Origin of the sequence: Vibrio sp. D404a (assembly GCF_030248535.1) — a bacterium.
Taxonomy (GTDB): domain Bacteria; phylum Pseudomonadota; class Gammaproteobacteria; order Enterobacterales; family Vibrionaceae; genus Vibrio.
In genome coordinates this window covers 115344-173014 of the sequence record NZ_JAHGAJ010000005.1, presented here as the reverse complement: position 1 = coordinate 173014, position 57671 = coordinate 115344, and the positions used below count along the sequence as shown (strand labels likewise).

Here is a 57671-nt window from a genome sequence, read left to right as displayed (position 1 = left end):
CATCTTTGTGGTCACGGTCGTACGATTTAGCCTCGCTTCGATCACTGAGCTTAATCAGATGGCAGCTGAAGAGCACCATAACGCCCGTCATGACCTTCTTACTGGTTTACCTAATAGAAGCTACTGCCTACAAGAAATGTCCAGCCGCATTGAGCAGGGCTCGCCTTTCACGGTATTGATGTTTGATGTAGTGAACTTCAAACAAGTGAATGACGCACTGGGTCATCACTGTGGTGATCAACTGTTGATTCAACTTGGACAACGAATTAAAAAACTCACCAAGTCAGATGAGCTTCTAACACGCCTAGGTGGCGATGAGTTTGTGATCATTACCAATCGCAACTCTCAATTCGAGCTCAACCAACTCGTCAGCTATATTGAGTTGGCGCTTAAGGAGCTATTCATTGTTGATCAATTTGAGGTATCGACCAGTGTGGTATTTGGCTCTAGCCACTACCCAGCAGATGCAACAGACATGACGCAGTTGCTCAATTTTGCCGACATTAGTATGTATCAAGCGAAAAGCCAAGGGTTGAGCCTTATCTCCTACGAACCAACCATGATTGAGGGTGCAAAGCAGAACCTTTCGATAGCAAGCCAAATTCAACATGCACTGGATGAAGCGCAGTTTAAACTCTATTACCAACCTATTGTTTGCCCGCATACAGAACAAGTGATTGAGTTTGAAGCCTTAATCCGATGGCAAACGGAAACGGGTGAGTTTATCTCTCCTGCCCAGTTCATTCCCATTGCTGAACAAAGCAACAAGATCACCGATATTACGCTCTGGGTACTTAAGCAGGTCTTTAACGACATAGAGCGATTTCAAGCGCAGAACATTGCCGCACCTATTCATGTAAACCTGTCTGCGAAGGACATTATCGGTGGCAAGGTCTTTAAATTACTGGCTCAAGCCTCTGCCAACAATCCGAATATCACCAAGAGTATTGTTATTGAGATCACCGAAACAGCTGCGATAAGAGACATTCCCAATAGCCAATCCCGATTGGAAAGAATTAAACAGCTTGGTTACCGAATCAGCTTAGATGACTTTGGCACCGGCTATTCTTCTCTAGCTCGATTGAGTGAGTTGCCGATAGATCAGATCAAGATTGATCGCAGCTTCATTAAAGACATTGCCCACAACGAGAAAAACCGAACCATTGTCGAAACCTCGATAGATTTGGCTCACGGGCTCAAATTTGATGTGGTGGTCGAAGGCGTTGAAAACAGAGAAACTCTTGAGGCTCTGATTGAGATGAAGTGCGACCTAATCCAAGGCTACCTGTACAGCCCTCCTAAGCCCCTACCTGGCATTATTAGCTGGACACAACAGTTTCACTCAACTGACAAGCTTCCTCTTGCTTTCTAGCGTTGGATAAGATGCGAGATTATTTTTCAGCCTTTGAAAGTTAAAAGCAAATACTAAACTCAGTATTCGGTGTTAAATCGACAAAGTGATGGGTACAAAAAAGCCGAGCTAGATGCTCGGCTTCTTCTTATTTATACGAGGTAATCTTTAAGATTAACCTTCGCCACGGTCATTGCGACGACCACGGCCGCCATTACCGTTACCATGACCACGTTCGCCACGGTAGTTACCACGGTGATCGCCACCACGGTTACGGTCGAAACGACGCTCGCCATCACGGGCGCCTTCGCGGTTGCCATCACGGTTACCACGGTAGCCGCCACGTCCACCTTCACGGTTACCATCGCGATTGCCGTCACGGTTACCACGGTAACCACCACGACCACCATCACGGCCGCCACGGTTGCCATCACGACCGCCGCCACGACGAGGCTCACGGAAGTCGTTGAAATCAACAACTACAGCGCCAGCTTCTTTTTGACGAATGCGTAGCTTGCTTAGCTTACCAGCAGTTTCAGAGTTCATTGCTTTTGGCAGTTGAACGTAAGTTGAACCTTGGTCAAGCTTGATAGCGCCGATAGAACCTTTAGTTAGGCCTAGTTCGTTCGCTAGTGCGCCAACGATGTCTTTAACTTGAACGCCTTGCTCGCGACCAACTTGAAGCTGGTATGTATCCCAGTCTTGGTTGCTGAAGTCACGACCACCACGGCCACCGTCACGATCGCGGTTTTCACGACGCTCTTTACGACGGTTCTTGTCGCGCTCGATTGCAGCGATCATTGGGTCTTCGCCAATGTAGAACAGTGGACGCTTACCTTGTTGACGCTTAAGAAGCATTGCAGCAAGAGTTGCTGGGTCAATGTCTAGGCTCTCTTGTAGCTTAGAAACTAGCTCAGAGAAGTTCTCTAGAGACTTGTGCTCTTTCTCTGCTTCAAGCTCTGCACCTAGCTTAGCTAGACGAGCTTCTGCTACTTTGTCACGTAGAGGAAGTTGGATTTCTTCCATTGATGACTTAGTTACGCGCTCGATAGTGCGAAGCATACGGATTTGGTTAGTGCGAACTAGAAGGATCGCTTTACCTTTACGTCCAGCACGGCCAGTACGACCAATACGGTGGATGTAAGATTCAACATCGAATGGGATGTCGTAGTTGAATACGTGAGTAATACGTGGAACGTCTAGACCACGTGCAACAACGTCAGTTGCGACTAGGATATCGATAACACCTTCTTTGATGTGATCAACAGTACGCTCACGTAGAGACTGAGGAATGTCACCGTGCAGTGCAGCAGCTTTGAAGCCACGTGCAGATAGCCAATCAGCTAGACGCTCAGTGTCTTGACGTGTACGTACGAATACGATTGACGCGTCAGTCTCTTCAGTTTCAAGAAGACGAGACATTGCTTCGTCTTTCTCTACACCTTTAACAACCCAGAAGTTCTGCGCTACTTTGTCAACTGTGTGGTTAGTACCAGCAACGTCAACTTTCGCTGGGTTACGTAGGTAACGATCAACGATAGTCTTAACCATTGGAGGCATAGTTGCAGAGAATAGTACACGTTGTGCAGATTCTGGAGCTTGCTCAAGGATCCAAGTAACGTCATCTACGAAGCCCATTTTTAGCATTTCATCTGCTTCATCAAGAACAAATGTGTGTGCTTCATCTAGGTGTAGACGGTCACGAGTTAATAAGTCTTTAACACGACCCGGAGTACCAACAACAATGTGAGCACCGCGGCTTAGAGCACGCATTTGGTCAACGATTGAAGCACCACCGTAGATTTCGATAACCTTTAGGCCTTTGATGTCACGACCAAGATTTTTGATTTCCGCAGCAACTTGAATCGCTAGCTCACGAGTAGGAGCCATGATGATTGCTTGTGGTTTGTGTTGGTTTAGGTTGATTTTGTTAAGTAGAGGCAGAGAGAATGCTGCTGTTTTACCAGTACCTGTCTGTGCTTTACCTAGTGCGTCTTTACCTTCAAGAAGAAGAGGAATTGCTGCCGCTTGGATTGGAGTTGGAGATACGAAACCCATGCTATCAAGAGCTGAAAGGATGTTTTCGTTAAGTGCTAATTCATTAAATTGAATTACAGATTCGGACATTGGGATCCCACTATATTAAGTAAACAAAAGGTCCCGGGAGCTCTACCAATTCCAATACTGATCCTATCAGATACTGATTCCGTTCAGTTGCGAAGCAGTAATAAAACGCATCAAGCCATTAGGGACGTCTAAGGGAGGCGGATTATTCCTTAAATGCATAAAAAAAGCCAGAAAAAATTGAAATACATCACATATTTTTCTGATTTACTGAATTTTTGGCTATCTTGTCATCAAAATTTGACGTTAACCCATTCAAATGAGGGTCTATCGTGCAAAGTCACCCACATTCTTTGTCACCATTTAATTTGCGCTGTCACGTGCTTTAAGTAGTAATCAGGCCTCGCAATGATTATAGTGTGCTCAATTGTTCTCGTAAGATAAAAGTAAGATGTTTCAAGATAACCCTCTACTCGCTCAGCTTAAGCAACAAATCCAAGAAACACTTCCTAAAAAGGAAGGCACAATCAAAGCAACAGAAAAAGGCTTTGGTTTTCTAGAAGTAGATAGCAAGACTAGCTACTTTATCCCGCCACCGTATATGAAGAAGTGTGTTCACGGTGACAAAGTGGTCGCGATCATCCGTACTGAGAAAGAACGTGAAGTCGCTGAACCAGAAGAGTTAGTAGAACAAGGTCTTACTCGATTTATCGCTCGCGTTAAGCTTTTCAAAGGCCGCCTAAACGTTGTGCCAGATCACCCTCAGCTTAAAAAGCTGCAACTAAAAGCCAAGGCGAAAAAAGGCCTAAACCCTGAAACGCTAAAAGAAGGCGACTGGGTTGTTGCTCACATCGTTCAGCACCCATTAAAAGGTGATAACGGGTTCCTTGCGCAGATCTCTGAAAAGATCACCGATGCGGACGACAAAATCGCACCTTGGTGGGTAACGCTTGCTCAAAACGATCTACCGAACAGCGAGCCTGAAGGCATCGATAACTGGCAGATCAATGACGATGCGGATTTAGAGCGTATCGACATGACGCACGTACCTTTCGTAACTATCGATGGTGAAAGCACCAAAGATATGGATGATGCTCTGTACGCGAAGAAAAAAGAGAACGGTGATTTCGAACTGACGATTGCTATTGCTGACCCAACAGCTTACATCTCACCAGATGATGAGATGGACAAAGTAGCACGCGATCGTGGCTTCACGATTTACCTACCGGGCCGCAACATTCCAATGCTGCCACGTGATTTAGCAGACAACCTATGTTCACTGATCGAGAACGAAGAGCGCCCTGCGCTTTGCTGTACAGTGACTGTCTCTAAAGACGGTGTGATTGGCGACGATATTAAGTTCTTCGCGGCAAACATTAAGTCTCATGCTCGCCTAGCATACGACAACGTATCCGATTGGCTAGAAACCGGCGCATCTGAGAGGTGGCAACCGAGCGAAGAGATTGCAAACATCGTTTCAGATCTGCATGAATTTGCTAAAGCTCGCTCAGCATGGCGCGCTGCAAATGCCGTAGTATTCCCAGACCGTCCTGACTACCGCTTTGAACTAAGCGAAGATAACGACGTAGTTGCCATTCACGCAGACATGCGCCGCAGCGCAAACAAGCTGGTTGAAGAAGCAATGATCAGCGCAAACATCTGTGCTGGCCGTGTATTAAAAGAGAGCTTCAATCAAGGTGTATTCAACTGCCACGCAGGTTTTAAAGCAGACAAACTGACTGACGTGCTTGAACTAGTAAACCCACAAGCAGAAACGCCATACACTGAAGAGCAGATCGCTTCTCTTGAGGGTTTTGCAGCTCTGCGCCGTTGGTTAGGTTCACTTGAAAGCAACTACTACGACAATCGCATTCGTAAGTTCCAAGCGTACAGCGAAATCAGTAACGAGCCTGCACCGCACTATGCGATGGGTCTAGACATCTACGCGACTTGGACATCACCAATCCGTAAGTACGGTGACATGATTAACCACCGCATGCTGAAAGCACACATTCTAGGCAAAGCTCCAATTCAAACACCTGACGAAACAGTCGGTGAAGAGCTAGCACTGCATCGCCGTCACCACGGTATGGCAGAACGCAACGTAGGCGACTGGTTATACGCTCGCACACTTGCGAATGCACCAGCAGAAGAGACTCGCTTCCAAGCAGAAATCTTCGATATCAATCGCGCTGGTATGCGTATCCGTCTGCTTGAGAACGGTGCAGCAGCATTCGTCCCAGGCTCTCTCATTCTTGATAACAAAGAAAGAATTGAGTGCAATGGTGATATGGGTACTGTATCTATCGATAAAGAAATGGTATACAGATTGGGAGACGTTTTAGAAGTCGTTCTCTCTGAGGTAAACCAAGAAAACCGCAGCTTAGTCGCTAAGCCAACTCAAATCTTTGCAGATCAACCAAGCAAAGAGGAAGAAGCAAGCGAACAAGTGAGCTAATCCTTATTGATAACTCTTCTAAAGGCGCTAATTATTAGCGCCTTTTTTATTGCCGTCTCATCAAAAATAACAACAAAACAAGCTATTATTTCTAAATAGCACTAAGTGACTTTATGCATATTGTACTTAGTGAGGAAGCATTTAGAGCAATCAGAACGTCAAAGAAGTGTGTATGCCATCAATCAACGTCACCCAGTTTAGAAACTTTATCCCCAGGAAACGAGAGCGATACCCAGCCTCAAGAAATGGCATTTTTATCGTTCGCCAAGGCAGTATCTCTTTTGCATTACCCAATGGCTCTCAAGCCTCTCTCCACGCTGGTGAATTTGCGCTCTATAGCTCCGGCGAAGTTCAAGAAATATCAGTTAACACTGAACACGGCGAATTCAACGCCATCTGCCTAGACTTCGATCTCTCAATTTTTCAAAAATTTATCAATCAATTTGGTGACCTAGAATCTGTACGCCCTCCAGAGCGATACATCAAGTTTGATGCTGAGGATATTCACCTATACCAACTCAAGGAGATGCTGCTAACGTTGGCCAGCGAGCCGACTCAAAATGACTACGCAGTCACTCAATTGAGTTTAGCCTTGCTCTCTCTGATGGTTGAGGCGCACCCTTCCCTTTTGGCTGTGATTGGTAGAGCTTCAAAGCTGACCGTGACCCAGAAGGTGATTAATTACATCGAGCAAAACATTGAAGACAATATTTCTCTTGATACGTTAGCCAGTTACATGGGGATGTCGCCGGCCACGTTAAAACGCCGCCTAGCTGCCGAAGATTTGTCCTTCTCGAATCTACTCAAGATTAAGCGAATCGCTCATGCTGCAACGCAACTGAGAACTTCTAACAAGTCGATTACTCAGATAGCCTACGAATCCGGTTTTAAGAGTGCCGCACACTTTAGTACCGCATTCAAAACCTATCATGGAAAAACACCGAAAGATTTTCGTTCTCTGATCGCTCAAAGTCACGCGACAAGATAGAGGTATTGGATTTAAGCCAGGTAAGGCGATTCAGGAAGGACACACTAATGACGCCTAGACCCAGAAGTAAGTTTTTGGGTCTTTTTCTATTTCATGGAGGATTAAATCTAGGTCTTTTGAGCGAGATAAGTAGGGATATGGCCCCCACTGTATCACATCGCCCTGTGACACTTCTTCTAACGGAACCTCCACCAGCCAAGTCGCCTCGCTTTGATTAAACACCACACGTGCGACATCATCGGTATAATCACTGTGCGACGAATCCAGAAGATAATGAGCTTTGGAGAAGATCACGCCACCTTCACACTCTTCAAAGAGCGACTTACCTAACTCAACAGGTAAGCTTTGATTGCGTGATGTGCATAGCTTTTCAGCACCGTGTAGAAGTCGACTAAGCTCAATCTGTATTACCGACATCCACGCCCTCCTTAACACTCATTGAACTGGCTATCACCGCTCTTAAGAGCTTAGATCTGAACTTACCGTTTAGCGAACCCGACTTTGTAAAATGTGAGCAGGCGTTTATGAAATGCCAGTTTTATTGACATAATTCAACCCTATGAAGTTTCACAAAAATGTCATATTTACTACCTATGATATGCGGCAAATGTAATCTAATAGGAGTTGTATATGTTACGAGTCGCTCTTGCCTCTCTTTTATCCCTAGCTTTGTCTTCTCAAACCGTTTTCGCGCAAGAAACCACGATTTCAGGCTCGACCTCTGTCGCTCGTGTTATGGACGTCTTAGCCGAAGAGTACAATAAGACACACCCAGACAACTACATTGCAGTTCAAGGTATTGGTTCAACGGCCGGTATCACGATGGTGAACAAAGGTGTTTCTGACATCGGTATGAGCTCACGTAACTTGACCGACCAAGAGCAGACAGATGACCTTGCAGTTAAGCCAATCGCTTATGACGGCTTGGCTGTTGTTATCAACCGTTCAAATGCTATCTCAAACATTACTCGTGAGCAGTTGTTCAATATCTACAAAGGTAAGGTAACGAACTGGAAAGAAATTGGCGGTGCTGACCAGCCTATCGCGGTTGTGACTCGTGAGGCGTCTTCAGGTTCTCGTTATAGTTTCGAAAGCTTGATGGGGCTGACCAAGATCATCAACGACCGTCAGGTTTCAGACATCAATCCAAACAACCTTGTGGTAAACAGCAACAGCATGGTGAAAACCATTGTTAACCATAACCCACATGCCATTGGTTTCGTTTCTGTTGGCTCTATCGATCGCTCAATCAAAGCCATCACATTCGAGGGTGTTGAACCAACATCGAAAAACATTTCGAACCACAGCTATGAACTTGCTCGACCATTCTTAATCCTATACAAGAAAGAGTCATTCTCTGATGAAGGCAAAGACTTTGTTAAGTTTGTGACTTCGAAACAGGGTCAAGACTTAATCGAAGAATACGGTTACACGCGAGTAAAATAATACTCACCAAAAACGAAAAGAGAGAGCCTAAGCTCTCTCTTTTTTTGTTCTTGTAAAACCAATTCTGGTTTAGAAGTGCAGTTGAATAACTGAAACAACCACAGCACCCGGGCGTCTTACGCCTTCAATCTCTACGCGAATCTCGCGCTCAATCTCAAGACCTTTGCGGATAGGTGTCACTTTAGTTAATGTGCTTTTTGCGCGTACATTGTTGCCTGATTTCACAGGGTATGGGAAACGCACTTGGTTTAAACCAATGTTCACCACCATTTTGGCGGTCGGGAATTGAGACTTATCTGGATCGACGCTGTCTGTTAGACGCGGAAGCAGAGAAAGAGTCAAGAAGCCGTGTGCAATAGTCGTCTTGAACGGTGAATCAGATTCTGCTTTTTCAGGGTTCGTGTGAATCCACTGCATATCTTCTGTCACTTCGCCAAACTGGTTGATGCGTTCTTGGCCTACATGGATCCAGTCACCCGTGTGGATCACTTCACCAATTTGCGCAGATAGCTCATCATAAACCGCTTGTGCTGCAGGCTTAAGCTCGATCGGCTTCTCTACTGGCGTGACCTCTACCGGCTTAACTGGTGCATCTTCATTAACTGCTGGTTGGTGATGATCACGCACCCAAGCAAAGAAGTGGCTGTTTTGCGTGCGGTTCAGAAAGTCGCCCCAATACTCTCTTAGAGTTGGAGACATCCATTGCATAAACTCTGAGTGCTGTGACGAAACACTATCACTACGGTGTTTAAATAAATCAATGACCTTCATAAGAACCTCAATGCACAAAAAATTCAACTTAACCCGCTAATTTTGAAACACTTCACAATATTGTGCAAACTTTTTCGAGCATACACACGTTCACTGAAAGTCACTATTTAATTACAAAACAAATACTTATATAAAAAACACTATTTTATTAGAAGAACAAGTTTAGAGTATAAACTCAGTGATATATTTAGAGAATTGGCATATAAGAGAGGGTTTATATTCTGTTTAGATATAAAAAAGGCCTAGCAAATGCTAAGCCTTTTGTTTCATGTGGTTAATCTTAAACTGCGTTATTCATCGTCGAGAGGAATAAGTTTGGTATTTCCACCATGTGCTTTCTCACGCTTGCGCTGAACGAAGGCGTAGAAGCCAGGGATGAGGAACGTACCTGCCAACAACACACATAACAGGCCACCAATCAGCGAGATACCCAGTGAGTTTTGACTTACGTGACCCGCACCTGCAGCGAAGATCAACGGGAAGATACCCAAGATAAACGACCAAGATGTCATGTTTACCGCGCGGAAACGTAGAGTACCACCCTTCACTGCTGCATCATCGATAGGCGCATCTTTCTCTTCACGCTCTACTTTCGCGAATTCCACAATCAAGATTGCGTTCTTCGCGGCGAGCGCTATGAGCAGAACCAGACCTATCTGCGCATACAAGTTCAACGGTGTCCCCGTTAGGTTGAGCGCCAAGAAGGAGCCCAAGGTCGCCACCGGTACAACGAGTATGATGGCGACAGGTATCGTCCAACTCTCGTACTGAGCAACCATGAACAGGTAAATGAAGATCAATGCCAATGCGAACGCAAAGATAGCTTGGTTACCCGCTAGCACTTCTTGGTATGCCATACCCGTCCATTCGTATTGGTAGCCTTGTGGCAGAACTTCAGCAGCGACACGTTCCATCGCAGCAATCGCATCACCACTTGAGTAACCCGGAGCTGGCTGACCTTGAATAACCGCACTACGGTACATGTTGTAACGCCATGCTACGTCCGGCTCAAAGATCTGTTCGTGCGTCACAAGCGTACTCAGTGGGATCATTTCACCCGACGAAGAACGTACGTGGAAGCGTTGAAGGTCATCCATGCTGCTTCGGTGATCACTATCCGCTTGCATTGTTACACGGAAGTTTTTACCAAACATGGTGAAGTCATTCACGTATAGCGAACCTAGGTTGCCTTGTAGCGTCTGGAAGATTTCAGACAGAGGAATACCTAGTTGTTGCGCTTTTTCACGGTCAATGTCTACGTAGTAGTGAGGTACGTTGGCACGGAATGTACTAAAGGTACGAGCGATCTCTGGCTGTTGATTCGCTTTCTGAATCACATCATCCATTACCATCGCAAGATCGCTTCGGCTACGACCCAAGGTATCTTCTAGTACAAACTCAAAGCCAGACGCTGCGCCCATACCCGGAACTGCCGGAGGTCCCATCGCGAATACTACCGCTTGTGGTAGCTCCATCGCAGCACGACCGTTAATTCGCTGAGAAATCGCTTGTGCTGAATGCTCTCCATCAAGTGCATTACGCATATCCCAATCGTGCAGTTTGATAAACAGCGACGCACCATTTGATGCTGATGCACCTGTCATGAAGGCATAACCATTTACTAGCGTTACACCATCAACACCTGGCTCTTGCTCAACCATTTCCAGCAAATGCTCAGTCACTTCTTCAGTACGAGACAAAGAAGCAGCATCAGGAAGCTGGACGTTCACCAGCAAGATACCTTTATCTTCCTGAGGAACAAACGCCGTTGATGTTGTCTTCGAGAAGTAAGTTACCGCTGCCAATGCCACCACGAAGAACGTAAATAGCAGCACACCTTTCTTAACAAGGAAGCCTGCCACTTGACCGTACTTCTTAGTTACACTTTCTAAACCACGGTTGAATGCTTGGTACCAGCGCGCAGTGTTACCACCGCCCTGTTTGAGAACCAGAGAACACAATGCAGGAGATAGCGTTAGTGCGTTGATAGACGAAATCACAACCGCGATACAAATAGTCAGTGCGAACTGGCGATACATAATGCCGGTGATACCCGGAAGCATGGCTACAGGAATAAATACCGCAAGCAATACTAAGGTAGAGGTGATGATTGGTCCAGTTACCTCTTTCATCGCAATCAGTGTTGCTTTACGAGGAGAGATAGTTGGATCTTTGGCCATAGTGGTATCAACGTTCTCAATAACCAGAATTGCATCATCCACCACGATACCAATCGCGAGGATCAAACCAAACAGGGTTACCGTGTTGATAGTAAAGCCAGTCATCTGCATTACGGCAAAGGTACCAATCAAGGATACCGGAATAGCCACAACAGGGATCAAGGTGGCACGCGCACTGCCCAAGAACAGGTAAGTTACTGCGATTACCAACAAGATAGCTTCAATTAGGGTTTTTACTACGCCCTTGATCGACTCGGCAACGAACACTGTGGTGTCGTAGCTCGTCTCATAGGCCACCCCTTCAGGGAAGTTATGGCTAAGGTTCTCAAGCATCGCCATTACTGCTTTACCACTCTCTAGCGCGTTCGCGTCAGATTGCAGTGACAAGGTGACGATAGAAGCGTCTTGGCCACGGTACTTACCGTTACCATCGTAGAACTTCTTACCTAGCTCAACACGAGCCACATCTTTAAGGTAAACCGTTGAACCGTCTTGGCTTGCGCGCAGTACCACATTCTCAAACTCGTCCGCAGTCTCTAGGCGGCCTTTGGTCACCAAGTTGAACTGAACTTCTTGAGGGTTGCTGTAAGGTGCTGCACCGATACGACCTGCAGCAACCTGAACGTTCTGCTCGGCCAAAGCCGCATATACATCGGTTGTGGTCAGGTTTAGGTTAGCCATTTTTTCAGGGTCTAACCAAACACGCATCGCGTATTCGCCACCACCTAACACGTTAACTTCACTGATACCGCTTACACGAGCCAGTTGGTCTTTAATGTTGAGGTTAACGTAGTTGATCAGGAACTGGTCATCGTACTTACCGTCTGGTGAGTAGAAGTTCAGTACCATCAAAAGGTCTGGGGAACGCTTTTTCACCGTCACACCGACCATTCTTACTTCTTGAGGAAGCTTAGATTCGATCTGTGCTACACGGTTTTGTACGTTAACCTGAGCCATGTCTGGATCAGTACCTACATCAAAGGTCACGTTAAGGTTGTATGAACCATCATTCGCACTCTTTGATGACATGTAGATCATGTCTTCTACACCGTTGACCGAGGTTTCTATGGGGTCGGCTATCGCCTGTTCCACAACCTCAGCACTTGCACCTGTGTAGAATGCAGAAACACTCACCGATGGTGGGCTGATTTTTGGGTACTCTGCAACTGGCAGGATAGCCAAAGAGATAGCCCCCGCCAGTGTCAGAATAATCGAGATAACAAGGGCAAACTTAGGCCTTTGAATAAAGAAACGACTTAGCATACTTGTGCCCCTTACTCTGCTTTCTCAGAAGCTGAAGGCTGAATACGCACTGACATTCCATTTCTTACGCGCTGTAGGCCCTGTGTAATGATCGCATCGTCTTTTTCAAGACCCGAGTGCACAATCACACCGCCTTCAACCTGACGACCCATATCGATGTTACGACGCTCTGCTACTGGCGCGCCCTCCCCTTCCACAAGCACCATCACAAAGTCACCTTCAAGGTCAGTTTGAACAGCACGACGAGGAATAGTCACAACGTCGATCTCTTGTTTGTCACGCAGGTTCACGCGAACGTGTTGACCTGGCAGAAGCTGCTGGTTTGGGTTATCAGCAATCGCACGCATCGCGATCGTACCCGTGTTTAGGTTGATACGATTGCCTAGGAAGTCCAGCTTACCTAGATGCTCAAACGCCTCACCATTTTCTAGAATGATCTGAACCTCAACACGATCAGTATCGCTGCTGCCATCGCCTTCAATACGGTCCATACCTAGTGCCAAACGCTCACGCTCACTGATGCTAAATGCAGCATGAACTGGGTCTAGGCTCACTAGTGTAGTTAACACGCCAGAAGAAGGGGAAACCAAATCACCGGTGCTCACTTTGCTGTCACTGATACGGCCAGAAAATGGCGCTTCAATACGGGTATGAGAAAGTTGAACGTTGGCAGAGTTTAACTGAGCTTGATTTGCTTCTAGTTGTGCCTGAGCGCCAAGTAGCGCAGCGGTAAGAGCATCGAACTCAGATTGAGAAATACTGCCTTTTGGAAGTAGGTTCTTACCACGATTGAAATCGAGTTCCGCTTTTTTAAGGTTAGCATTTGCTTGTGCTACCGACGCTTTGGCACTCGCAACTTGCGCTTCAAAAGAAGAAGGCTCAATGGTGTAAAGCAGTTGGCCTTTCTCAACCATTTGTCCTTCTTTGAAGTGACGGTTTTGCAGGTAGCCAGATACCTGAGCCGTAATAGCTGTGTCTTCTACAGCTTCAATACGTCCAATATAAGACTTACTTTGTTGATGAGGAATAACATTCACATCCTGTACTGCTACGAGAGGTAAAGGCGCTTGTTTGGCGTTTTGGGCATCTTGCCCACAGCCAACAAGGATCATAGAGCTGGCCAGAGCGGTCAGGAGTAGCTTTTTACGCATTGGTATACCGTCGCTAGTTAAAAATAGAACAGTATAAAAATTTACGTAACACAATTGCGACGATTGTCCGAGGAATATCAATTATTACCCATCAAAATGTTTCAGCATGTAAATGGAAACTAGATGCACATAAATGACTTACAAATATGTTACATTTTTACAGGAAATCTTAGACTTAGGCTTTTAGTCTTCAGGGATATTGTCTAACATGATGACTCTTCAGATCTAAAATATGTCTTATACATCGTTAAGGTAATGTACATGATTTCAAAATGGGCTAAGCGTTTTTACCAAATGGCAGAGTTGGTCGGCTCATGGAGCAAGGACCCTTCAACTCAAGTAGGTGCTGTAATTACCAAGCACAACCGCATCGTTTCTGTTGGCTTCAACGGGTACCCACATGGCGTATCTGACAGCGCTGACACCGATGATCGCGAGATGAAGTATCTGAAAACATTGCACGCAGAAGAGAATGCGATTCTTTTTGCTAAGCGAGATCTGGATGGTTGTGAGATCTGGGTGACACACTTCCCGTGCCCGAATTGCGCAGCGAAGATCATTCAAACCGGTATTTCTGCTGTTCACTGCCCAGCACAAAGTGAAGATTTTCTGTCTCGTTGGGGCGACAAAATCAAAGTCAGCCAAGACATGTTCGAACAAGCAGGCGTACAAGTTGATTGGTTACCAGTAGAAGAACTCGATTAACCAAGAATCTGACAAGCTTATTCAAATAACGCTTTAATACTAAAAAAGCCGATAACAGTTTCGCTGTCATCGGCTTTTTGTTATTCAATCAGCAGGAAGCCAAAATTACTCTTTCTCAGGGAACGCTTGAGTATAGATTTCCATAAAGTCGCGACGAATCTCTTGTTCTAAATGCGATGCCTGCTCCGTTGGACAGAAAATCATGAAGTGCACGATTTGTTCTCCAGTTGCTCCACTGGTCACATGAACATGAGGTTCTGAACCCGGAAGATCAACACCGGCATGGCGCTCAATGACCGCATTGTATCGACGAGCGACTTCAATAAACTCTTCACTGTGTGCTTCAATTTGTTTGATTAACCCCGGGATCAACGGGTACAGGTTAACGAAGTCTCTCACCACGATTGAGAAGTCATGGTAAACGTAGCGATTCATGAAGTTGAGATTTTTTACCGGATAAGTAAAAAACATGCTGTTAGGCAGCGTCGCTGTTTTACCAGTGTAGTGATATTGCCCATGGTAGAGGTCAATCTCTTGAATGACCGTCGCCATCATGTTGTGCTCAATCACTTCACCACTGATCTTGCCCACCTCAATCCAATCACCAATGCGAAACGAACGAGAGCTGGCTCTTTGTATTGAACCGGTGAAACAGAGGATGATCTCTTTCGATGCAACCACAATCGCGACCGCAATCGCCGTCAATGACAGCGCAAATTCGCTAATTTCTGACTGCCAGAGAATAAAGAGAGTTATCACGATAATGGCGAAGGTGCCATTCTTGGTGCGAGACATCCAGTTGCGCTGCTTCTCAGAGAGAAAGGCAACGTCACCACGAATTTGAGATAAGGTCATTCGGCGGATGATTAAAATTACAGCGATGATTAACGCACTAAACAGGCCTTTGTTTGCCAACAAGAAATCAATCACTTGCCACATTTTTTCCATTATTACTTCCTTTGGAATGATGATGACTTAACCTACAAAAAAACGCCCAATCATTGAGCGTTTTCATTAGTTAGAAACGGCTGTCTCTAGGCTATCATTTAATCTTTGCAGAAGTAATAAACTCACCAAAAGTTTCACACCAAATCACAACCGTATTATACGGAGTGAGATCTGTCCCTTGTGGCAAACTCAGCATAAAGCGATCAAACGTTTTCACATCCCCCACTTTAAGCATCGTCGGCTTTAGTTCATTGAAAGCAGCTTCGGTTTCAACATAAGTGGGCGACAAATAGAGTTTATAGTCTGGACCCGGAGCCAACTCACCTTCAAAAGCAATCGCGTCTTCCGTGATCGAAACCACCCCTTCCCCCCAATGAAGGAAATCACTGTCTTGACGGTCTTTGGTAAACTCCCCACTCAATACCGCTTGCTGGGTAATGGCTTGCACGGAGTTCACCGACGGGGATTCAGGCTCTATCAAAATAGGCAACGCATAAACACCAAGGCCAAAACCAATAGCACCCACGGCAAGGTGGGTGCAAAGTAGTATCAATTTTTTCATCGCTTACTCCCTTACACTTTTAGAAAGTATTAATGAATACTCTCTAAAATACAAAGGGATATAGCACTAATTGTTATCTTATTTTTGATAATGTGCCGCAGTACTTTGTGATAGCTCTACGATCACCTTAACAGCAAGCTCCATACCCTGAACCGTAATGAACTCATGGATACCGTGGAAGTTGTAGCCGCCAGTGAAAATATTTGGACAAGGTAGCCCCATGAAAGAGAGACGTGCGCCATCGGTACCGCCACGAATTGGCTTGATCATCGGCTCTACGTCACAAGTGATCATCGCCTGCTTCGCTAACTCAATAATGTGTTGATGCGGTTCGACCATCTCTTTCATATTGAAATAGCTGTCGGTTAACACTAACTCGACACTGCCTTTCTCTAAACGGCTGTTTAGCTCATCCACTTTTTGCTGCATGAAGACTTTACGATGCTCTACGCCTTCTCGTTCGAAGTCACGGATGATATAACCCAGTTCTGAACGAGCCACGCCCATCTCTGCAGATTTAAGGTGATAGAAACCTTCATAACCTTCGGTGCATTCTGGCGTCTCTCCTGCTGGCATCATGAGTTGGAATTGAGCTGCGATGTTCATCGAATTGACCATTTTGCCCTTGGCAGTACCAGGGTGAACGTTGACACCATGACAGATAACATCTGCACTTGATGCATTAAAGTTTTCAAACTCCAATTCACCAACAGGGCCACCATCAATGGTGTAAGCCCACTCTGCCCCAAACTTTTCAACGTTGAACAGGTCAGCACCACGACCGATCTCTTCATCAGGCGTAAAGCCGATACAAATATCACCGTGTTTCAGCTCTGGGTTGGCTTTAAGGAATGCGATCGCAGAAATAATCTCAGCAATACCCGCTTTGTTGTCCGCGCCTAACAGAGTTGTGCCATCGGTAGTAATAAGGTCATGGCCATGCAGTGTGGTCAGGTCTGGGTATTGGTTAGGATCGAGGCACTCGCCGCTGGTTCCCAACTCAACGACACCACCTTGGTAATCACGAATAACTTGAGGTTTTACATTAGCTCCTGATGCATCAGGAGCGGTGTCCATGTGCGCCACAAAGCCAATCGCAGGTACTGGATAATCGACATTCGACGGCAGTTTTGCCATCAAGTAACCATTGCTATCTAGGCTAACATCGCTCAGCCCTAACGAGATCAGCTCTTCTTTTAGTACTTCGGCAAAGGGTATTTGCCCGGGTGAACTTGGGCACTGTGAATTCGAAGGATTAGATTGAGTATCAAAGGTAACGTACTTAAGAAAACGTTCAACTAACTGTTCCATAACTTGTTCTCACCATGGATTTAACTAACTGATTCATCAACATAATTATGATTCTAATAGACTAAGATTTGAGAAAGGTAGTCTTGTAGGTGTTGATGTGTGAACGCTCATCTTACGCCCCTCAATGATGAGCAATTTGCTCTAAATCATTTTTCTGCGAAATGATTGAGGCTTCCTATACTTGAAATTAGAGGGTTTCGTCAGTTACTTATTGCAAGAGGATGATAAACGGTCGTTTTGTTCGCATTCTACGCCCTCCGCTCTCAGCCTAAAAAAAGAACAAAATGGATGATGATCACAGTTTATCCTTCGAGCAAACTATGTCATACGTTACATGAGGGTTCGATTATGACTATCAATAAGTACTATGTTTTTGCTCCTCAAGCGACTGAGGATCAGGTTACAACGGCATCGACGGACAAAGAATCTCAAAGACAGGAAGCTTTAAGACAGGTTCAACAGCAAGGTGGTATGACGGCTGACGAGTAATGCTCGTCCAACGCAATCATTCACTTAGAGCCGTATCGCGCCCTACTTCCCTTGATGTAGGGCGTTCGTTTTTCATGTTCTTCAAACTCATCCGTTTTCCCCATCTCGGAAACTGCTCACGCTCCCTTTCTTCACTGCACACTATTTCCTCGATTTAGGTGCGCTCTAGATCACCCTGTCAACCTGTCGTCAAATCACTTTACTTCACGTTAAAAACCGTACCGATGTGTGCATTTTTATGTTACTAATTTGTATTCCAACTCACGCCACTCGCGTTTTAACTCTTTGCAAAACTCTCATCTGCGGTGGACGTATAACAATAGGAATCCAGTAACAAATGGAATATTCAAAGTTAGGAAGCAGCCAAATTCCTGTTTCTCGTATCTGCCTTGGGAGCATGACATGGGGCCTGCAAAATACTCAACAGCAAGCCGACCAACAGATCGAGTACGCCCTTAGCCAAGGGATCAACTTCATTGATACCGCTGAAATGTACGCGGTTCCGCCTTCTCCAGAGACTTACGGCAAAACAGAAGAGATTATTGGCGACTGGTTATCACGCAACCCACAGCGCCGCAGTGAACTTATCATTGCGACTAAGATTGCTGGCGCAGGCCTACCTTGGGTTCGTGGTGGCGGTCCAATTACGGGTGAAGCAGTTATCGCCGCCGTTGATGCATCTTTAAAGCGCCTAAACACGGACTATATCGACCTTTACCAGTTGCACTGGCCAAATCGCACTACGCCACACTTCAGTAAGCACTTCCCGGGTCACATTTCATTCAGCGATATCGATCGTCAAGCACACGAGAACCAGATGCTTGAGATTCTTCAAGCGCTGGCGAGCTGCATTAAAGCCGGTAAGATTCGCCACTGCGGTCTATCCGACGACACCACTTGGGGTATCAATACTTACCTTAAGCTGAGTGATAAGCACGACCTGCCACGTATGGTGTCGATTCAAAATGAGTTCAGCCTACTGCACGCCAAAGATTGGCCATACTTGATTGAAAACTGCGTTCATGAAGACGTTGCCTACCTACCATGGTCACCGTTGGCAGCTGGTATGCTAAGCGGCAAGTATATTGATGGTGCACGCCCTGCGGGAAGCCGTTGGACCTACATGCAGCGCAAAGGCATATTCCGTGACACCGAAACAGCCAACTCAGCAGTCAAAGAGTACGTCGAGGTAGCAAAGACACACGGCTTCACTCCAAGTCAACTTGCTCTAGCATGGTGTAACCAAGTTGATGGTGTTACATCGACGATTATCGGTGCAACCAATCTAGATCAGCTGAAAGAAAATGTCGCAGCATTCAGCAAACCTTTGTCAGAAGAGATCCTAACTGACATCAATACCGTGTTCAGACGCTACCCAGTACCGTATTAATTCGCGGTCGCGCCACCTTATGTGGTGATAACAAGGCTAAACTGAAACCAAAAGCGCATCGAAAGGTGCGCTTTATGATTTTATATGGCATGCAATCAGCTCTGCTCTTTGTGTTCCCTAACCTTTGCTCTATAATGCGCGGGCTTATATCTAGGATAAAAACATGATTTCAAAAAACCAATTAAAACTCCTTCGCGCTTTAGGTCAAAAGAAACAACGTAAAGCACACGGTCTATTCCTTGTTCAAGGTGAAAAAAACGTACTTGAGCTTATGGATAGCGATCTTGTTGTGAAGAATGTGTTTGCGACTGCGGACTTTTTGGCTCACAACCAAGCAGCACTGAAAGGGTTTGATTGTGTTGAAGCATCTTTAGATGATCTGACCAAAGCTAGCACACTGGTTAGCAACAATGCCGCTATCGCTGTGGTTGAGATCCCATCGTTTGAACTACCTAAAGCAAGTGGGCTGATGATTGCACTCGATGGTGTATCCGATCCGGGTAACCTAGGAACGATTATTCGCGTGGCAGACTGGTATGGCATCAAACACATTATTGCGAGCAGCGATTGTGCGGATCCTTACAACCCGAAAACCATCAGCGCAACCATGGGCAGCTTTGGACGAGTGCAAGTGAGCCAAACAGACCTACCAAGCTACCTAGAGCAAGCGAACCTGCCTGTTTACGGCGCATTCCTTGAAGGTGAGAGTGTTCACCGCACTGAATTTGCGGCTAATAGCATTCTGTTGATGGGTAGCGAATCTCACGGCATTCGTGAGCATGCAGCTAAGTTTGTGACCGATAAGATCACTATTCCAGCCTTTGGCGGAGCAGAGTCTTTGAATGTCGCGATGGCAACAGGGATCATCCTCGACAACATGCGTCGTCAGCACAGTTAATTTAACTCAACGACGATCACATCAATCTCGTATCTCGTATCTCGTATCTCGTATCTCGTATCTCGTATCATGAGATAGTAAAAAGGGTTGGCATTTTCATACCAACCCTCTAAATCATTCAGTTTTCTATTTCTCTAACATACCTAGCTTATCTGGCACGCCATTCCACTTTTCAGCTTCATCCATTGCAGGCCTAACTTCCGTCTGAACCGGCCATAACTCTGCTAACTCGGCATTCAACTCAATGTAGATCTGTTGATCTTCCGGCACTTCATCTTCTTGGTAGATGGCTTGGGCATCACATTCAGGTACACACAGGCCACAATCAATACACTCAATCGGGTTGATTACCATGAAGTTCGGGCCTTCATGAAATGCGTCTGCGGGACAAACGGCCACACAGTCAGTGTATTTACATTGGATACAGTTATCGCCTACGACAAATGCCATGATGCTCTGCTCTTAAGTTAGTCAAAAATTAAAGAATGGGGATAATACTCGTCCCAAGACAAAATTCAATATCATCTCGGCGTAATATCGTCGCAAATTCGCTTCTGTTTTCAATTTAGTATGACAGAGAATTCAATTTCTCGTAAAATGCGCGCCATTGTGAGCGAAGCACTCCCTCAGCGACTATGATGAGATCCGCAGTGCCTAGCTAAGACACCTATAAAACGAGACATCTATACATGATACGTTTAACCGAAATTAAACTTCCACTCGACCATGAAGAGCACGAAATCCAAGACGCAATTGAAGCGAAACTGGGTATCACGGCTGATCAGGTTATCTCTTTTAATATCTTTAAACGTGGCTACGATGCTCGTAAGAAAACAAAGATCCTTCTTATCTACACTCTCGATGTCGCTGTAGAAAACGAAGAAGCCCTACTCGAAGAGTTCGTGAGCGACCCTCACGTGAAAGTAACGCCAGACATGGCTTACAAGTTTGTTGCACAAGCACCTGAAAACCTAACTGAGCGCCCTGTTGTTATCGGTTTCGGCCCTTGTGGTCTTTTCTCTGCGCTTATCCTAGCGCAAAGCGGCTTCAAGCCTATCGTTGTTGAGCGTGGTAAAGAAGTTCGTGAACGTACTAAAGATACCTTCGGTTTCTGGCGTAAACGTACTCTGAACACAGAATCAAACGTACAGTTTGGTGAAGGCGGCGCGGGTACATTCTCTGACGGTAAGCTATACAGCCAAGTAAAAGATCCAAAACACTACGGTCGTAAAGTTATCGAAGAGTTTGTTGCGGCAGGTGCACCTGAAGAAATCCTATACGTAAGTAAGCCGCACATCGGTACCTTTAAACTGGTTACCATGATCGAAAAAATGCGTGCGAAAATCATCGAGCTTGGTGGCGAAATTCGCTTCAGCACTCGTGTTGACGACATCCACATGGAAGATGGTCAAATCACAGGCCTGACCCTATCTAACGGCGAAGAGATCAAATCTCGCCACGTTATCCTAGCGGTAGGACACAGTGCTCGTGATACATTTGAAATGCTGCACGAACGCGGTGTTTACATGGAAGCGAAGCCATTCTCTGTTGGTTTCCGTATTGAACACAAACAATCAATGATTGATGAAGCGCGTTTCGGTCCAAATGCTGGCAACCCAATCCTTGGGGCTGCGGACTACAAACTGGTTCACCACTGTAAGAATGGCCGTACCGTTTACAGCTTCTGTATGTGTCCTGGCGGTACTGTTGTTGCTGCGACTTCTGAAGAAGGCCGCGTGGTAACTAACGGCATGAGCCAATACTCGCGTGCCGAGCGTAATGCGAACAGTGCAATCGTTGTTGGCATTGACCCTGAACGCGATTACCCAGGTGACCCACTGGCAGGTATCCGCTTCCAACGCGAATTGGAAACAGGCGCATACGTGCTAGGTGGCGAAAACTACGATGCACCAGCGCAGAAGATTGGTGACTTCTTGAAAGGTCGCGATCCAAGCGAGCTAGGTGATGTCCAACCATCATTCACACCGGGTATCCACCTAACCGATATCTCTAAAGCGCTACCTGACTTCGCTATCGAAGCAATTCGTGAAGCTATCCCAGCGTTCGATAAGAAGATCAAAGGCTTTGCTAGTGCAGATGGCCTACTAACAGGTGTTGAGACTCGTACGTCTTCTCCTGTTTGCATCAAGCGCGGTAAAGATTACCAAAGCATCAACCTGAAAGGCTTCTACCCTGCAGGTGAAGGTGCTGGTTACGCAGGTGGTATCTTGTCAGCGGGTATTGATGGTATCAAGGCCGCAGAAGCGCTAGCACTATCAATGACTGGTCAAGCAGCAGAGTAACTGCCTGACACCGAAACTTGATTAAAAAAGGGCTCTAAGAGCCCTTTTTTATTCGTTCTATTTATCAGACTGAGCGGGCTCGACCTGTTCAGGGTTCCACTTTCCTTCATGAATTACCGAGTGGACGTCACGTCGTGGCAGCCACCCCAAAGTTTCTAACTCAGGCTTATCCTTAAAGTGCTCGACATGACCAAGACAAAGGTAAGCAACGATATCGATCTCTTCTGGGATCTCCAGAGCCTCTCTCAACGCAGAGTCATGAATAATACTCACCCATCCTAACCCTAGGTTTTCTGCCCTTGCAGCCAACCATAGGTTTTGAACCGCACATACAGTACTGTACAAGTCCATCTCTTGCTTGATTGTTCTACCGAGAACTACCGGACCAGTTCGGTTTCTGTCGCAAGTCACGCAGATACCAATTGGCGACTCAACAATACCCTCTAGCTTCAATCTTTTATAGAGCGCTTGCCTTTCATCGCTAAACATCTCTGCCGACTCTGCATGAGCTTGATCAAAGCCACGCTTTATCTTCTGTTTGGTTTCCGCATCTCGCACCACGATAAAGTCCCATGGCTGCATGAAACCGACACTTGGTGCATGGTGAGCTGCGGTGAGCACTCGCCTGAGCACCTCTTCAGATATCGGGTCTGGTAGGAATTGGCCTCGAACATCTCGGCGTGAAAAAATGGTCTTATAAACGGCGTCGCGTTCGTTGGTGGTGATTTCCATACTTCCCTGTCACTTAGTTGAGCGGTTTGATTAAGCAATTGAGCTGGCATTATCTAACTAAAGCCGCCATAAAACTAGCAGTAGTCAAGCAACGTGGTAGAATGCCCCGCGTCGTCATAGACTTTATCTAGATGAACGTTTCAAACCACCGCTTATACAGCCCAACCTAACTGAGACCCTTATGCCATTTTCCAAACTTGGATTAAGCTCCCCAATTGTTAAAGCCGTTAATGAACTCGGCTACGATAAACCGACATCCATCCAAGAAAAAGCGATCCCTATTGTTCTTTCAGGTCGTAATCTTATCGCTGCAGCGCAAACGGGTACGGGTAAAACCGCGAGCTTCGTTCTGCCGATTTTGGAGATGTTGAGCAAAGGGACGACTCAGCGTAAAAAACGCATTCGTGCTGTGATTTTAGCGCCAACTCGTGAGCTAGCCGTTCAGGTTGATCGCAACATCAAAAAGTATGCGAAGCACCTGAACCTGACCTCATTGGCAATGTACGGTGGTGTTGAATACAAGCACCAAAAAGAGCGCCTGATCGAAGGTGTTGATATCTTGGTTGCGACACCAGGCCGTCTGATCGACATGTACGGTCAAAAAGCAGTGTACTTTGAAGAAGTAGAAGTTCTGGTTCTTGATGAAGCTGACCGCATGCTAGACATGGGCTTCATTGAAGACATCAACAAGATCATTGCGCGTCTACCTCAAGACGTACAAAACTTGCTGTTTTCGGCAACCCTATCAAACCCAGTTAGAGACCTGGCTAAGAGTGCAGTTCAAGAAGCGGACGAGATCTCGATTGCCAAGCATTCAGCGTCAAAAGCTAACATCGAGCAGTGGCTGGTAACAGTAGACAAAGACCGTAAATCGGCACTATTAAGCCACATGATCCAAGAAGGTGCTTGGGAACAAGCGCTTATCTTTATCGAAACCAAACACGGCGCTGCTAAGCTGGTCTCTCAACTAGAAAAGCGTGGTATTCACGCGGAATCTTTCCATAGTGGTCGCAGCCAAGCGATTCGTGAGAAAGTACTGGCTGACTTTAAGAAAGGTAACGTGAAGTTCCTAGTAGCAACAGGCGTAGCTGCCCGTGGTATCGATATTGATAACCTGACTCGCGTAGTGAACTACGACCTGCCGTTCCCTGCGGATGATTATGTTCACCGTATCGGTCGTACTGGTCGTGCTGATGCTTCGGGTGAAGCGATCTCATTCTTATCAAAAGATGATTTCAAAAACCTATGCATCATTGAAAAGCGCCTCGGTCATTTGATTGAGCGCCGCGTAATTGAAGGGTTTGAACCGCGTAAACCTGTGCCAATTTCTGTTTTGAACTTCGTGCCAAAACATAAAAGAGAGCAACAGCAGTAACACATGCAGTAACGAGGCGAAGTCATTAGGCTTCGCTTTTGTTTTCCTTCTAGCGTTAAGTTAAGGAAGCACTATGATCACGCCAATAGCAATCAGGCTGACCAAAGGCCAAGACCTCAAACTGTCGATTCAAGAGTTAGTTAATCAGCACCAAATATCAGCGGGCTCAATTGCCTCTTGTGTCGGTTGTGTCTCTACCATCAATCTTCGCCTCGCCAACGCTGAAAAGACTCTAAGAATTGACGCGCCATTTGAGATTGTTTCTGTAATGGGGACTCTGACACCCAACCACCAGCACATCCACATCTCGGTGGCTGACGCGCAAGGAAAAGTCATCGGCGGCCATCTGCTTGAGGGCACGTTCGTCGCGACAACGGCTGAACTTATCCTACACACTTATCCAGAGCTCGCGTTTACCCGCGAACATGACGAGTCGACAGGTTATACCGAGCTTGTCATCAAATAACATCGTCGTTAAACCATTTTCACCAGGAACCATTATGCCATCATCTTCAGCCCACTCGGTTATCGTACTCGACTTTGAAACAACAGGCCTGTCTCCTAACATGGGCGACCGCGCGATTGAAATTGGTGCGGTTAAGTTGGTAAACGGCGAAGTCGTCGATACGTTTCAACAGTTGATGAACCCCGGCTTTCGAGTCAGCGGTTTTATTGAAGGCTATACAGGCATCACCAATAACATGCTTAGACAAGCGCCGTCTTGTGAGGTGGTGATGGAAGAGTTTGCGGATTTCATCCAAGGTAGCCATCTGGTCGCCCACAATGCCTCATTCGATAAACGCTTTCTTGATGCGGAGCTTGACCTCATCCGCAAGGGCTACGATGGTCAGTTCGCTTGCTCTATGTTGATTGCACGTCGGTTAATCCAAGACGCACCAACGCATAAACTCGGTGATCTGGTTCGCTACAAACAGATTGATAACGACGGAACCTTTCACCGAGCCTTAGCCGATTCAGAGATGACAGCCAAACTATGGCTAGTGATGTTGGAAGAGCTTGGCTCTCATCACGGTATTACCAAACCAGATTTCGCTTTGATGCAGAAAATATCAAAGACCAGCAAAGCCGCGGTATCACAACTGCTAGAGAGACAAAGGCGAATGTAGGCTCTGATCAGTGGAGAGAAGAAACCAACACTCAACAGTCATGATTCAGTAATAACAATCGACAGCCAAACACACTAAGCATTACGCACTGCGCATGATGAATATGCAATACGTGGTGCGATGGTGTTGGTTATTTTTGAAGATCAATCAAGGTCGATTTAAGTGTGCCCAGTTCATCCATGAAATGCTGCCATTGAGTGTCATTGCTCGACTGGGCTATTTGTACCAAATACTTAGCCGATATTTCATTGTTGCTTTTAAGTTTGTCAGGAAGCGTGTCTGGATAATAAGAGGCGTTGTCGAGCAATAGTTGCATGGTCGTCATTTGTACAAAGGGTAAATCGGCTTTTCTCTCTACCAAATCTGATACCGCTTGATAAGTATTCTGCTGGTATTGATACCAATCCTGATTAGTATTCACCCACTCTTCTGCCCAATTTTTAATGATCGCATCTTGCTGAGGGGTTATATCCCCTAGCCAACGCTCGACTCTTTTCTTCACGCGCTCAGAATAAAATTCGCGCGCTTCTTTATCTTCTAAAGAGAGTCGCTCGTCATAATATTCTTGTTGTTTCGCCTTAAAGTTTTTCAAGAAGGTTTGATCTTGTTTTGGCGATAGCTGCAGGCTCAATGCATATATATCCGGTGAAAATTCCGTCACTATACTTCGAATATGCGTTCTAATGTCATTGCTTTGCTGTTCGATAAACTCAGCGGTGATTGTTTGCCGCTGTTGCTGCTGAAAGTCATTGATTTGCTGAATATATAGTGGAAGCTGAGTCTTCTTATGCCACTGTTGTAGTACCTCTAAGCGATTCTCCAGTTCAGATTCCTGAGCTGAACTTAGCGGTACGAGATCATCAATATAAGAGATAATAAACCAATCAATATTGTTGTAGGCAAATTTAGTGGCGCAGCCGAATAAGGCTAAGCTTGCCAATATGACTGTTAAATATCGATGAAATTTCATACAAACCACTCTATCTGTTACTTTCGCTCACTGATAGTTTAGATTGTTGCCTCGAGTTTGGTGGGATTTATAAAGAAATTGAGAGATGAACTTGCCAAGTTCTCTATTTGGGTAAATGATTAAAATAAAATAATTGTTGGCAGTGATGAATTTCGTAATTTATTGACCAATTGATAAGCAACTATACATACAAAAAGGTATGATACTTGCATAAAATATCGCAGGTTAGTATTTGGGAGGCAATCTATGGCCGCTATTCCTCATTATTCGAGCGAAATAGAATATGAGCTTTGCTATTTTGAAGATGGAAAAATAACCACAGTAAGGATATTAGCGAACAACCGTCAGGAAGCTATGAACTGGTATCTTGGTGAGGGTAAGCATATCAATGATCTCTATTCCATTCGCCCAGACGAATAGAGATAGGTGGGCTGTCTTAGCGACACAGTCAGTTTAAAAGTTAAGTGTTCAGGCTTTTAAACTGACCGACTGTCTTAACGGCACTTTAAACTATAGAGTGCCGCTAAGATGTCACTTTTATTTTTGCGTTCGAATTACTTCAGGATTCGAGCTCGGAACTGACGCCCCTTCATTTTCCCTGATTCAATCTTACGCAGTGCTTTTTTCGCTACTGATTTCTCAATCGCCACGTAAGCACGCATTGCAAACAAGTTAATCTTACCTACCGACTTGCCATCAATACCACCTTGGCCTGTCAATGCACCTAGGATATCACCCGCTCGCAATTTCGCTTTCTTACCACCATCAATCTGAATCGTCACCATATTTGAGTAGTATGGCTTCGCAACAGGTTTAGCCGGCAGTTGTGACGACTCAATTGGCATATCCATGTACTCATCGATTTGAGCCACACGGTACATCTCTTTTTCGCTGAAGAAGCTAATCGCCACACCTTTACTGCCTGCACGGCCAGTACGACCAATGCGGTGAACGTGAACTTCAGGGTCGCGTGACAATTCGAAGTTAAATACTGCGTCTAGGTTATCAACATCCAGACCACGAGCAGCTACATCTGTTGCGACCAGAATTGAGATACTCTTGTTTGAGAACTGAACCAACGCCTGATCGCGTTCGCGCTGTTCCATGTCGCCATGCAGTTCAATCACACTGAAACCACGGTGAGACAGTTCGTCAGTCACGTTCTGAACTTCTTTTTTGGTGTTACAGAATACAACCGCTGACTCTGGTTGATGATGAAGTAGTAGCAACTCCAACGCGTCATCACGCGCTTCTGTACCTTCTAGCTTGTAGAAGTGTTGCTGGATGCTTGAGTGGTCGTGCGTCGACTCCACTTTCACCATCTCTGGGTTGTTCATGATGCGATCAGCGATAGACTTGATCTGTTTCGGGAATGTCGCACTGAACAGTAAAGTTTGGCGCTGTTTTGGAGCCGCTTCAATCACCGCGTCGATAGCGTCTTGGAAGCCCATCTCAAGCATACGGTCCGCTTCATCAAGAACCAGAGTATTTAGCTCAGACAGGTCGATACGGCCACGATCAAGGTGGTCAAGAATACGGCCCGGCGTACCCACTAAAATATGAGCACCGTGCTCTAGAGAACCAATCTGTGGTCCCATCGGCATACCACCACAAAGCGTCAGTACTTTGATGTTGTGGATACCACGAGCCAGTGTACGAATCTCTTTCGCCACTTGGTCTGCCAGCTCGCGTGTCGGACATAGCACCAAAGATTGAACACGGAAGCGCTTAACGCGAAGGTTTTGCAGTACACCTAAACCGAAGGCAGCGGTTTTGCCTGAACCCGTTTTACCTTGGCCGATGACATCTTTACCATCAAGAATAGAAGGCAAGCTCAATGCTTGAATGGGTGTCATTTCGGTATAACCCAACGAATCCAGAGTTTGAATAAGTTCTGGCTTAAGGGCAATTGAAGAGAATTTTGCAGTGGTCACAGGACAATTCCAGCTAATGAAAAACAGAGTGCATTATGGATGTTTTTAGAAAATATTCCACTCAATAGTAGCCATTGTTAATTTACCCACTAATAAAGAGAGTGAATACATCTCAAATTTAAGACACACTGTACGCTTCAATATGTTATCGTACGTCATACTCAGAGTTTAAATCAGAGCATTACTTCAAAGGTCTTAGATAATGAAAAACAATACGCTCAATAAAGGCTTTACACTATTAGAACTGATTATAATTATCGTCATTATTGGAGCTATCGCTGTTGTGGCTGCACCAAGGTTTCTTTCGATTGCCGATGATGCCCGTGAAGCAACAGGCCGTGCACTTTTTGATAACTTTCGTTCCGGTGCAGAAATCTATCAGGGTGCTTGTTTAGCACGCGGTGGGGATGTGACAGAGCTTCAAGGAAAAGATACCTCAGATTTTAATATCGACGGTGTGTATTCAAACTTCTCTGGTTCGTGCTACCCAGTAAAAGATCAAAATGAGAACTCAACTCGACGCGATATTCGAAACGCGAAAGGTTGCTATGCTCTGTTCCAAGAAATGGTAAGCAGCGATCACTTTGTCGACATCGAATTTAACGGTAACGGTTGGACCAACAATGAATCATTTAACGCTGCGGCGTTACAAACCGCGCTAAATAATGACTTTCAGATCTATATTCACCAGCGTAGAGAGTATTTCTCATACTGCCATTACTACAACATTGAAGGTGATCTAACTAATGCGCCCTTCCTACTATACAACGCGGTAGATGGCACCATGATTACGGGTACACAAGATATCTCTAACGGCGTGACATGGCAGAACGAATTGCAGAGATACCCAACCGCAACACCTCCTCCCTATAACAAATAGATAAAAAACAGAAAGGCCAGCAAACGCTGGCCTTTTTTTTATCTTCTGAACTTAGATATGCTTGCGTCTATGGCACACCGTGACCTTTCGATGCTACCCAAACTCGGTACCACTGTTCACGTGTCAGTTCGATGTCTAGCGCATCAATAGCCGCTTGAACACGTTCAATCTTACCAGAGCCGATAATCGGCAGTGGTTTAGAAGGTAAACGACGTACCCATGCATAAATCACTTGGTCGATACTCGCAGCACCAACTTCTTTACGAATCGCTTCCAGTTCATTGCGTACACGCACAGCCTGTTCGCTCTTGCCTGTAAACAGCTCACCGCCAGCAAGGCAAGACCAAGCCATCGGGCGAATTCGATTCATCTGCAGTTGATCCAGTGTGCCATCATGCGCTACCTCAAAGTTGAGCGGATTGATCTCTACTTGGTTAGTCACCAAAGGCTTACCAAGGCGGGATTGCAAAAGCTCTAACTGACGAGGCGTAAAGTTTGATACACCAAAATGCTTCACTTTACCGATCTTGTAGAGTTCACTAAACGCTTCAGCCACTTCATCCGCATCCATCAGTACGTCTGGGCGGTGAATCAACAGCACATCAATCTCATCAACGCCTAAGCGCTCTAAAGAGTTGTTTACCGATTGATAGATATGTTGAGCACTGGTGTCATAGTGATTGATCTTGCGCTCAGGGGTGTGCTCACCACACAAATTAATATCGCACTTAGTCACGATTTGAATCTGTTCACGCACGCTTGGGTCTATAGCCAGCGCTTCACCAAACAGCTTCTCACACTGGTATCCACCATAGATGTCTGCATGGTCAACTGTGGTAATGCCTAAATCGATATGCTCTTTAAGAAAAGTGAGGCGCTGTTGCGGAGTCATGCCCCATTCAGCCATGCGCCAATATCCTTGAACCAGCTCAGAAAACTCTGGGCCTTGTGGCGCGATTGTTACTTTTGCAACCATGGGTTATCTCCTATATCAGTAATAACCGTATCCTATGCTTATTTAATTATAGGCTCAAATAAATAACGCCTTAGCTGACAGCCGACACCGAAAAAATGTGAGGCTCTCGGAAAAATCCTAGATGAACATTGTGACAATCGCTCAATAATTAATCACACCATCTCAAAAAGTCCGTTTATTTTTCGCGGGTTAGTTCAATCACGATCTCATCGTTGCGCTTAGTCATGAAGACGGTCGCTTGGCTGTTTTCAGGCCAACGCCACACCATACTTTTATTGCCAGATGCCGCACTGTTGATAAAAGTAATCAGTGCTTTATCGACACTATCGGGTGTTGCTCCCCTTTTCTTTGGCTTCTCGAGCTCTTGCTGAACATCAAAGCTCGCCCCATCTACCTCTACGGTATTCAGGTGTAGGCCATCTTTACGCAGGTATAACTGGGCCTTGGTATCGTTGAGAGAGGTATACGGCATTGAGAAGCGTGTTGTCGACACCGTGCCTTGTTTGAGTTCCAATTCAACAAACACATTGAGGTCATAGTATTGTGTTTGATCACTGCATAGCAGCGTACCTTCTTGCTCACCACAGTCAAACAGCTCAGCGTCATGAATGAGGCTCTCTGCGCTCGGTGACGTGGGTTCACTATTAAAGACGGTGCGTAGCCACCACGATTCTGCGGCAAAACTGGAGGGAGTCAGGAAAAGAGTCGCGAGCAAGCAAAAACAAGAAGCCAACTTCATATGGAGGGTCACCTAGAGATTCAAGGATTCTGATTATACGAGTTTCAGAACCACTTTCTCTGTGCATTGACAAATTACAGGCAAAAAAAACGGGCATACATGCCCGATAGATAATATTTCTAGCTTAATAACGTAATCCGTCACGTTGAGAACCATTACCCAAATTAGAATATCATTCCATATAATAAAGTCAACATATAACATGGCATACGCGAAATGCAGTGTCTTATCTTGGTGATCAATTGTCAGAAAACATTCGCCCAGCAAATATGCATCACAGTGAAATATAAAGAGTTCCTGTATCATCGAGCGCAATATTGGTTAGGCCACGTGCTTAATTCAATAAATGGATACGTCATACCAATGAGTTCGGTTAGGTCAAGAAACACCTAGCCACCATGACAGAATTTAAGGAAAGATATGAATCCCACTCAATTTCTAAACCAATTGAACCAAGAATACTTGGCCATTCACCAAGAGAAAGAAGCCTTCTTTTGGGATACCTACATGGGGATCAGTGACGATCATGAAGGGTCGACACGCGCTCAAACGGCTTGGACTCAATTTCTGAGCGATGCAGGTAAAATTACGCAAGTTGAACAACAGCTTAGCGGTGCTAGCCAGATTCAAGACGAAGATGAAAAGCTGGCAACCACCACCGGATTGCAAGGCTGGCTAGCGACATTTAAAGCCCACGCGATTGAGGGCGACCATGCACAGACGTTAAAATCTGAACTGATTGCGTTTGAAGCTGAACTGTTTGAGAAAAAACAGAATCACACCATGACTTATACCAATGAAGCGGGTGACCAAGTAGAAGGCTCTTTACCTGTTCTAGGTTCTGCAATTCGAAACAGTGGCAGTGAAGCTGTGCGTCGTTCAGCTCACCAAGCCCTGCTTGACCTTGAGCAATGGCTACTGAACAACGGCTTCATTGAATTGATCAAGCAGAGAAACGCGTTCGCTCGCTCTCTCGGCTTTGATAACTACTTCGACTACTCGGTAGTCAAGACAGAACAAATGACGACAGAAGAGTTGTTTGCCATTTTAGATGACTTTGAAGTGCGCACCCGAGACAGCCATTTAAAGAGTTTGGCTAACCTAGCAAAAGAAAAAGGCGAATCAGCAATACAAGGTCACAACTTCACCTACTCTTTTGCCGGTGATGTGATGAACGAGCTGGATCCTTACGTGCCGTTCTCCCAATCTCTGCGTCGCTGGGTAGAGTCATTTGGTCGTCTGAATATTGAGTACTCACAAGCCACATTGAAACTCGACCTGCTAGACCGTAAAGGCAAATACCCGAATGGTTTCTGCCATGGTCCAACACCGTCATTTTACGACCAAAACCAATGGGTTCCTGCGCAAGTCAATTTCACGAGTAACGCAAAGCCAGATCAAATTGGTAGCGGATTTGACGGCATCAATACCCTTTTCCATGAGGGTGGCCACGCTGCCCACTTTGCCAACGTTAAAATGAACGCGCCTTGCTTCTCACAAGAGTTTTCACCAACGTCTATGGCTTATGCGGAAACTCAATCCATGTTCTGTGACAGCCTATTGGACGACGCCGACTGGTTGAAACAATATGCATTGAATGCGAAAGGCGAACCTGTTCCTGACTCTCTGATCAAAGCGATGATCGACAGCAAACAGCCATTTAAGGCATACCAAGAGCGTTGCATCTTAGTCGTGCCTTACTTCGAACGCGCACTTTACCAGCTGACTGATGAAGAGTTGACGCCTGACAACATCACTCAGCTTGCTCGTCAAACTGAGTCTGACATCCTAGGCTTAGAGGTCAGTCCACGTCCATTGATGGCGATTCCTCACCTCCTTTCTGACGAAGCAGCCTGCGCTTACCAAGGCTACTTACTGGCGCACATGGCGGTATATCAAACACGAGCATACTTCACTGAAAAGTTTGGCTACCTAACGGATAACCCAGAGATTGGGCCCTTGCTTGCCAAGCATTACTGGCATGATGGAAACCGTGTTAATCACAACACCACCATTGAGCGCCTGACTGGTGAAGGCTTCAATGCGAAATACTTAGCCGACGCGTGTAATCTTACCAGCGCTCAAGCTTGGCAAATCGAGCAAGATAAAATTGCGGCACTTTCGACACGTGAAAGAGCATCAGCGAGTAGTCTCAATGCTCAGATCAGTATTGTTGATGGCGCCTTTGAGATCGCGAATAACCAACAATCAGATGAATCTATGCTTACTGCATTTGAAGGTTATATCGCAGAGAAGTACCACGCTTAGTGCGTCCAATTAATCTAAACTAGACCGAGCAAACAACAGCCGCTCTTATCATTGTGATTTGAGCGGCTTTTTAATAACTCAAGTAAACCAAGCACTACCTTAACGGGTGACAGCTAAAAGGCTTTGGTCTTGCTAAGCTCACTTAAATCCAATCTAGACTGATTTGATAGTTTCAGTACCATGATAAACAATATCGACAGAATCGATGCTTCGTAACGATTTACGATGAATACCAAATACTTTCCCTGATAACACAATGTAGTAGTGATGGGTTTTGAGAAGTTTCAAAGCCTCTTCCAACGTATCAACATACACTTTGTTTTGTAAATCTTGAGGGCGCGTTCCAGGCTCTCGACCTACCTTACGAGCCAGTTCATATTTACCTTCACGGTTCGGGTTACAAGTAAACAGTGTAGGGTTACCATAAATCACCCCCTGCGCTGTTATGCTTTTAATCATAATAGTTCTCAGAAAAATAAATACGCAAAAAGCCACTTCATGACGAAGTGGCATTTAAATTAAACAGTGGATATACCATTAAGACACATAATCAGAGGGAGACCGGGCATGCCCCCTCTATACATGGCTATTAGAAGTAGTAGTAAGCCGCTGCGAATACGTGCGTTTCTTCATCGTATTGAGTATTTGTACCTGCAATACGCGCACCTTCTAGGTCTTGCTTGATATCGATACCCATGTCAGCGTTTTCAGAGATACGGTACATAGCGGCAACGTTGATGTAAGAGAACTCTACGTCTGATAGGTTATCTTCTTCGTTAGTGTTGAATGTGTAACCTGCTGCAATAGTTAGGTCGTCAGATACAGTGTAACCACCTGAGAAGTAGAAGCCTGTGTTCTTCATTTCGTCGTTTTGATCGACCCAAGAGTTCAGACCTAGCTTAACAGCGCCTAGCTTCATGTTACCTGTCACGGTGTAAACTTCGTAATCGTTCTCATCATCACGAGTTTCGTAACCAGCGTATACATTGAATACTTCTTGCTCGATACCGATGTAGCCGTTCACACCTTTGTCTGCATCGTTATGGTCATCAGCTGTTTCGAAGTAAGAGATTGCGTAAGCAATGCCGTTAGTCGCGCCTTGGAATTTCACTACGTTAAACGCATCTGATGCATCACCAGCAGACGCACCGAACTCGTAAGTTGTGTCACCCGCGCCATCAACTTTATCCAGTGCCGTGTCGTTCTCCCAACCGAAAGAAGCGATACCGTAACCAGTGTCAAAACCGATCCACGCTTTATCAACGTGAGTCGCTGGGCCAGTGTCGATACCGTTAACCCAACCTGAAGTTACAGCATCAGAGTTCGCTACGTTGTTGTCTGTCGTGTATTGAAGCATAAGGTCAGTTTCAACATATGCCACTACACGGTTGTTACGGTAGTTAAGTGCCAGTGTTAGACCTGTTGCCCAGTCGTCGTAGAACGCTTTTGAACCTGTGTCGTAGTAACCACCCAGACCAAATGAGCCAGATACCGAGAACTGATCTTTGTGCATTGGGTTAAACGCGAACATTTCTTCGTTTTGGCTGTTCTGGCTGCTAGTGTTTACTGCAAACGCAGAGCTTGAGATGCTTGCAATCGCAAGAGCAATAAGAGTTTTTTTCATGGTTACCACTACCTGTGAGTTGTGTTTGTTAAGCCTTTTATCAGTAAGACTTTTGGTGTGGCGTCATTCTCAATAAATTCGAACTTGCGATATACCGTAGATCTACGGCATTTCATAAATAGCGTGAATTTTATTTGAACTCTATATATACAACTCAGGTTATATTTGAATTCGTAAACCCAAGGTAAAAGCGATATCGGTGCTGTTATCCATATTGCGGATATTTTCTGTCATCGCCGCTTCAAACATAACGGGTTGCAGTCGATAGCGATAACCCAATACAAACTCATTGGAGGGCTCAGAAAAGTCTGGGTCATTGGTTGCCCAGCCATGGTAATTAAGAGATTCGACAACAAGGCTATGACGCATATTGAAAGCATGTTCGTATCCCACAGCCCAACTAAAGCTAAAGTTTTCAAGCTCTACATTGGCTTGGTTGCCATTGCGGTGAACCAGTCCAATCGTGCTGAAGATACGATGTCGTGGTGTAACGATGCTGTAATTGGCTTGCACACTTTGCTCAAAACTACTGCGCGCGAATTGGCCGTCTTTCACCTTATTATAAAAAAGGGAACCTCCAACCGATAGCATGCTAGGGCCACGAGCGACGATCAGGACTTCGTTATACCAAGTCACTGCATTGGTCAGGTCGTCGCCTTCAAAGTCAGAGATCGAGACGCCTGCTTTGTGAAAATCCATACTAAATTGATCATCTTCGACTTGATCTCGACCATTTTGCCCAATGCCAAATAGATCATGAAACCCCATCACAAAGCTGTCTAAACCATTATCCTTGGCCGTGACGTTTCGATACTCCAACTCCGTTTTCCATACTGGAGAGGCTTGCCACTCTAATGCCAGATGGGTTTGATTCTGATAATAGTCGAGTGCGTAATCACTGGTATGTGCCCAAATACTGGCTTGAGTATAAGATGACTTAAATTCCACACTACCCGTTCTCTTAGGTTCAGCACTGCGTAACTGAGTAGAGAGAACATTGGAGTGAATGGGAGATTGAGCATAGACAAACATGGGGGATGAATAGGCGCTGACTGAAAACGTTAGAGCGGACAGCGTTACAAGAGCAATTTTTCGGTGATACATGGTGAATACTGGCTATAATTTAGACGAATTAATTGTCTTAAAAAACACCAATAATTTATGCAGTATATCTACTGCTTTACACTTATGTGGTTTTTTTATAAATCCCCACGTGTTATAAATACGGCAATTGAACAGTGTACATTATTACTGAATATTCTCTTCACACAGATACGGCTATACCCGGTATACAAATGGATACAAACAAAAAGAGCTTCGAACAACTGGTTATGGAGCAATCGTCTGCGCTCATTAACTGTGATCCCACCAATTTTAATCAAGCATGGTCAGAGGCCGGTTTTGACGTACTTGATTGGTTTGATATCGACCGTTTAACTCTATTTCCAAACTCCATGGTTTGCCTTGAGGAAGGCAAGACCTGCTCTGTATCTAAGAAACATATACCGCAAGTCAATAAGAGCTTGTTTGTGGGAGGCAATCACCTCGATTACCTAAAACTCCTGAAAACGTCTAAAACTCACCTCACTTTCAACGAGTATGAGATGGCTAACAGTGACAATTTTGTTTTACAACAACTGTACCGAGAAGGAGGACGTTGGCACTGTGTGATTCCTTTGCAACTGTTTGGACAACGTTGGGGCGCACTGTCATTCAGTAATTTCCACGACCCCGCTCGAACACTGGCCGCAGAAGATATTCAACGTCTAAAATTGATCTGCGAGATCTGGCTCTGTTACTGGCAGCACTCCACGCTCGCCCGTTCACTAAAACAGACCGAAACCTGTATGCAAGATGACAGCGACAAATTGCTTTTGTTATCTAAAAAGCAGTCTAAAGTACTGGCGCTTATTGCCCAAGGGTACAGCGCCAAAGAGTGCGCCGAGAAGCTTCATCTAAGCCCAAGAACCATTGAGTCCCACAAATATCGCATGCTGGGTTTACTCGAACTCGATAGCCATAATGAGCTTACTCAATTTGCTTTAAGGAATGGTTTGGGTATAGCTGAAAGCTCTTACGCTATTCGTTAGTGCCCTCGACTTCTGCTAGCGCAAACTTGATCTCATCGGAAGAGAAGCCTTTGCGAGTGAGCATGGCGTAAGCTTTTGCTCGCTCTTTATGGTCGGATACGTCGTAAGATTTCTTCTGCAGTTGTTCTAAACAGCTAGTATAAAAATCGATCTGCTCTTCATTGATCAGCCTATCAATCAACTCACTCAAACCTTCAATATCGATCTGTCGCTGCTTGAGTTCTTGCTTAATCGCAGTTAACCCTTTGCCTTTACGTGCATACTTCAACACCTCTTTTTCCAAATCGGCTTTTTCAGCTTTGATCTGAATATTGGTTTTCAGCTGGCCGCTGCTTGGGTGCTGATCAATCGCAATCTTGACTTGTTGATAGCTAAAACCACGTTTTTGAAGCGTCGCAACCAACTTCTCACGGCTGATTGTGAACTCATTGTAGTAGCTATTGATTCGGTCATTGAGTAACGACTGCTCGTCGATATTCTTCTCCGTTTTGACTTTATGGATCGCGTCATGGATCTCTGAGTCCTTGAGTCCTTTTTTCTTAAGTTTTTCAAGGATATAAGATGACCCAAACTCACCGAAAAATGACTGCTCGACAAACTGCTCAGCAAAGTCTTGATTCGATTTTAAGTACCCGAACTCTTTGAGCCTTTGCAATACTTCATCAATCCACTCTTGATTGTCTGTTTTCACCCTCAACTTAGAGACAAGCTCATGCTCTGTCATGTCACGTTGTGTGAGGTGCCACATCGCTGAGTTCATCACACTCTCGACGCGGTTTGCCTTTCGGATTCGAGGTTTCTGATCTGGGTTATCCATATGGGTATTCTTTGCTGACTCAATCTACTTCTATCATACCGAATTATTTGGCTTCACTGCTATTTATCGGCTGGTAGTTACGCTCTAGCAAAAAAATAGACGCCAGCTTGGGCGTCTATTAATAGGTTCAGTTTGTAACAGCTCGATTAGCTTTGCTCATGATTATAGATATGAACATCGCGTTGAGGGAAAGGAATGGTAATGCCCTCTTCGTCGAATCGTTTCTTCACGGTTTCAGTGACATCCCAATACACATCCCAGTAATCGTCGGTTTTCACCCAAGGTCGAACAACGAAGTCTACTGATGATGTATTCAATGTATGTAGCTTGATCATATGCTCTGGTTTTTTGAGCACTTTAGGGTGCGCCATAATGATATCATTCAGCACCGATTTGGCTTTATCAATATCATCTGAGTAACCAATACCAAAGACCATATCAACACGGCGAACACGCTCTGCAGTAATGTTGTTAATCACATCGCCCCAGATCTTGTTATTCGGTATCACCAAGCGCTGGTTATCGATAGTCTGTACCGTTGTTGATACCAAACTCATGTCTTTTACAGTGCCCTGCACACCCGCAACTTTCACCATATCGCCAACATCATATGGGCGGTAGATAAGAATCATCAAGCCCGAGGCAAAATTAGACAAGGTATCTTGTAAGGCGAAGCCAATGATGACACCCGCAACCCCGAAACCGGTGAGTAAAGGAGCAAGCTCAATACCGATTTGAGAAAGTGCAATCAATAAACCAATGAAGATGACCGCTTTAGAAGCGATAGAGACAAAGAAGTCTTGCATCAAGACACTAAAGTCCATCTTAGAATGCGAGACACTCTTTCTCACTGTTTTTCGAGCTAACTTGGCGAGTAAACTCGTGACGTAAAGAATACCTAAGAAGAGTGCTAACTTAACCACAAAGGACGGGGTATTTTCGAACGCCCAAGAGCCAAAAGTTCGTACCCAGCCTTCTACCAAATCACGCGCAACATTCCACTCCAAAACATCGGCATTGATGTCACCGGTTGTCGCCAACAATACGCGTTTAAATGACGTTACATCAACGCCGTACGGCTCCATCAATGAGATGGTTTCTTCCAAGCTGGCAACCATAACACTGGTGCGTTCACTAAAACGCTCTAGCTCGCTGTTAATGGTAGCCTTTTCTTCCTCTCCGACAAAAGCGAGACGTTTCTCTAAATCTTGACGTTGTGTATCTGTGTACAAAATAGCGTTGGTTAGATATTCAGACCGGACAACGAGCGCCTTTTTTAGTTTCTCTTTCGACGCTGCAACATCGATTCCACGATCGCTCGACCAAGTCAGCGTTTTAGCTAATTGACGATAATAGTCGTCCATCATGCCAATGCGTTTCTGTACACGTAGCTCAATACTCTTTTTGGCTTCGCCCTCTGTGGTCCGATTCTCCTTACTCAGAGTTACGATTTTAACTTCATTCATTTCGAGCAGTTGCTCAAGCATCGTCACCTGCTGCCCTAGGACTTTGTCCACCAGCTGTTTGTTATCGGAAGAGAGCTGAGTGAAAAGTTCATCACGTAGTGCTTGATTCTTACGCCTCAAAATATCTTCTAGAAAAGGCTTTTCAGCCTCATGAGCAGATTGCAGCTCTGCTAACTCCACCATTAACTGATCTTGAGTTTCTGATATTTTCTCTATGCTTTCTGCAAAACTCACAGACGTTACCAGTGCCAACATCAACAGTAGATATCGCCAAAAATTCATCATCCTTAACCTCTAATAAAGACCGAAAACCACTTTAAAGAGTAGTAAAAAGAATATGAATAACAATTATTTAAAACGAAATTATTCGAACGGCTCTCAGAAATACTAGAGAGTTCAAAAATTTGAGAGTTTCAATCTGAAGAGATGACCTGTAGAGTAGCGCCCAACAGAAAGACGCGGCTCTATCACAAGCTATAATGTGAGTCGCCAAACAGTAAAATGACGAGTAAAAAGATGAACAACGAACTTGATATTATTGATTCTTTAGAAGAGCTAGAGAAGTTTCTAATTGCAGTTGAGTCTGGCGGTTTAGGCCTAGAGGGTGTTGAAGGTGTTGGTATGGCGACGAACAACTCTGACGGTCGTCACTTTGTTGCTGTATTCAATAGCAGCCACCAAGTGCTACTGGCTCGCTGGATCACTGATGAAGTGTATGAAACGGGTAAAGACCTAGTGCGTAACGGCCCTCGTCGTTCTCACTAATACGCTTTATCAGCTAGAAAAAGCCAACTTGCGAGTTGGCTTTTTTGTTCCTTTTCCCTAGATAATCACGCACATTCGTCGCTTTTAAGACCATTTCATCTCTTAAATCTATTCAACTTGTTACATTTTAAGATCCGCTTTGACGCGATTATAACTTGTCGCACACCAAATTATTCACTACCCTAACCGTGTTAATTTTTCGTTTGCAGGATTCACCTCTGTCTGTTTTACCTAACTACAGCTTGAGCCAACAAAGATCGCTTTGGGCTTTATTGCTTACCGGATTAGTCATCATGACTTGTCTGGCAGCAACTGTATCCGCAGACAAACTCTTCTCAAACGCGAACCTCTCTTTTGAAAAAGTGGCACAAGTGTCATCTGCTGTTGAACCGTCTTCTGAAATGCAATCTCTGTATGACAATGTATTCGGTCCTTCCGCTTCTCAACCTTTGACCTCCCCCGGTAAAAGTAGCTGCAGCCTGTCTAAGAACATGCTTTCTTTCTCGGGCCCACTGACTAATTGGGTTCTTCCTCTTACGTTTCTGCTTGTTATCGCATTAGTTAGCGCGCCAAGATCATCGCGCATTCCGGCTAATCATGATCGAGCATCCAGAAAGGTTAAACACCGCATCCATCTAGAGCACTGTATATTTAGAGAGTAAGTAAAGGGCTTCTCACCCTTTCTATTTACTTTTTGGAGATACATTTGTGTACAACACACGAACTAATACCGTTGCTGACGTTATAGCAACCGTTAATCGCGCATGCGTAAAACTACTCGCTACCGTACTTTTGCTGTTGCCAATGATCGCTTCTGCTCAAAGCACAGGCTGGATCAGTGCACCTGAACATCCACCCGTTAAGATGCGGTTGATGTCGACGGGCGAACAAGCTGATAACGGCAAAATCATTCAAACCGTTCTCGATGTCGAACTATCTGGTGATTGGAAAACCTATTGGCGCAGTCCTGGTGAAGGCGGCATCCCACCAAGTTGGGACTGGTCAGATTCAAGCAACATTGAGTCTGTTGAGTGGCATTGGCCTATTCCGACCTATTATGAGCAGCTTGGTGTGATGACTTTAGGATACAAAGGTCATGTTAGCTTTCCAGTGACTCTGACTCTAAAAGATCCGACCCAACCTGCGATATTTCGTGCGAACCTGACTTTTCCATCGTGCACGACAATTTGTGTCCTCCATGATTATGCGATTGAATTGCCTATCGACGGACAATCGCTGACACTTGATGAGCAGGCCATGTTCTTGTTCAACCAAGGCATGAGTCGTGCACCTAAATCTGCTTATCACGTATCTAACGAACAACTTTTCTGGGACAAAGCCAATCAGCAGCTAGTTGTTCAACTCGACAACGATCAAGCTTGGGATAAGCCACAGGTTCTCATTGATGGCGAATCGGTTATCGATGAATTCTTTTCTCAGCCAGCGCTTCATATCACTAACAATACCCTGACGGCGGTGTTTGACGTAGCCAACTGGCTCGGCGAAGTCGACCTGACCGATCGTCTTGTCAGCGTGACTATCTCAGACACCAACTTTGCCGAAGAGCTGTCTGCCACAGTTGGTTCGCAAGCCATTGTCTACGAGAACACCTCCCAATGCTTCTGGGTCATGGTCGGTTTTGCCCTGATTGGAGGACTCATCCTCAACATCATGCCATGTGTTCTTCCAGTGCTCGGCATGAAGCTCAACAGCATTGTTCAAAACCAAAGTGCTTCAAACAAACACATTCGTTTCTCGTTCATTGCGTCTGCACTGGGCGTTATGACCTCATTTGCGATTCTGGCTACGGGGATGACGTTATTGAAAGTGGGTGGAAACGCAGTGGGTTGGGGCATTCAGTTCCAAAGCGTTTGGTTCATCGCTCTAATGTTGATCATCACATTGTTGTTCTCACTTAACCTACTCGGTCTGTTTGAATTTCAATTACCGTCACGAATGAATACATGGATGGCGACACAAGGTGACAACTCACACTCAGGTCACTTTGTCCAAGGCATGTTTGCTACGCTGCTGGCAACGCCGTGTAGCGCTCCTTTCTTAGGTACAGCGGTGGCTTATGCTCTCGGTGCCAGCTACGCCGAATTGTGGGCTATTTTCTTGGCGCTTGGTCTAGGCATGAGCTCTCCTTGGCTGCTGTTTGCTCTGTTCCCGAGCCTGACAAGACTGTTGCCAAAACCCGGGACATGGATGAACCACGTTAAGCTTCTGTTTGGCTTGATGATGTTTGTGACCAGCCTATGGTTAGCAAGCCTACTGAAACCATTTATTGGCTTATTCCCAACCATAGTTCTGTGTGTAACGATTTTTATCGCAGTACTTGTCTGGGTTGGCGTCAAATTAGGACGCAAAGTGATGGTACCACTACTGGCGATTACGACCGTGCTATCCGGTATCGGCCTTATTGTAGGCAGCGTCACGGCAGAGCATTGGCGTACACCTATCGTTGACGACCTTCCGTGGCAGCCACTCGATGCTAAGCTAATCCCAGCCCTTGTTACTCAAGGGAAAACGGTATTTGTCGATGTCACTGCTGACTGGTGTATCACCTGTAAGGCAAACAAGGTCGGCGTGATCTTGCAAGATCCTGTCTACTCTCACCTCCAGCAACAAGACATGATATTGATGAAGGGCGATTGGACCACGCCAAGTGAGCGCGTGACCGATTACCTACAAAGTAACGGTCGCTACGGCGTACCATTCAATATTGTTTACGGCCCAAGCGCACCAACCGGTATACCACTTCCTGTCATCTTGAACGGTGACACCGTGGTTCAAACTATCGATTCAGCGAGGTAAACAATCATGCCCCAATCTAAAACCCATCAAACGAAGCAAACGAGCCAAAAGAGAGCGGGGATTGGTCAACGGATAAAACGTTGGAGCAAAGAGCTGCTATCAATCCTGCTTATTGTTGGAATTATCTCGGCGGCGATGGATTTTTATCGCGCGCAGTCGATGCCTCAAGGTGATGCATTACCTATGGTCGGCACGACTGTCCAAGGTGAACAAGTTGATCTGTTGGAATTGAGCAAACAGGGAGAGCCTGTGATTGTCTACTTTTGGGCAACCTGGTGTGGCGCGTGCAAATTCGTCAGCCCAAGTGTCGATTGGTTAGCGAAATCTCATAATGTCGTCTCTGTATCACTCTCGTCAGGGAGTAATGAAAGGGTGTCACGCTTTATGCAGGCAAAGGACTACAGTTTTCCGGTACTCAATGATGTTAATGGACACATTGGCCGCGATTGGGCCATCAGTGTGACCCCGACCATTGCCATAATAAAAGACGGTGAAATCAAGAGTATTACTACCGGTGTCACAACACCATTCGGAATTTGGTTGCGTGCCGCTTTGGCTTAATCGAATCCAACTTATACCAATGCCACTCTTACATGAACGATAAGAGTGGCCTCAATAAGAGAATTAATAATGAAGAAACATCTACTGGCTGGCGTTATCTTAAGCGCTCTGTTTTCTACCACAGCATTGGCCGCTTTGAGCCCTCAACAAGAGCAGCAACTGGAAGAGATCAACACTTTTCTAAAAGAGAACCCTGAAACCATTTCAGGTCTGCATACTAGCCTACAACAGTACTTAGCGGGTAAAGAGCAAGCAGAAAAGGCACAAGCTGATAGTCAAGAATGGCTCTACAATAATCCAGCTCACCCGATTATGGGTAACCCAGATAGCAAGAACATCATCATCAACTTTACTGACTACAACTGTCCTTTCTGTAAACGATTAGAGAAAGCCCTTGGACAACTGGTAGAAGAAGAGAAAGACCTCAAGGTCATCAACGTTTACGTGTCGTTCAAGCAACAAAAGCTCGATAAGATCGAAACCAACTCTGCACTCTATGCCATGAATGTCTGGGAGCAAAAGCCAGAAGCGTACACTGAAGTTCATGACCTGCTTGTAGCAAAAAGCGGCCTGCATACGACTCGTTCTTTAGAAGCAGTGGCGAAACGCACGGGTACAGAAGAGCTGCTGAAGTCGACACCAGAGCTTGATTCGGTTCTCACCACCAACCATCAAACATTCTCAGCTCTGGGTCTAACAGGCACACCGACCATGATCATCAATGGTCAGTTCCTTCCGGGATACATGCCTTACGACAAGCTCAAAGATGTCGTAGACCAAGCATTTTAGTCAAGTGAAAAAAATGGAAGCGAATCGCGCTTCCATTTTTCGTCATCTCAATGAAATCAAAGTGGTTTCAAAGTGTCATCATTAGTCCATAGAAGTTTCATTTACTGCGACTAACTTAGAGGACGTTGAGACAAAGAACTCGACATACATGCCTACTCTATGGCCACTGTCCTTTAACCGAGCTCTGCTCGGTTTTTTTTATCTATTGTTCATAGATGCCTCTCATCTAACACAATAGACGTGCAACCAAGGCCCCCGGCTCTCGAAGAGCATCCACGTTATAACTCAATACATGCCCTTTCGAAGGCGACAAATAACGACGACACTCATTGCCGAATGCATCATACTGAATCGCCAATAGGTCACCGGCTACAACCTGCTGCAACAAAGAGACTTGAGGCAGAACAAAACCACCAATATCCGCACGAATAGAAACGACACTGTCACCAACGATCCAATCGATCTCAGGTAAGGCACAAGCTTTGATGTTGTCACTTAGCATGTCGTAGTGTCGGAGTATATTAAATACGCCATCCACCGCTCGTTGAATCATTTCTGGTTGAGTCACTTTGCCCATACCCACCTCAACAGTCACACTTGGAATACCACTGCGGTTCCAAACCGTCTCTAGAATACCGGGATCTCCGGGATCGTTAAGCACACAATCTGGTCGCATTAGACGCGCCATTTCAACACACTGCTCGATTCGATAGTCAGCAAAGACATACAACGGATACACAGCACCACGGGTCTGGGTATGAAGATCGACAGCGAAGGTCGCGTTGTGCTTTAGCAAGTGCTCCCACAATGATGCGACAAAACGCTCAGCCGCCAAGCCATGAGCATCTCCAGGGAACAAACGATTGAGATTTGCCGGACATGAGCCAGGATCAGATGAAACAAAATCCCGACTATGATTCAAAAGCCCCGGCAGATTAACAGTAGGAACAATCGTCACGGTTCCTTTCAATGTTGAGCTGAAAAGATCGCGAATGATTTGCTGCGCAGCGAGTACACCGTTAAGTTCATCGCCGTGAATACCGGCTGTTATCATCAACTTCGGCCCTTCTTGACTGCCTTTAAAAACAGACACCGGCATATTTTTCGGCTGCCCTAAGCCATCGCTAGTCACTTGGAACCAGAATTGGTGCTCTCCAATAGGGAGGTCATCAACGTTAAGAGAGGTAATCACCTGCCTTCCTTGCAATACATCCCCTAAGTACTCTGTTTTCATCCGGCTTCTCCGCTACTGGCTCTAATCGTTCTTTGAACATTGTCTGAATCATAACCTAAACGATCACCAGAACAACCTTTAATTCCCTCAACGAACGATGCAATAACAACAAGTTACCTCTCTTGCTCCCTCCGAAATCTGCACTGAATAAACAAGCAAAAAAAACTTTACTTATTGACTAAATATTCATTCACATCAATAAAAATGAAACAAAAGTGTAATTAAATTAATAACTAACGAAAAGTTCCCTATTCACGAAAATGTAATTTTATAGAAATGAAAGCTTAATTTGGCTGCTCTAAATTAACCCCATCTCGAAAAGAACGAGCACTACGCTCACGGAATTTACAATACAAGGTAAGTGATTATGAAAAAGGCAGTCCTAGCTTCTGCAGTGGTAGCAGCACTAGTTTCAGGTTCATCTCTAGCAGCAACAGTTTACAACTCTGACGGTACTGAGCTTAAAATTGGCGGTCGTGCGGAATTCCGTGGCGACTTCATCGGTTCAGGCGGTGCTGAAGTAGAAGGTTCTATGGAAGACAAAACACGTTTCCGTCTAAACCTTAAAGGTGAAAGCCAACTGACTGACACAGCAACTGCGTTTGGTTTTTACGAAGCTGAGCAAGGTACTGGCGATAGCACGTTCAAAAACCGTTACATGTACGCGGGTGTTGATTTTGATGGCCAAGCAATCTCTTTCGGTCGTCAAGACATGGCTTCAGTTATCGTTTCTGACTTCACCGATATCACTGAGTTCTCTGGTGTTCAGCAAGTTATCGACTCTGCTTCTGACAAAGAAGACGGCGTATTCGCATACCGCGGTGGCTTTGATGCCCTGCAGTTGGAAGCAACATACAAAACAAACAGCGCAAAAGACTCTGATGGCTACGGCATCTCTGGTGTTTACTCACTGCCAATCGGTCTAGACCTTGGTATTACTTACGCGGCTGAAGATCTAGGTGCTGGCGCGGGTAGCGCAAACCAAGTGTTAGCGGGTGCGGCTTACTCTCTAGACAACCTATACCTTGCTGCCACTTACTCTACGGGTGACCTAGATGACAAAGCAACAGGTACAGATGACAAATCTTTCACAGCAATGGAATTTGCAGCTCAGTACAAATTTACTAAGCAAATCTCTGCAGCAGCGGTATACACATACCAAGAGAACGAGCAAGCGAACGGTACTAAAGTTGATGCAACTGACGGTATCGAACTAGCGGGTTACTACAAGTTCAACAGCAACTTCCGCACTTACCTATCGTACTACCTAAACGGTCTAGACGAAGTTAAGACCGCGGGTATTGTGACTGAAGGTGAAGACACGCTTCGCCTAGGTGTACGCTACGACTTCTAATCTAGTCTTCTAGATGACACCTTAGAAAAGCTGAGCACTTGCTCAGCTTTTTTTGTTTTATTCAATAATTCTGATTAACTTCATCAACGCTTTTCTCTGGTTTCATTGCGTTAAATCCGTATCATACGTAAATCACATCAATGAACTAGAAACATTATGTCTCAACATCAGCCTATCCAAGGCGCAAGCTGGATGCTTACCGCTGGCCTTGCATTCGCCATTATTAACAGCCTAACCCAAATCGCCAGTATTCATTTTGGGCTCGCTTCAACCACTGTTGCTGTTATTCAATACGCCATTGCCTTCTTTGCCATTCTTCCATATTTGCAAACGTTGGGGATTCGTCGAGCGCTGCAAACCAACAACCTAAAAATGCACATCGCCCGTGTTTTCTTGTCGGTTATCGGTATTCAGTTATGGATATGGGCACTCGCCTACCCCGTGCCGATTTGGCAAGGCATTGCGCTACTGATGACCTCTCCGCTCTTCGCAACCGTTGGCTCTGGCCTGTTTCTAAAAGAGAACGTAGGTAAAGCTCGTTGGGGTGCAACATTAGCTGGTTTTGCTGGTGCGATGATCATCCTTGAACCATGGGCCGATGATTTCAGCTGGGCAACACTATTGCCCGTGGGTGCTGCATTCTTTTGGGCTTGCTACTCTTTGATGGTGAAAAAGCTCTCTTCTGACGACAGCCCATCAACCATGGTGGTATACCTGCTGCTTCTGATCACACCGTTCAACATTCTGTTGGCTGCTCCAGAATGGCAAATGCCAAGCGGTTTTAACATCTGGGCGATTCTGGTTGTCATCGGTGTACTCACAGCTCTAGCACAATGGGCGATTGTGAAAGCATATTCCGTAGCTGACGCGTCGTTCGTTCAACCTTTTGATCATGCAAAGCTACCTCTTAACGTATTGGCGGGCTGGATTGTATTTAGCTGGGTACCGCCAGGTCGATTGTGGCTTGGTGCCGCAATCATCATTGCCTCAGTGGCTTTCATTACCCACTGGGAAACAAAGAAAGAGCGCTAATCAGGTTTGCACTGCCGTTTCTGCCCTAGCTTAGAAAACCGAAAGCAAAAAGCAGAAAACTGCAGATAGATGATAAATTTACATTTCAATGAAATAAAAATTGGCTCTTATCGTTCTATATTTACAAGAGAATGAAAACGAGGATGTCACTATGAGCAAACCAATTAAAATTACCTTATACCGCTGGGGCGGAAGCTGGGGACCATTCAAGGTCAATATCCCTTGTGGTGAGTGTACGCTGACCAAAGATATTCTTCAGGATACGTTTGATAACGAATTATCGGATGTTGAAGTAGAGCTAGAGGTAAAAGATTGGTTATCTCACTGGTGGGAACCTCTAAAGCTTGGTGCTTGGCATGCCCCAATCCTAGTTGTTGAAGGTAAAGTGGTTAGCCAAGGCGAAGCATTGAACCGAGGCGTTTTAGTTCAATCTGTAATTAAAGAGTGGACCGAGCGCGATACGCTGAAAGGGAATATTGTTTATGGTAAAGCAACCTGCCCTTTCTGTGTGAAAGCGAAAAAGATGCTTGATGAAGCAGGCGTCGAGTACCAGTATCATGATGTTGTAAAAGACAGTGCAGCGCTTTATCGAATGATCCCAGAAGTTAAAGCACACATCGGGCAAAAAACACCGGTCACCGTGCCACAAATCTGGCTAGACGGTAAGTACATTGGTGGTGCTGACAACCTCGAAGCTTGGATGAAAGAGCATGGCCTTGATGCCATTCCAAATAACGTGGTTGATCTCTCTAATCAGTCAGCGGGATAACGCCAACTGCTAAGTGCTAAGTTCATCGCTCAAGAAATTTTGTGTCCATCCACAAAGAGACGTATCAACAGTGATTTCATTAGAACTGATGCTATGTTGAATACGAAAAAGGCCTTAAGCAAATCGCTTAAGGCCTTTAAAAATCCTTTTATATCAATGACTATTTAGCCATTTTCTTCATCATTCGCTTAACGAATGAGATTTTTTTCTGCTTTGGTTTGCCATGTAGCGCGTCATGCATCATGTTCTTCGCCACAATATGACCCACGTAAACATTACCTAGTTCGTAACCCATAATAATCACCACAGATGTAATAAATTTTCTTTATACGGTGATTTTACACCTAACCGAACCAAAAACAAGACATAAATCACACTTTATTTGTAATTTATTTACAGAACACTTAACTATAGCTAGATGTACTGATTATTGAGCACCCATAAAAAAGCTCTACCGAAGTAGAGCTCATTTCAAAGCGATTTAGCTATTGCCCTTTCGGCAACATTCACTAAAGCGTTGAAGTCAACGATCAACTAATTAGAGGCTAATGATTAACTGCGCTTAGGTTGGCGGTATGTCTTACCCGCCGTTTGGTACGTTTCTTTCTGCTTAACACCAAACATTGAGTCAAAGAACCATGCGGCGAATTTAATTAGGTCATCACCTTCATTCATCACATGCTCAACAAACTCTTGCTCTTCACCTTGCTCATTTTCTTGTTGAGTAACATGGTAAATACGCTTTTCATTTTCTACTTCAGCCAGCGCAAATTGACCACTCAATGACGCTGCGGCTTCCGCAACTTCTGCCTCTTCGCTGCTCTTAAGCAATTCAAGTGCTTGAGGAAGCGTTTCAAGATCACAGATAGCTTTTACCAGTGTTTCGAATTCTTTATGCTGCATGATTTATTTACCTATTAAATGAACCCGCACATTGTAAGAAACAGAGTCCCTAAACTCAATCATTACGATGCGTACTGTTTAGAACGACGCTTCTGTTCAACACCAAAGCTGTTCGAGGTCGCCAGAACCAAGCCCATTACGCCTCCCGAGACGAGATAAAACAGTCCAAGTTGTATGTGAGTAGTGACCCAAGTTTCAACCAGATAGCCGCCGAGCAAACCAGCAAGACACATCTGTATCGAACCCGACAGCGCTGACACGGCACCAGCCTGCTTTTTATGTGGCTCCAACAGCATACTGATCGACAATGGGAAAGAGATCCCTTGCGCTATCGCCAACCATGTAAACGCCCACACGAGATTGAAAATTGTAAACTCACTCAACAGGAGCCAGGTCCCGGCAGCAAAAATAATCGCGATTGACGCTCCCATCAACTGCGTAGTGGAAAAGCGTTTATTGAAAATATTAAGCAGCACACTGCCCATCATTAAGCCTGCAGACGGCACGATCATCAGTGAGCCATAATCCGCCGCACTTAACCCAAGCTGCTCTTGCATTAGAAATGGGAACAGAGACAAAGTCACCAAGCTTGCAAGGTAACTCACCCAGTTGTAACTGGCGCTGCTCACCACCTGGCGATTGAGCAATAGGCTTCCATAATTCTTAACAACGGTTCGCCATTCAAAGCGACTTTTTCCATACGGTAAGGTTTCTGGAAGAATAAAATAGCCAAGCGTGTAAATGGCCGCCAAGTAGATCAAGACAAAAAGGAATACCGACTCCCACCCTAAGTGAAACGCTATCCAGCCTCCAAACACAGGGGCAATGATTGGGATCACCGACGCCGTCAATGAGATGTATGAGAGTGCTTTGGTCAATTGAGGGCCATCATAGCTATCTCGGAGCACACTTCGCCCCAATACCGAGGCACTGCCTGCCCCCAAACCTTGTAGTAAACGACCAAATTCCAGTGCACCAACACTGTCTGAGCACGTAAAACAGATCACCGTTCCCACCAAGTACACGCCTTGGCCTAACAAAAATATTGGCCGACGACCTACGGCATCTGACATAGGACCATAAAAAAGTTGAGATGCGCCAAAACCCACAAGAAAGAGTGTCACAAGAAGTTGAACATCCACCTGAGAAATACCCAGATCAGATGAAATTAGTGGTAGTGATGGCAGATAAATACTCACGCCGACCTGCCCGGTTGCAATGATCATCATGGCAAGCAGCAGAGGCGTCTTTTTGAAGTCAGATGCGTTCAATATCGTTCCTTTTGTCTGAGTTTTATTCATATAATGAGTCTACATTCAAAGCTAGCCGATGATAATTAGCTACTTTGGAATTAGATTAAGTCTTACTGGGAACGAATATGGATTGGTTACTCAACGTCAAAAGTTACGTCAAAGTGGTAGAAACAGGCAGCTTCAATGGTGCCGCTCGCACGCTCAATACCACCAGCTCAGCGATCAGTAAGCGTGTTAATTGGCTAGAGGATCGGATAGGTACACAGCTTCTCAAACGAACCACTCGCTCAATCAGCCAGACTGAGGCTGGCGCACTATTCTATACACGCGCTAAGGCTCAACTTGAGAGCTGGCAATCGATCATCGATGAAACTCGCTCTGTGAACCAAACACCAGCTGGGTTGCTAAAAATCGGTGCCACCATTGCTGTAGGCTCTAAGTTTCTTGTGCAGTATCTTGACGACTTCCTTGAAAAATACCCAGACATCAAGGTTCAGCTGATCACCACCACACCGGGACAAGTCCCAGAGCTCAGCCTCGATTTGGTCATTAGCCGTGAACTAGAACAGCTCAACTCACTCGCTTTTAAAAAGTCACCACTGTTTGAGCACAAAGCAGGCTTCTACGCTTCGCCAAGTTATTTAAAGAAATATGGGACACCAAAAGAGGTAGCGGATCTTGAAGAGCATAACTCTTTGGTTTGGGGCGAACGTCCTACTCGCGAAGTAACATTGGCAACAGGTAAGCGCATTACACTGAAAGGCAACTTTGCCACCACCAACCCTGAAGCGCTTTTCCATGCTGCCAAACGTGGTATGGGGATATTGCTCACCAATGGCACCATCATCAAAGAGGAGCTCAAGCAAGGAAACTTGGTTCGTGTTCTGCATGAGGTGACGGCTGACGACCTGATGGTTTACGCCTACTACCCTAATCTAGACTACTCACACACGCTGACGACTTTGTTCTTAGAGCACTTAAAAGACCGCTTAAAAAAGGAAGGAAGCCCACTCTACTAACCCTCTTTCCGTCAGGTGATGAGTGAGAAAAGTTCTCAACGCCATTTGAAATCTAATCAATAAGCACCATACTAACTAACATGCATATGTTAACTAACATGCATATACTAAATTTGATAAGCAATGGTTAGGTGGTGCATATGATACCAACACATAATCGCACTGAAATTGAACTTACAACTGTCGGTCAACTGCTTGAGCTCGAAGGCTTAGACCTGCTGGAATCTGCTGTATTAAGCCTGCATACCGCTTATGATACCGACTACACTAGCCTAGTTGAGCGCAAATACTTTCCCGATCAGATATCGCCAATGATCATCGCGCACGATCGACACATACATCACGACCGAATCAACCCTTTACATCGTCAACTCTATCAAGAGGCTGTGCGACACCATCACCCTGACAGCCACGCCGCAAGACACATTGTTGATATTCTTCCATCTGAAGCATTTTCGCAGGTGGTGACAAACAGCGAACTTTTAGCGATTCCAACCAAAACACCCAGTGGCGAAGTCATGGGTGTGTTGCTCTCTTCTTTTAAACGCCCAGTCAAAGAAGAAGAGTTGCAGGAGGTTATTCAACACCATCAGATCTTTGCCAACATTATGACCCACACCCTCAGAGAGATGTGGTTCAACGATCGCTCCGAACAACTCGTCCACCAACTCAGCTATGAAGTCTCTCACGACAGTTTAACCGGTCTACTTAACCGTTCTTGTTTGGCGGATACATTAGAATCGATTACTCAACAGAGCCATCCACCTTTTACGTTAGCGATCTTAGACATCGACAGCTTCAAAGCGATCAACGATATGCATGGCAATTACGTGGGAGATAAGGTTCTGCAGAAACTGGCGGATATTCTGAAAGCCGTCGTGCCAGAAAAGAACCTAACCTTTCGAACTGCTGGTAACGAATTCGCTTTTATTACCTATCATTCAGACCCATTTAGTGTCTGTGATGCGATCCTTCGAGAGCTAAAACATAGCCGCATCGGCACCACACTCCAACTTGATTTCAACATCAGTATTGGGTTGGCGCGCTCTCAAGACAGCATTAAAGATATCGAGCAGCTGATTTTTAACACCAGCCTTGCCCTAAAAGCGTGTAAGCAGAATACCGATTCGCGTGTTAAATGCTACGACACTCACTTGAGCGCCGAGTACCATCGTAAGGCGGAGCTGATCGCCGCTCTTAGAGAAGAACTTTCTCAACCCACAAACACAGGCACGTACACGGAACAAGGCTTATATGTTGCAGTTCAACCCATAGTGAGTGCCCATGCCCATCAGTGGGATTACTTTGAAGTACTCGCCCGTTGGCGCACCAAAAAACATGGCAACATTTCCCCGGTTGAATTTATTGAAGTTGCGGAAGAGTCCGGGTTGATTGTTGAACTGGGTGAACGAGTGATTGAGCTGGCCTGCCGAGCGAAAACCCTGCTAGAAAATGAGCTGGGTTATCGAGTTAAACTTGGCATCAACTGTTCTGCTCACGAACTGCATGAAAGCCAGCGCTACCTTAGCTACTTAACCATGATGATCAAACACTTTAACTTCGATAAGAAGGACTTTGTTATTGAGCTGACAGAGACCGTGTTGTTATCACCGACTGAAGATACTAAAGAGCTACTCCGCACCATGAGACAGCAAGGTTTTACGATTGCCCTCGATGACTTTGGTACCGGCTATTCCAGTTTGAACTACATTCATAGCTATCCCATTGATTGCATTAAAATCGATGCGACCTTCATTAAAGCACTGCTCACCAGCGACACCGCCGAGAGCGTGGTCTGGCTCATCGTACAACTTGCAAATCGTCTAGGGGTTTCATTGGTGGCAGAAGGGGTCGAGCACAGAGAGCAACTTGAAACCTTGCACTCGATGGGCTGCGATAAGATCCAAGGCTTCTTTTTCTCTTGTCCTCTTCCTGCGCGAGACATGGTAGCGAAGATCAAAGGAAGACCTATCCAAGAGATCACAGATGTCACTCTTGATGGGGATACAGATGCTGGAGCCGAAGAAAGCGAGATCGAATCTAAGATCGAAAGCTAGATAGAGAAATAGCGAAATAGTTAGCTAATTATGAGATCGGAAATCAGAAACGAAAAGCCGTGAATAGAGGACTATCCACGGCTTTCATTTTCAGGTTTCTCTACTCTTAAAGAGTTTCTTGCTCGGCAAGCAGTGCGTCGGCCTTGTCTCGCGCAGCAAAGAACTCCGCTTTCTCTTTCTTAGGCACTGAGTTAGCCATTGGAATATTGGCTTTCATTGCATCGACTGGACGACCACGTTCGATCAATTCATAGTGAAGGTGTGGTCCAGTCACACGCCCTGTTTTACCCGATAAGCCAATACGTTGGCCACGTGAAACTTGCTGACCTTTACGAACCAAGATCTTACTTAGATGCAGGTAGCGTGTTTTGTAGGTGCTGCTGTGCTGAATCACCACGTAATTACCCGCATATGGGTGCTTACGAGTCATGATTACCGTGCCATCACCGGTTGACTGCACAGGGGTGCCAATTGGTGTCGCAAAGTCAGTACCGTTATGGGGTGAAACGCGCCCCGTCACAGGGTGCAGACGCTTCGGATTGAAATGCGAGCTCAAGCGCCAGTTGCGGCTAACAGGGTATCGCTGGAAAGCTCTTTGCAAGCTATCGCCTTTCGCATCGTAATACTGGCCATCGCTATGCAAGTACGCAGAAACCAAACGACCTCGGTTCACAATCTTCACCGCTTCGATTTCGCGTTTGCCAGTCGCGACGCCCTCAACGTATTGAGCACGTTGTAGTACCTCGAACGTATCACCAGCGCGTAGGTCACGGCTAAAGTTAAGCTTATCTTTAAGTAACGATACGACTTGGTCAATCTCAACACTGTTCAAGCCCAGTTTATTAGCGGACATTGAGAAGCTGCCATTAATCGCGCCCACAAGCGGCATCTGCTTCCACTCACCAGGGATAGAGATGTCTTCGAACTCATAGCTGCCATCATCAAGGCGACGATAAACGACCTTATCAGCGACGTTGAAGCTCAGCTCCATTTTCTCTAGGTTATTCGTCTCTTCGTTGCGCCAAAAGCGCAGTTGGTTACCAGGTTGAAGCGTATCGAGTGCAAGGAAGTTGAGATCGGTCTCCATCACACTCATCATTGATTGATAAGAGAAACCGAGTTGATTGAAGATCCCGCTCAGGCTATCGCCGGGTTGGATCTGATATTCGAATGTCGGAGGCTCAATCACATCCACGGATGGAGAGAGGATAGACTCAATCACCGTTGAATCAGGCAGATTAAGTTCAATGGTTCCAGTCAGACTCGACTGTGAAGAGTGAATCGCCACGCCCATCAAGGCGAAAACAGGCAATCCCAAAATGGTTATCTTTTTTACGGGCGAAAGCGCAGCAAACGGAGATGAAAATATTTTTGAATACACGGTAAACAGGTCTTTCTACGATATAAAGGCCATAGGATATGCTTTTCAAACGCATAAATCATCAATACATTGTCATAATATGACGGCAATCTTACTCGATCATGCTAAGTCATTGAGTTATTGTCGCCGAACTCTCCGGACACTCATTCACCATAGAAATAAAAAAGCAGAGACATTACAGTCTCTGCTTTATCAACTATTCAAAGCGCTAGTCGCCGTTATGCGTTCGCCGTCGACACTAAACAGTTGTCTTCACCAAACTCATTCGGGATATAGCGATCAGCATTCGCATCATTGACCCATTGCTGATCGTCTACTAGATAGCGGAATTGAAACTCCCCATCCTTTGGTAGACGCGTTTTGAACTTGTAGACTTTTCCTTTTGCCAGTTTTTTCATCGGCGTAGCTTTCCAGTCCAAGAAATCAGCGACAATAGACACTGAATTCGCTTCTTGAGCCTCTAGCTCAAAGGTCACTTCTACTTCATCTTTGGTTTTAAAAAAGCGTTTGTTAATCATTCGCAAGCTCCATTTGTAAAAATCGTCCAACACAAAACCGATTTTGTGTCTAAATTTCAGTCAACTATCTAAGATAATATGTAATTTAGCTCACATAAACAACAAAACAATGCACGATTAAAACCCTAGCGCACTTCAATTGATTGCTTATTTACCGAAAAACTCAAAATCACTTTCTCATCAGGCGCCTCAGAATAGGCTTGTTGAGCGCTGTGTTGATTAAAGCTCACCATACCTGAGTAGCTATTCTTGGCTTCGCCCTCAGCAGTTGTAACGTTTAACGTTTCCAGGTGAATACGGTCACCCAGTAACAGTTGATCCACCAGCACAACACGGCTACGCGCCTTATCAAACTTAAACAGCGCTAGGTAATGGAATACCCCAGAGCCTTGGTTAGAGACCCACATAGGCGCAACAAACATCTGGTCTTGTTCGACAGTAAGGGGAACAATTTTGTCAGTTGCTACCTGAACTACGCCACGTTCAGCACCCGAGTCGTATCGACCAGAAGCGATGTGTTTAGAATCCATGTATTCATCAATAAAGGCGAATGCCTGCGTTTCCGGAACTTTAATCGTCCAAGGGTTGGTCGCTTTTAGGTCGAACACCAATTCGACCACAGGATCATAGCTCACCTGAGCCGATGGAAATTTGGCGAGAATCTCTTCATCGGTCAGACTGAATCGATAGAGGCCCGCGACAATCACAACCACCAACATCACAATCGGGATCAATAAGATAAGCGGGATAGGTAAAATTTTCTTTTTCATGGACTTCTATTCTTTGATTTTCATCGACTTGTGCAGACCTTAAATGGCTTTAGTATAATTAGCAATAAGGGCTTAACCAGAAAGCGAGTTGTGCATGAATACCAATAGTGCAAATGAAAAGACCGTAAGAAGTTGTGAATGTCGTTGTGGTGCCGTCAGCTTAGTCTGCCGAGGAGAACCATTAAGAACGGCCGTCTGTCATTGCTACGAATGCCAGAAGCGAACTGGAAGTGTGTTTGGTGTTCAAGCACGATTTGCGACCGAACAGATCACCCTCAGTGGCGAAGTCACCAGCTTTTCTCGCATCAGTGACAGCGGCAATGAAGTTCACTATCAGTTCTGCCCGAAATGCGGTACCACCATGCTATTGCAAACCACAGGCGCACCAGAGGCCTTAATCGTCCCTCTTGGTCTTTTCAAAGAGCGCGACTTCCCTATTCCAAGCTTTTCAGTCTATGAAGAACGTAAACATGGCTGGGTGAAGTTTGACTGCGAGATGGAACGATTCAACTAATTCGTGGTTGATTGCCTAAGATCAAATCTTGTTGATGAACAGCGCTAGCGTTAGATTTTGCTAGCGTTATAATCCGCCCCTCTTTCATTTATCAGGCCACGCGCATGATCTCTAAACTCCCTCGCTGGATAGAATATGGTGCACTCTTGCTTGCCGGTTTGGCAGGCAGTGTCAACGCAATTGGCCTGCTTGGATTCCAACATCAAGCAATTTCACACCTCTCGGGCACTATGTCTTTGCTAGGGAGTAGCCTACTGACACCTTCTTTGATCTCATGGCATCTACTGTTGATCATTATCAGCTTCATGCTAGGTGCGGCGTTTAGTGGTTTCTTTATCGAGAACCAAGCACTCAAACTTGGAAGACGCTATGGCGTTGCTCTCTGTATTGAAGGAGCACTGCTGTTCACGGCTCTGTGGGCGCTACTTAACGGCTACGCCTATGGTCAATACTTCGCGTCAGCGGCATGTGGACTTCAAAATGCGATGATCACCACCTACAGCGGTGCGATCATTCGAACCACTCACATGAGCGGAATCATCACTGATCTTGGCATCATGATTGGCGCGCGTCTCAAAGGAACGCCTTTCGACCGACGTAAAGCAAAACTGCTTTTGTTCATCGTGGTGGGTTTCTTGTCTGGAGGTCTCGTTGGCGCA

Annotated in this window: 53 protein-coding genes and 1 pseudogene (2 of these 54 cut by a window edge); 28 read left to right on the top strand and 26 right to left on the bottom strand. The window is 45.4% G+C overall.

Annotation, left to right across the window (positions count from 1 at the left end):
- A protein-coding gene (locus KI655_RS03565; protein ID WP_285401800.1) for a bifunctional diguanylate cyclase/phosphodiesterase crosses the window boundary here: on the top strand, positions 1 to 1372 show its 3' portion. Its footprint begins 230 nt before the window's first position; the window shows 1372 of its 1602 coding nt (coding positions 231–1602); its start codon lies beyond the left edge, outside the window; it ends in the stop codon at positions 1370 to 1372.
- A gap of 153 nt (positions 1373 to 1525) precedes the next feature.
- Here the strand turns inward: KI655_RS03565 and KI655_RS03560 are convergent, their stop codons facing one another.
- Positions 1526 to 3478, bottom strand: coding sequence for a DEAD/DEAH box helicase (locus tag KI655_RS03560; RefSeq protein ID WP_285401798.1), 1953 nt, complete (start codon positions 3476 to 3478; stop codon positions 1526 to 1528).
- 388 nt (positions 3479 to 3866) lie between these two features.
- Between KI655_RS03560 and rnb the strand changes: the two genes are divergently transcribed.
- Both rnb and KI655_RS03550 read left to right on the top strand, forming a co-directional pair.
- On the top strand, positions 3867 to 5873 hold the full coding sequence (gene rnb, locus KI655_RS03555; RefSeq protein ID WP_285401796.1) for an exoribonuclease II: 2007 nt from the start codon (positions 3867 to 3869) through the stop codon (positions 5871 to 5873).
- A gap of 172 nt (positions 5874 to 6045) precedes the next feature.
- Entirely contained in the window at positions 6046 to 6861 is an 816-nt protein-coding gene (locus tag KI655_RS03550; RefSeq protein ID WP_285401794.1) for an AraC family transcriptional regulator, read from the top strand.
- Positions 6862 to 6915: 54 nt separating this feature from the next.
- Here KI655_RS03550 and KI655_RS03545 read toward each other — a convergent pair whose 3' ends face one another.
- Entirely contained in the window at positions 6916 to 7278 is a 363-nt protein-coding gene (locus KI655_RS03545; protein WP_285401792.1) for a DUF3024 domain-containing protein, read from the bottom strand.
- A 213-nt stretch (positions 7279 to 7491) separates the two neighbouring features.
- Between KI655_RS03545 and KI655_RS03540 the strand changes: the two genes are divergently transcribed.
- On the top strand, positions 7492 to 8307 hold the full coding sequence (locus tag KI655_RS03540) for a phosphate ABC transporter substrate-binding protein (RefSeq protein WP_285401790.1): 816 nt from the start codon (positions 7492 to 7494) through the stop codon (positions 8305 to 8307).
- Between the two features lie 69 nt (positions 8308 to 8376).
- Here the strand turns inward: KI655_RS03540 and KI655_RS03535 are convergent, their stop codons facing one another.
- From KI655_RS03535 to KI655_RS03525, 3 genes are all read right to left on the bottom strand, one after another.
- Positions 8377 to 9078 (bottom strand): MaoC family dehydratase, encoded by a 702-nt coding sequence (locus KI655_RS03535; RefSeq protein WP_285401788.1) that lies wholly within the window; start codon positions 9076 to 9078, stop codon positions 8377 to 8379.
- 290 nt (positions 9079 to 9368) lie between these two features.
- Complete coding sequence (locus KI655_RS03530; protein ID WP_285401786.1) at positions 9369 to 12521, bottom strand: efflux RND transporter permease subunit; 3153 nt, start codon at positions 12519 to 12521, stop codon at positions 9369 to 9371.
- Positions 12522 to 12532: 11 nt separating this feature from the next.
- The gene (locus KI655_RS03525) at positions 12533 to 13672 is read right to left on the bottom strand and encodes an efflux RND transporter periplasmic adaptor subunit (RefSeq protein ID WP_285401785.1); all 1140 of its coding nucleotides are present in this window, start codon (positions 13670 to 13672) and stop codon (positions 12533 to 12535) included.
- Positions 13673 to 13933: 261 nt separating this feature from the next.
- Between KI655_RS03525 and KI655_RS03520 the strand changes: the two genes are divergently transcribed.
- Positions 13934 to 14377 carry a dCMP deaminase family protein gene (locus tag KI655_RS03520; protein ID WP_285401783.1) on the top strand — a complete coding sequence of 148 codons (444 nt, stop codon included), beginning with the start codon at positions 13934 to 13936 and terminating at the stop codon, positions 14375 to 14377.
- A gap of 105 nt (positions 14378 to 14482) precedes the next feature.
- On the opposite strand, the gene KI655_RS03515 is transcribed toward KI655_RS03520, so the two are convergent.
- From KI655_RS03515 to pepT, 3 genes are all read right to left on the bottom strand, one after another.
- The gene (locus KI655_RS03515; protein WP_285401781.1) at positions 14483 to 15325 is read right to left on the bottom strand and encodes a mechanosensitive ion channel family protein; all 843 of its coding nucleotides are present in this window, start codon (positions 15323 to 15325) and stop codon (positions 14483 to 14485) included.
- Positions 15326 to 15419: 94 nt separating this feature from the next.
- The gene (locus tag KI655_RS03510; protein ID WP_285401779.1) at positions 15420 to 15887 is read right to left on the bottom strand and encodes a DM13 domain-containing protein; all 468 of its coding nucleotides are present in this window, start codon (positions 15885 to 15887) and stop codon (positions 15420 to 15422) included.
- A 78-nt stretch (positions 15888 to 15965) separates the two neighbouring features.
- Entirely contained in the window at positions 15966 to 17198 is a 1233-nt protein-coding gene (gene pepT, locus KI655_RS03505) for a peptidase T (RefSeq protein WP_285401777.1), read from the bottom strand.
- A gap of 348 nt (positions 17199 to 17546) precedes the next feature.
- On the opposite strand from pepT, the gene KI655_RS03500 reads away from it, so the two are divergent.
- The 3 genes from KI655_RS03500 (at position 17547) to KI655_RS03490 (ending at position 19975) form a co-directional block, all read left to right on the top strand.
- Complete coding sequence (locus KI655_RS03500; RefSeq protein ID WP_285401775.1) at positions 17547 to 17687, top strand: hypothetical protein; 141 nt, start codon at positions 17547 to 17549, stop codon at positions 17685 to 17687.
- Between the two features lie 337 nt (positions 17688 to 18024).
- The gene (locus tag KI655_RS03495) at positions 18025 to 19077 is read left to right on the top strand and encodes an aldo/keto reductase (protein ID WP_285401773.1); all 1053 of its coding nucleotides are present in this window, start codon (positions 18025 to 18027) and stop codon (positions 19075 to 19077) included.
- A gap of 163 nt (positions 19078 to 19240) precedes the next feature.
- Positions 19241 to 19975: an RNA methyltransferase gene (locus tag KI655_RS03490; protein ID WP_285401771.1), complete on the top strand. Its 735-nt coding sequence runs from the start codon at positions 19241 to 19243 to the stop codon at positions 19973 to 19975.
- Between the two features lie 126 nt (positions 19976 to 20101).
- Here the strand turns inward: KI655_RS03490 and fdxA are convergent, their stop codons facing one another.
- The gene (gene fdxA, locus KI655_RS03485) at positions 20102 to 20425 is read right to left on the bottom strand and encodes a ferredoxin FdxA (protein WP_285401769.1); all 324 of its coding nucleotides are present in this window, start codon (positions 20423 to 20425) and stop codon (positions 20102 to 20104) included.
- Between the two features lie 239 nt (positions 20426 to 20664).
- Here fdxA and KI655_RS03480 point away from each other — a divergent pair, with 239 nt between their 5' ends.
- The gene (locus KI655_RS03480) at positions 20665 to 22278 is read left to right on the top strand and encodes an NAD(P)/FAD-dependent oxidoreductase (RefSeq protein ID WP_032550402.1); all 1614 of its coding nucleotides are present in this window, start codon (positions 20665 to 20667) and stop codon (positions 22276 to 22278) included.
- Positions 22279 to 22335: 57 nt separating this feature from the next.
- On the opposite strand, the gene bluB is transcribed toward KI655_RS03480, so the two are convergent.
- A complete protein-coding gene (gene bluB / locus KI655_RS03475) occupies positions 22336 to 23010 on the bottom strand; it encodes a 5,6-dimethylbenzimidazole synthase (RefSeq protein ID WP_285401767.1) in 675 nt (224 codons plus the stop codon).
- A gap of 181 nt (positions 23011 to 23191) precedes the next feature.
- On the opposite strand from bluB, the gene KI655_RS03470 reads away from it, so the two are divergent.
- The 3 genes from KI655_RS03470 to KI655_RS03460 all read left to right on the top strand — a co-directional run bounded on the left by KI655_RS03470 (position 23192) and on the right by KI655_RS03460 (position 25512).
- Positions 23192 to 24385, top strand: a complete 1194-nt coding sequence (locus KI655_RS03470; protein ID WP_285401765.1) for a DEAD/DEAH box helicase — start codon at positions 23192 to 23194, stop codon at positions 24383 to 24385.
- Positions 24386 to 24458: 73 nt separating this feature from the next.
- Positions 24459 to 24851 (top strand): PPC domain-containing DNA-binding protein, encoded by a 393-nt coding sequence (locus KI655_RS03465; protein WP_285401763.1) that lies wholly within the window; start codon positions 24459 to 24461, stop codon positions 24849 to 24851.
- A gap of 34 nt (positions 24852 to 24885) precedes the next feature.
- Positions 24886 to 25512, top strand: coding sequence for a PolC-type DNA polymerase III (locus KI655_RS03460; protein ID WP_285401761.1), 627 nt, complete (start codon positions 24886 to 24888; stop codon positions 25510 to 25512).
- A gap of 130 nt (positions 25513 to 25642) precedes the next feature.
- On the opposite strand, the gene KI655_RS03455 is transcribed toward KI655_RS03460, so the two are convergent.
- Positions 25643 to 26482 carry a DUF6279 family lipoprotein gene (locus KI655_RS03455; protein WP_285401759.1) on the bottom strand — a complete coding sequence of 280 codons (840 nt, stop codon included), beginning with the start codon at positions 26480 to 26482 and terminating at the stop codon, positions 25643 to 25645.
- Between the two features lie 246 nt (positions 26483 to 26728).
- On the opposite strand from KI655_RS03455, the gene KI655_RS03450 reads away from it, so the two are divergent.
- The gene (locus KI655_RS03450; RefSeq protein ID WP_032550409.1) at positions 26729 to 26902 is read left to right on the top strand and encodes a hypothetical protein; all 174 of its coding nucleotides are present in this window, start codon (positions 26729 to 26731) and stop codon (positions 26900 to 26902) included.
- A gap of 134 nt (positions 26903 to 27036) precedes the next feature.
- Here the strand turns inward: KI655_RS03450 and dbpA are convergent, their stop codons facing one another.
- A complete protein-coding gene (dbpA, locus tag KI655_RS03445; RefSeq protein WP_285401757.1) occupies positions 27037 to 28416 on the bottom strand; it encodes an ATP-dependent RNA helicase DbpA in 1380 nt (459 codons plus the stop codon).
- Positions 28417 to 28618: 202 nt separating this feature from the next.
- Between dbpA and KI655_RS03440 the strand changes: the two genes are divergently transcribed.
- Complete coding sequence (locus tag KI655_RS03440) at positions 28619 to 29296, top strand: prepilin-type N-terminal cleavage/methylation domain-containing protein (RefSeq protein WP_285401755.1); 678 nt, start codon at positions 28619 to 28621, stop codon at positions 29294 to 29296.
- A 67-nt stretch (positions 29297 to 29363) separates the two neighbouring features.
- Here KI655_RS03440 and KI655_RS03435 read toward each other — a convergent pair whose 3' ends face one another.
- Together KI655_RS03435 and KI655_RS03430 are read right to left on the bottom strand one after the other, a co-directional pair.
- Positions 29364 to 30272 (bottom strand): aldo/keto reductase family oxidoreductase, encoded by a 909-nt coding sequence (locus KI655_RS03435; RefSeq protein WP_285401753.1) that lies wholly within the window; start codon positions 30270 to 30272, stop codon positions 29364 to 29366.
- A 175-nt stretch (positions 30273 to 30447) separates the two neighbouring features.
- A complete protein-coding gene (locus KI655_RS03430; protein WP_285401751.1) occupies positions 30448 to 31011 on the bottom strand; it encodes a hypothetical protein in 564 nt (187 codons plus the stop codon).
- A 420-nt stretch (positions 31012 to 31431) separates the two neighbouring features.
- Here KI655_RS03430 and KI655_RS03425 point away from each other — a divergent pair, with 420 nt between their 5' ends.
- The gene (locus KI655_RS03425) at positions 31432 to 33279 is read left to right on the top strand and encodes a M3 family metallopeptidase (protein WP_285401749.1); all 1848 of its coding nucleotides are present in this window, start codon (positions 31432 to 31434) and stop codon (positions 33277 to 33279) included.
- A gap of 153 nt (positions 33280 to 33432) precedes the next feature.
- Here the strand turns inward: KI655_RS03425 and KI655_RS03420 are convergent, their stop codons facing one another.
- From KI655_RS03420 to KI655_RS03410, 3 genes are all read right to left on the bottom strand, one after another.
- Positions 33433 to 33738 carry a hypothetical protein gene (locus KI655_RS03420; protein WP_285401747.1) on the bottom strand — a complete coding sequence of 102 codons (306 nt, stop codon included), beginning with the start codon at positions 33736 to 33738 and terminating at the stop codon, positions 33433 to 33435.
- A gap of 130 nt (positions 33739 to 33868) precedes the next feature.
- Positions 33869 to 34903 carry a porin gene (locus KI655_RS03415; protein WP_285401745.1) on the bottom strand — a complete coding sequence of 345 codons (1035 nt, stop codon included), beginning with the start codon at positions 34901 to 34903 and terminating at the stop codon, positions 33869 to 33871.
- Positions 34904 to 35062: 159 nt separating this feature from the next.
- Positions 35063 to 36007 (bottom strand): DUF3187 family protein, encoded by a 945-nt coding sequence (locus KI655_RS03410; protein WP_285401743.1) that lies wholly within the window; start codon positions 36005 to 36007, stop codon positions 35063 to 35065.
- 191 nt (positions 36008 to 36198) lie between these two features.
- On the opposite strand from KI655_RS03410, the gene KI655_RS03405 reads away from it, so the two are divergent.
- On the top strand, positions 36199 to 36993 hold the full coding sequence (locus KI655_RS03405; RefSeq protein ID WP_285401741.1) for a response regulator transcription factor: 795 nt from the start codon (positions 36199 to 36201) through the stop codon (positions 36991 to 36993).
- Here the strand turns inward: KI655_RS03405 and KI655_RS03400 are convergent.
- Together KI655_RS03400 and KI655_RS03395 are read right to left on the bottom strand one after the other, a co-directional pair.
- Positions 36983 to 37810, bottom strand: coding sequence for a recombinase A (locus KI655_RS03400; RefSeq protein WP_373417252.1), 828 nt, complete (start codon positions 37808 to 37810; stop codon positions 36983 to 36985). The genes KI655_RS03405 and KI655_RS03400 overlap by 11 nt on opposite strands.
- Before the next feature lie 146 nt (positions 37811 to 37956).
- Complete coding sequence (locus KI655_RS03395; protein WP_285401739.1) at positions 37957 to 39561, bottom strand: mechanosensitive ion channel family protein; 1605 nt, start codon at positions 39559 to 39561, stop codon at positions 37957 to 37959.
- A gap of 231 nt (positions 39562 to 39792) precedes the next feature.
- On the opposite strand from KI655_RS03395, the gene KI655_RS03390 reads away from it, so the two are divergent.
- From KI655_RS03390 to KI655_RS03370, 5 genes are all read left to right on the top strand, one after another.
- The gene (locus KI655_RS03390) at positions 39793 to 40041 is read left to right on the top strand and encodes a hypothetical protein (protein ID WP_285401738.1); all 249 of its coding nucleotides are present in this window, start codon (positions 39793 to 39795) and stop codon (positions 40039 to 40041) included.
- A gap of 293 nt (positions 40042 to 40334) precedes the next feature.
- The gene (locus KI655_RS03385) at positions 40335 to 40703 is read left to right on the top strand and encodes a hypothetical protein (RefSeq protein WP_285401736.1); all 369 of its coding nucleotides are present in this window, start codon (positions 40335 to 40337) and stop codon (positions 40701 to 40703) included.
- A gap of 142 nt (positions 40704 to 40845) precedes the next feature.
- Positions 40846 to 42858, top strand: coding sequence for a protein-disulfide reductase DsbD (locus KI655_RS03380; RefSeq protein ID WP_285402005.1), 2013 nt, complete (start codon positions 40846 to 40848; stop codon positions 42856 to 42858).
- Positions 42859 to 42864: 6 nt separating this feature from the next.
- Positions 42865 to 43419, top strand: a complete 555-nt coding sequence (locus tag KI655_RS03375; protein WP_285401734.1) for a protein disulfide oxidoreductase — start codon at positions 42865 to 42867, stop codon at positions 43417 to 43419.
- Positions 43420 to 43488: 69 nt separating this feature from the next.
- The gene (locus KI655_RS03370; protein ID WP_285401732.1) at positions 43489 to 44208 is read left to right on the top strand and encodes a DsbA family protein; all 720 of its coding nucleotides are present in this window, start codon (positions 43489 to 43491) and stop codon (positions 44206 to 44208) included.
- A gap of 226 nt (positions 44209 to 44434) precedes the next feature.
- Here the strand turns inward: KI655_RS03370 and KI655_RS03365 are convergent, their stop codons facing one another.
- Positions 44435 to 45442, bottom strand: a complete 1008-nt coding sequence (locus tag KI655_RS03365; protein WP_285401730.1) for a succinylglutamate desuccinylase/aspartoacylase family protein — start codon at positions 45440 to 45442, stop codon at positions 44435 to 44437.
- A 367-nt stretch (positions 45443 to 45809) separates the two neighbouring features.
- On the opposite strand from KI655_RS03365, the gene KI655_RS03360 reads away from it, so the two are divergent.
- The 3 genes from KI655_RS03360 to KI655_RS03350 all read left to right on the top strand — a co-directional run bounded on the left by KI655_RS03360 (position 45810) and on the right by KI655_RS03350 (position 48597).
- Complete coding sequence (locus tag KI655_RS03360) at positions 45810 to 46796, top strand: porin (protein ID WP_285401728.1); 987 nt, start codon at positions 45810 to 45812, stop codon at positions 46794 to 46796.
- 156 nt (positions 46797 to 46952) lie between these two features.
- Complete coding sequence (locus KI655_RS03355; RefSeq protein WP_285401726.1) at positions 46953 to 47828, top strand: DMT family transporter; 876 nt, start codon at positions 46953 to 46955, stop codon at positions 47826 to 47828.
- Between the two features lie 151 nt (positions 47829 to 47979).
- Positions 47980 to 48597: a glutaredoxin gene (locus tag KI655_RS03350; protein WP_285401724.1), complete on the top strand. Its 618-nt coding sequence runs from the start codon at positions 47980 to 47982 to the stop codon at positions 48595 to 48597.
- Between the two features lie 160 nt (positions 48598 to 48757).
- Here the strand turns inward: KI655_RS03350 and KI655_RS03345 are convergent, their stop codons facing one another.
- The 3 genes from KI655_RS03345 to KI655_RS03335 all read right to left on the bottom strand — a co-directional run bounded on the left by KI655_RS03345 (position 48758) and on the right by KI655_RS03335 (position 50771).
- Entirely contained in the window at positions 48758 to 48892 is a 135-nt protein-coding gene (locus KI655_RS03345; protein ID WP_285401722.1) for a hypothetical protein, read from the bottom strand.
- A gap of 257 nt (positions 48893 to 49149) precedes the next feature.
- Positions 49150 to 49500, bottom strand: coding sequence for a hypothetical protein (locus tag KI655_RS03340; RefSeq protein ID WP_261905135.1), 351 nt, complete (start codon positions 49498 to 49500; stop codon positions 49150 to 49152).
- 62 nt (positions 49501 to 49562) lie between these two features.
- Positions 49563 to 50771 (bottom strand): multidrug effflux MFS transporter, encoded by a 1209-nt coding sequence (locus KI655_RS03335; protein ID WP_285401718.1) that lies wholly within the window; start codon positions 50769 to 50771, stop codon positions 49563 to 49565.
- Between the two features lie 107 nt (positions 50772 to 50878).
- Between KI655_RS03335 and KI655_RS03330 the strand changes: the two genes are divergently transcribed.
- Complete coding sequence (locus tag KI655_RS03330; protein ID WP_285401716.1) at positions 50879 to 51772, top strand: LysR family transcriptional regulator; 894 nt, start codon at positions 50879 to 50881, stop codon at positions 51770 to 51772.
- 140 nt (positions 51773 to 51912) lie between these two features.
- Positions 51913 to 53730, top strand: a pseudogene (locus tag KI655_RS03325) (putative bifunctional diguanylate cyclase/phosphodiesterase); the annotation flags it as partial.
- Between the two features lie 205 nt (positions 53731 to 53935).
- Here the strand turns inward: KI655_RS03325 and KI655_RS03320 are convergent.
- The 3 genes from KI655_RS03320 to KI655_RS03310 all read right to left on the bottom strand — a co-directional run bounded on the left by KI655_RS03320 (position 53936) and on the right by KI655_RS03310 (position 56498).
- Entirely contained in the window at positions 53936 to 55210 is a 1275-nt protein-coding gene (locus KI655_RS03320) for a peptidoglycan DD-metalloendopeptidase family protein (RefSeq protein ID WP_285401712.1), read from the bottom strand.
- A gap of 218 nt (positions 55211 to 55428) precedes the next feature.
- The gene (locus KI655_RS03315; protein WP_102398393.1) at positions 55429 to 55728 is read right to left on the bottom strand and encodes an isoamylase early set domain-containing protein; all 300 of its coding nucleotides are present in this window, start codon (positions 55726 to 55728) and stop codon (positions 55429 to 55431) included.
- A 125-nt stretch (positions 55729 to 55853) separates the two neighbouring features.
- Positions 55854 to 56498, bottom strand: coding sequence for a hypothetical protein (locus tag KI655_RS03310; protein WP_285401708.1), 645 nt, complete (start codon positions 56496 to 56498; stop codon positions 55854 to 55856).
- A 94-nt stretch (positions 56499 to 56592) separates the two neighbouring features.
- Here KI655_RS03310 and KI655_RS03305 point away from each other — a divergent pair, with 94 nt between their 5' ends.
- Together KI655_RS03305 and KI655_RS03300 are read left to right on the top strand one after the other, a co-directional pair.
- Complete coding sequence (locus KI655_RS03305) at positions 56593 to 57012, top strand: GFA family protein (RefSeq protein ID WP_285401706.1); 420 nt, start codon at positions 56593 to 56595, stop codon at positions 57010 to 57012.
- Between the two features lie 104 nt (positions 57013 to 57116).
- Positions 57117 to 57671, top strand: the 5' portion of a protein-coding gene (locus tag KI655_RS03300) for a YoaK family protein (protein WP_285401704.1). Its footprint extends 120 nt past the window's final position; 555 of the gene's 675 nt are visible here — the first part of the coding sequence; it begins with the start codon at positions 57117 to 57119; its stop codon lies off the right edge, out of view.

Excerpts from the sequence above, each read along its gene's own strand:
- KI655_RS03450 (WP_032550409.1), top strand. The coding sequence starts at position 26,729 with ATGGCCGCTATTCCTCATTATTCGAGCGAAATAGAATATGAGCTTTGC.
- KI655_RS03460 (WP_285401761.1), top strand. The coding sequence starts at position 24,886 with ATGCCATCATCTTCAGCCCACTCGGTTATCGTACTCGACTTTGAAACA.
- KI655_RS03330 (WP_285401716.1), top strand. The coding sequence starts at position 50,879 with ATGGATTGGTTACTCAACGTCAAAAGTTACGTCAAAGTGGTAGAAACA.
- KI655_RS03525 (WP_285401785.1), bottom strand. The coding sequence starts at position 13,672 with ATGCGTAAAAAGCTACTCCTGACCGCTCTGGCCAGCTCTATGATCCTT.
- KI655_RS03395 (WP_285401739.1), bottom strand. The coding sequence starts at position 39,561 with ATGATGAATTTTTGGCGATATCTACTGTTGATGTTGGCACTGGTAACG.
- KI655_RS03430 (WP_285401751.1), bottom strand. The coding sequence starts at position 31,011 with ATGAAGTTGGCTTCTTGTTTTTGCTTGCTCGCGACTCTTTTCCTGACT.
- KI655_RS03465 (WP_285401763.1), top strand. The coding sequence starts at position 24,459 with ATGATCACGCCAATAGCAATCAGGCTGACCAAAGGCCAAGACCTCAAA.
- KI655_RS03340 (WP_261905135.1), bottom strand. The coding sequence starts at position 49,500 with ATGCAGCATAAAGAATTCGAAACACTGGTAAAAGCTATCTGTGATCTT.
- KI655_RS03425 (WP_285401749.1), top strand. The coding sequence starts at position 31,432 with ATGAATCCCACTCAATTTCTAAACCAATTGAACCAAGAATACTTGGCC.
- fdxA (WP_285401769.1), bottom strand. The coding sequence starts at position 20,425 with ATGGCATTTGTCGTAGGCGATAACTGTATCCAATGTAAATACACTGAC.
- KI655_RS03315 (WP_102398393.1), bottom strand. The coding sequence starts at position 55,728 with ATGATTAACAAACGCTTTTTTAAAACCAAAGATGAAGTAGAAGTGACC.
- KI655_RS03345 (WP_285401722.1), bottom strand. The coding sequence starts at position 48,892 with ATGGGTTACGAACTAGGTAATGTTTACGTGGGTCATATTGTGGCGAAG.
- KI655_RS03390 (WP_285401738.1), top strand. The coding sequence starts at position 39,793 with ATGAACAACGAACTTGATATTATTGATTCTTTAGAAGAGCTAGAGAAG.
- KI655_RS03490 (WP_285401771.1), top strand. The coding sequence starts at position 19,241 with ATGATTTCAAAAAACCAATTAAAACTCCTTCGCGCTTTAGGTCAAAAG.
- KI655_RS03560 (WP_285401798.1), bottom strand. The coding sequence starts at position 3,478 with ATGTCCGAATCTGTAATTCAATTTAATGAATTAGCACTTAACGAAAAC.
- bluB (WP_285401767.1), bottom strand. The coding sequence starts at position 23,010 with ATGGAAATCACCACCAACGAACGCGACGCCGTTTATAAGACCATTTTT.
- KI655_RS03405 (WP_285401741.1), top strand. The coding sequence starts at position 36,199 with ATGGATACAAACAAAAAGAGCTTCGAACAACTGGTTATGGAGCAATCG.
- KI655_RS03350 (WP_285401724.1), top strand. The coding sequence starts at position 47,980 with ATGAGCAAACCAATTAAAATTACCTTATACCGCTGGGGCGGAAGCTGG.
- KI655_RS03410 (WP_285401743.1), bottom strand. The coding sequence starts at position 36,007 with ATGTATCACCGAAAAATTGCTCTTGTAACGCTGTCCGCTCTAACGTTT.
- KI655_RS03385 (WP_285401736.1), top strand. The coding sequence starts at position 40,335 with ATGACTTGTCTGGCAGCAACTGTATCCGCAGACAAACTCTTCTCAAAC.
- KI655_RS03420 (WP_285401747.1), bottom strand. The coding sequence starts at position 33,738 with ATGATTAAAAGCATAACAGCGCAGGGGGTGATTTATGGTAACCCTACA.
- KI655_RS03305 (WP_285401706.1), top strand. The coding sequence starts at position 56,593 with ATGAATACCAATAGTGCAAATGAAAAGACCGTAAGAAGTTGTGAATGT.
- KI655_RS03550 (WP_285401794.1), top strand. The coding sequence starts at position 6,046 with ATGCCATCAATCAACGTCACCCAGTTTAGAAACTTTATCCCCAGGAAA.
- KI655_RS03495 (WP_285401773.1), top strand. The coding sequence starts at position 18,025 with ATGGAATATTCAAAGTTAGGAAGCAGCCAAATTCCTGTTTCTCGTATC.
- KI655_RS03515 (WP_285401781.1), bottom strand. The coding sequence starts at position 15,325 with ATGGAAAAAATGTGGCAAGTGATTGATTTCTTGTTGGCAAACAAAGGC.
- KI655_RS03435 (WP_285401753.1), bottom strand. The coding sequence starts at position 30,272 with ATGGTTGCAAAAGTAACAATCGCGCCACAAGGCCCAGAGTTTTCTGAG.
- KI655_RS03355 (WP_285401726.1), top strand. The coding sequence starts at position 46,953 with ATGTCTCAACATCAGCCTATCCAAGGCGCAAGCTGGATGCTTACCGCT.
- KI655_RS03480 (WP_032550402.1), top strand. The coding sequence starts at position 20,665 with ATGATACGTTTAACCGAAATTAAACTTCCACTCGACCATGAAGAGCAC.
- KI655_RS03380 (WP_285402005.1), top strand. The coding sequence starts at position 40,846 with ATGATCGCTTCTGCTCAAAGCACAGGCTGGATCAGTGCACCTGAACAT.
- KI655_RS03545 (WP_285401792.1), bottom strand. The coding sequence starts at position 7,278 with ATGTCGGTAATACAGATTGAGCTTAGTCGACTTCTACACGGTGCTGAA.
- KI655_RS03440 (WP_285401755.1), top strand. The coding sequence starts at position 28,619 with ATGAAAAACAATACGCTCAATAAAGGCTTTACACTATTAGAACTGATT.
- KI655_RS03540 (WP_285401790.1), top strand. The coding sequence starts at position 7,492 with ATGTTACGAGTCGCTCTTGCCTCTCTTTTATCCCTAGCTTTGTCTTCT.
- KI655_RS03400 (WP_373417252.1), bottom strand. The coding sequence starts at position 37,810 with ATGGATAACCCAGATCAGAAACCTCGAATCCGAAAGGCAAACCGCGTC.
- KI655_RS03510 (WP_285401779.1), bottom strand. The coding sequence starts at position 15,887 with ATGAAAAAATTGATACTACTTTGCACCCACCTTGCCGTGGGTGCTATT.
- KI655_RS03370 (WP_285401732.1), top strand. The coding sequence starts at position 43,489 with ATGAAGAAACATCTACTGGCTGGCGTTATCTTAAGCGCTCTGTTTTCT.
- KI655_RS03365 (WP_285401730.1), bottom strand. The coding sequence starts at position 45,442 with ATGAAAACAGAGTACTTAGGGGATGTATTGCAAGGAAGGCAGGTGATT.
- KI655_RS03530 (WP_285401786.1), bottom strand. The coding sequence starts at position 12,521 with ATGCTAAGTCGTTTCTTTATTCAAAGGCCTAAGTTTGCCCTTGTTATC.
- pepT (WP_285401777.1), bottom strand. The coding sequence starts at position 17,198 with ATGGAACAGTTAGTTGAACGTTTTCTTAAGTACGTTACCTTTGATACT.
- KI655_RS03375 (WP_285401734.1), top strand. The coding sequence starts at position 42,865 with ATGCCCCAATCTAAAACCCATCAAACGAAGCAAACGAGCCAAAAGAGA.
- KI655_RS03470 (WP_285401765.1), top strand. The coding sequence starts at position 23,192 with ATGCCATTTTCCAAACTTGGATTAAGCTCCCCAATTGTTAAAGCCGTT.
- KI655_RS03455 (WP_285401759.1), bottom strand. The coding sequence starts at position 26,482 with ATGAAATTTCATCGATATTTAACAGTCATATTGGCAAGCTTAGCCTTA.
- rnb (WP_285401796.1), top strand. The coding sequence starts at position 3,867 with ATGTTTCAAGATAACCCTCTACTCGCTCAGCTTAAGCAACAAATCCAA.
- KI655_RS03520 (WP_285401783.1), top strand. The coding sequence starts at position 13,934 with ATGATTTCAAAATGGGCTAAGCGTTTTTACCAAATGGCAGAGTTGGTC.
- KI655_RS03415 (WP_285401745.1), bottom strand. The coding sequence starts at position 34,903 with ATGAAAAAAACTCTTATTGCTCTTGCGATTGCAAGCATCTCAAGCTCT.
- KI655_RS03310 (WP_285401708.1), bottom strand. The coding sequence starts at position 56,498 with ATGAAAAAGAAAATTTTACCTATCCCGCTTATCTTATTGATCCCGATT.
- KI655_RS03360 (WP_285401728.1), top strand. The coding sequence starts at position 45,810 with ATGAAAAAGGCAGTCCTAGCTTCTGCAGTGGTAGCAGCACTAGTTTCA.
- KI655_RS03535 (WP_285401788.1), bottom strand. The coding sequence starts at position 9,078 with ATGAAGGTCATTGATTTATTTAAACACCGTAGTGATAGTGTTTCGTCA.
- KI655_RS03500 (WP_285401775.1), top strand. The coding sequence starts at position 17,547 with ATGACTATCAATAAGTACTATGTTTTTGCTCCTCAAGCGACTGAGGAT.